Source organism: Lactonifactor longoviformis DSM 17459 (assembly GCF_900129135.1).
In the GTDB taxonomy this organism is placed as follows: domain Bacteria; phylum Bacillota; class Clostridia; order Lachnospirales; family Lachnospiraceae; genus Lactonifactor; species Lactonifactor longoviformis.
Window position 1 is genome coordinate 1 of the sequence record NZ_FQVI01000023.1, and the last position, 56,462, is coordinate 56,462.

The 56,462-nt window shown below is 45.9% G+C and carries 57 protein-coding genes, 3 tRNA genes, 1 riboswitch and 1 other annotated feature (1 of these 62 running past the window's edge); of the genes, 47 read left to right on the forward strand and 13 right to left on the reverse strand.

The genetic code is table 11. From position 1 onward, the window contains the following. Window positions 1-318 precede the first annotated feature (318 nt). Complete coding sequence (locus BUA56_RS16985) at window positions 319-762, forward strand: GNAT family N-acetyltransferase (RefSeq protein WP_242946786.1); 444 nt, start codon at window positions 319-321, stop codon at window positions 760-762. Window positions 763-818: 56 nt separating this feature from the next. Here BUA56_RS16985 and BUA56_RS16990 read toward each other — a convergent pair whose 3' ends face one another. Together BUA56_RS16990 and BUA56_RS16995 are read right to left on the reverse strand one after the other, a co-directional pair. Then, window positions 819-1,346, reverse strand: coding sequence for an ECF transporter S component (locus BUA56_RS16990; RefSeq protein WP_072853880.1), 528 nt, complete (start codon window positions 1,344-1,346; stop codon window positions 819-821). A 288-nt stretch (window positions 1,347-1,634) separates the two neighbouring features. Next, window positions 1,635-2,204, reverse strand: coding sequence for a xanthine phosphoribosyltransferase (locus BUA56_RS16995; RefSeq protein WP_072853882.1), 570 nt, complete (start codon window positions 2,202-2,204; stop codon window positions 1,635-1,637). Between the two features lie 181 nt (window positions 2,205-2,385). Between BUA56_RS16995 and BUA56_RS17000 the strand changes: the two genes are divergently transcribed. The 6 genes from BUA56_RS17000 (at window position 2,386) to BUA56_RS17025 (ending at window position 7,282) form a co-directional block, all read left to right on the forward strand. Further along, window positions 2,386-2,616, forward strand: coding sequence for a hypothetical protein (locus BUA56_RS17000; RefSeq protein ID WP_072853884.1), 231 nt, complete (start codon window positions 2,386-2,388; stop codon window positions 2,614-2,616). 9 nt (window positions 2,617-2,625) lie between these two features. Then, window positions 2,626-2,991, forward strand: coding sequence for a metal-sensing transcriptional repressor (locus tag BUA56_RS17005; protein WP_072853886.1), 366 nt, complete (start codon window positions 2,626-2,628; stop codon window positions 2,989-2,991). Between the two features lie 44 nt (window positions 2,992-3,035). Beyond that, complete coding sequence (locus tag BUA56_RS17010; protein WP_072853888.1) at window positions 3,036-3,881, forward strand: Mrp/NBP35 family ATP-binding protein; 846 nt, start codon at window positions 3,036-3,038, stop codon at window positions 3,879-3,881. Window positions 3,882-4,146: 265 nt separating this feature from the next. Next, the gene (locus BUA56_RS17015) at window positions 4,147-4,374 is read left to right on the forward strand and encodes an HPr family phosphocarrier protein (protein WP_072853890.1); all 228 of its coding nucleotides are present in this window, start codon (window positions 4,147-4,149) and stop codon (window positions 4,372-4,374) included. 64 nt (window positions 4,375-4,438) lie between these two features. Beyond that, a complete protein-coding gene (locus BUA56_RS17020) occupies window positions 4,439-6,802 on the forward strand; it encodes an ATP-dependent DNA helicase (protein ID WP_072853986.1) in 2,364 nt (787 codons plus the stop codon). A 108-nt stretch (window positions 6,803-6,910) separates the two neighbouring features. Further along, window positions 6,911-7,282 (forward strand): RidA family protein, encoded by a 372-nt coding sequence (locus BUA56_RS17025; RefSeq protein ID WP_072853892.1) that lies wholly within the window; start codon window positions 6,911-6,913, stop codon window positions 7,280-7,282. Between the two features lie 61 nt (window positions 7,283-7,343). Here BUA56_RS17025 and BUA56_RS17030 read toward each other — a convergent pair whose 3' ends face one another. Then, on the reverse strand, window positions 7,344-8,228 hold the full coding sequence (locus tag BUA56_RS17030) for a LysR family transcriptional regulator (protein ID WP_072853894.1): 885 nt from the start codon (window positions 8,226-8,228) through the stop codon (window positions 7,344-7,346). Between the two features lie 149 nt (window positions 8,229-8,377). Here BUA56_RS17030 and BUA56_RS17035 point away from each other — a divergent pair, with 149 nt between their 5' ends. The 4 genes from BUA56_RS17035 to BUA56_RS17050 all read left to right on the forward strand — a co-directional run bounded on the left by BUA56_RS17035 (window position 8,378) and on the right by BUA56_RS17050 (window position 13,467). Next, entirely contained in the window at window positions 8,378-12,130 is a 3,753-nt protein-coding gene (locus tag BUA56_RS17035) for a phosphoribosylformylglycinamidine synthase (protein ID WP_072853896.1), read from the forward strand. A gap of 571 nt (window positions 12,131-12,701) precedes the next feature. After that, window positions 12,702-12,774: transfer RNA gene (locus BUA56_RS17040), tRNA-Val, on the forward strand. Window positions 12,775-12,806: 32 nt separating this feature from the next. Then, window positions 12,807-12,880 (forward strand) — tRNA-Met (locus BUA56_RS17045). Window positions 12,881-12,972: 92 nt separating this feature from the next. Continuing rightward, entirely contained in the window at window positions 12,973-13,467 is a 495-nt protein-coding gene (locus BUA56_RS17050) for a GNAT family N-acetyltransferase (protein ID WP_072853898.1), read from the forward strand. Here the strand turns inward: BUA56_RS17050 and BUA56_RS17055 are convergent. After that, window positions 13,459-14,481 carry a YeiH family protein gene (locus BUA56_RS17055; RefSeq protein WP_072853989.1) on the reverse strand — a complete coding sequence of 341 codons (1,023 nt, stop codon included), beginning with the start codon at window positions 14,479-14,481 and terminating at the stop codon, window positions 13,459-13,461. The two genes, BUA56_RS17050 and BUA56_RS17055, sit on opposite strands and share 9 nt — an antisense overlap. A 126-nt stretch (window positions 14,482-14,607) precedes the next feature. Between BUA56_RS17055 and BUA56_RS17060 the strand changes: the two genes are divergently transcribed. Beyond that, complete coding sequence (locus BUA56_RS17060; protein ID WP_072853900.1) at window positions 14,608-15,501, forward strand: LysR family transcriptional regulator; 894 nt, start codon at window positions 14,608-14,610, stop codon at window positions 15,499-15,501. A 42-nt stretch (window positions 15,502-15,543) separates the two neighbouring features. Here the strand turns inward: BUA56_RS17060 and BUA56_RS17065 are convergent, their stop codons facing one another. Next, window positions 15,544-15,774, reverse strand: coding sequence for a permease of phosphate ABC transporter (locus tag BUA56_RS17065; protein ID WP_072853902.1), 231 nt, complete (start codon window positions 15,772-15,774; stop codon window positions 15,544-15,546). 172 nt (window positions 15,775-15,946) lie between these two features. On the opposite strand from BUA56_RS17065, the gene BUA56_RS17070 reads away from it, so the two are divergent. Continuing rightward, the gene (locus BUA56_RS17070; RefSeq protein ID WP_072853903.1) at window positions 15,947-18,154 is read left to right on the forward strand and encodes a DNA topoisomerase III; all 2,208 of its coding nucleotides are present in this window, start codon (window positions 15,947-15,949) and stop codon (window positions 18,152-18,154) included. Window positions 18,155-18,184: 30 nt separating this feature from the next. Here the strand turns inward: BUA56_RS17070 and BUA56_RS17075 are convergent, their stop codons facing one another. Continuing rightward, window positions 18,185-19,000 (reverse strand): amidohydrolase family protein, encoded by an 816-nt coding sequence (locus BUA56_RS17075; protein WP_072853905.1) that lies wholly within the window; start codon window positions 18,998-19,000, stop codon window positions 18,185-18,187. On the opposite strand from BUA56_RS17075, the gene BUA56_RS23910 reads away from it, so the two are divergent. From BUA56_RS23910 to BUA56_RS17175, 21 genes are all read left to right on the forward strand, one after another. Continuing rightward, window positions 18,999-19,121, forward strand: a complete 123-nt coding sequence (locus BUA56_RS23910) for a hypothetical protein (protein ID WP_278320872.1) — start codon at window positions 18,999-19,001, stop codon at window positions 19,119-19,121. The two genes, BUA56_RS17075 and BUA56_RS23910, sit on opposite strands and share 2 nt — an antisense overlap. Window positions 19,122-19,136: 15 nt before the next feature. Continuing rightward, window positions 19,137-19,368 (forward strand) — a binding site (T-box leader). Window positions 19,369-19,429: 61 nt separating this feature from the next. Beyond that, a complete protein-coding gene (epsC, locus tag BUA56_RS17080; RefSeq protein WP_072853991.1) occupies window positions 19,430-20,149 on the forward strand; it encodes a serine O-acetyltransferase EpsC in 720 nt (239 codons plus the stop codon). Then, entirely contained in the window at window positions 20,136-21,542 is a 1,407-nt protein-coding gene (gene cysS, locus BUA56_RS17085; RefSeq protein ID WP_072853907.1) for a cysteine--tRNA ligase, read from the forward strand. The genes epsC and cysS overlap by 14 nt, the downstream gene beginning before the upstream one ends. Next, a complete protein-coding gene (locus tag BUA56_RS17090; RefSeq protein WP_072853909.1) occupies window positions 21,527-21,979 on the forward strand; it encodes a Mini-ribonuclease 3 in 453 nt (150 codons plus the stop codon). Before cysS ends, BUA56_RS17090 begins: the two co-directional genes overlap by 16 nt. Beyond that, entirely contained in the window at window positions 21,951-22,703 is a 753-nt protein-coding gene (gene rlmB / locus BUA56_RS17095) for a 23S rRNA (guanosine(2251)-2'-O)-methyltransferase RlmB (protein ID WP_072853910.1), read from the forward strand. The genes BUA56_RS17090 and rlmB overlap by 29 nt, the downstream gene beginning before the upstream one ends. A gap of 37 nt (window positions 22,704-22,740) precedes the next feature. Beyond that, entirely contained in the window at window positions 22,741-23,334 is a 594-nt protein-coding gene (locus tag BUA56_RS17100) for a sigma-70 family RNA polymerase sigma factor (protein ID WP_072853993.1), read from the forward strand. 155 nt (window positions 23,335-23,489) lie between these two features. Next, window positions 23,490-24,116: a TetR/AcrR family transcriptional regulator gene (locus tag BUA56_RS17105; protein WP_158641017.1), complete on the forward strand. Its 627-nt coding sequence runs from the start codon at window positions 23,490-23,492 to the stop codon at window positions 24,114-24,116. A gap of 98 nt (window positions 24,117-24,214) precedes the next feature. Then, window positions 24,215-25,633 carry an MFS transporter gene (locus BUA56_RS17110; protein WP_072853912.1) on the forward strand — a complete coding sequence of 473 codons (1,419 nt, stop codon included), beginning with the start codon at window positions 24,215-24,217 and terminating at the stop codon, window positions 25,631-25,633. Between the two features lie 16 nt (window positions 25,634-25,649). Then, the gene (locus BUA56_RS17115; protein ID WP_072853913.1) at window positions 25,650-26,594 is read left to right on the forward strand and encodes a ketopantoate reductase family protein; all 945 of its coding nucleotides are present in this window, start codon (window positions 25,650-25,652) and stop codon (window positions 26,592-26,594) included. Window positions 26,595-26,613: 19 nt separating this feature from the next. Continuing rightward, window positions 26,614-26,820 (forward strand): 4Fe-4S dicluster domain-containing protein, encoded by a 207-nt coding sequence (locus BUA56_RS17120; RefSeq protein ID WP_242946788.1) that lies wholly within the window; start codon window positions 26,614-26,616, stop codon window positions 26,818-26,820. Between the two features lie 15 nt (window positions 26,821-26,835). Beyond that, on the forward strand, window positions 26,836-27,894 hold the full coding sequence (locus BUA56_RS17125) for a 3-methyl-2-oxobutanoate dehydrogenase subunit VorB (RefSeq protein WP_072853914.1): 1,059 nt from the start codon (window positions 26,836-26,838) through the stop codon (window positions 27,892-27,894). Next, a complete protein-coding gene (locus BUA56_RS17130) occupies window positions 27,895-28,635 on the forward strand; it encodes a thiamine pyrophosphate-dependent enzyme (protein ID WP_072853915.1) in 741 nt (246 codons plus the stop codon). A gap of 4 nt (window positions 28,636-28,639) precedes the next feature. After that, window positions 28,640-29,185 carry a 2-oxoacid:acceptor oxidoreductase family protein gene (locus tag BUA56_RS17135; protein ID WP_072853916.1) on the forward strand — a complete coding sequence of 182 codons (546 nt, stop codon included), beginning with the start codon at window positions 28,640-28,642 and terminating at the stop codon, window positions 29,183-29,185. A 13-nt stretch (window positions 29,186-29,198) separates the two neighbouring features. Continuing rightward, window positions 29,199-31,316 (forward strand): acetate--CoA ligase family protein, encoded by a 2,118-nt coding sequence (locus BUA56_RS17140; protein ID WP_072853917.1) that lies wholly within the window; start codon window positions 29,199-29,201, stop codon window positions 31,314-31,316. A 29-nt stretch (window positions 31,317-31,345) separates the two neighbouring features. After that, window positions 31,346-32,473 carry a YkvI family membrane protein gene (locus BUA56_RS17145; RefSeq protein WP_072853918.1) on the forward strand — a complete coding sequence of 376 codons (1,128 nt, stop codon included), beginning with the start codon at window positions 31,346-31,348 and terminating at the stop codon, window positions 32,471-32,473. Window positions 32,474-32,628: 155 nt separating this feature from the next. After that, window positions 32,629-32,919, forward strand: coding sequence for a tetratricopeptide repeat protein (locus BUA56_RS23915; protein WP_072853919.1), 291 nt, complete (start codon window positions 32,629-32,631; stop codon window positions 32,917-32,919). Between the two features lie 14 nt (window positions 32,920-32,933). Continuing rightward, complete coding sequence (locus BUA56_RS17155; protein ID WP_072853920.1) at window positions 32,934-33,644, forward strand: 2'-5' RNA ligase family protein; 711 nt, start codon at window positions 32,934-32,936, stop codon at window positions 33,642-33,644. 16 nt (window positions 33,645-33,660) lie between these two features. Then, a complete protein-coding gene (locus tag BUA56_RS17160; protein ID WP_072853921.1) occupies window positions 33,661-36,579 on the forward strand; it encodes a WG repeat-containing protein in 2,919 nt (972 codons plus the stop codon). 19 nt (window positions 36,580-36,598) lie between these two features. Continuing rightward, window positions 36,599-37,054, forward strand: a complete 456-nt coding sequence (locus BUA56_RS17165) for a MerR family transcriptional regulator (protein WP_072853923.1) — start codon at window positions 36,599-36,601, stop codon at window positions 37,052-37,054. A 12-nt stretch (window positions 37,055-37,066) separates the two neighbouring features. Beyond that, window positions 37,067-38,413 carry a hypothetical protein gene (locus BUA56_RS23040; RefSeq protein WP_072853925.1) on the forward strand — a complete coding sequence of 449 codons (1,347 nt, stop codon included), beginning with the start codon at window positions 37,067-37,069 and terminating at the stop codon, window positions 38,411-38,413. A 14-nt stretch (window positions 38,414-38,427) separates the two neighbouring features. After that, on the forward strand, window positions 38,428-40,311 hold the full coding sequence (locus tag BUA56_RS17175; protein WP_072853927.1) for an AAA family ATPase: 1,884 nt from the start codon (window positions 38,428-38,430) through the stop codon (window positions 40,309-40,311). Here BUA56_RS17175 and BUA56_RS17180 read toward each other — a convergent pair. Both BUA56_RS17180 and BUA56_RS17185 read right to left on the reverse strand, forming a co-directional pair. Then, the gene (locus BUA56_RS17180) at window positions 40,306-40,524 is read right to left on the reverse strand and encodes a hypothetical protein (RefSeq protein WP_072853928.1); all 219 of its coding nucleotides are present in this window, start codon (window positions 40,522-40,524) and stop codon (window positions 40,306-40,308) included. The two genes, BUA56_RS17175 and BUA56_RS17180, sit on opposite strands and share 6 nt — an antisense overlap. 85 nt (window positions 40,525-40,609) lie before the next feature. Continuing rightward, window positions 40,610-41,272 carry a DUF3298 and DUF4163 domain-containing protein gene (locus BUA56_RS17185; RefSeq protein WP_072853930.1) on the reverse strand — a complete coding sequence of 221 codons (663 nt, stop codon included), beginning with the start codon at window positions 41,270-41,272 and terminating at the stop codon, window positions 40,610-40,612. Here BUA56_RS17185 and BUA56_RS23450 point away from each other — a divergent pair. The 3 genes from BUA56_RS23450 to BUA56_RS17195 all read left to right on the forward strand — a co-directional run bounded on the left by BUA56_RS23450 (window position 41,195) and on the right by BUA56_RS17195 (window position 42,697). Next, window positions 41,195-41,374 carry a hypothetical protein gene (locus tag BUA56_RS23450; protein WP_207650949.1) on the forward strand — a complete coding sequence of 60 codons (180 nt, stop codon included), beginning with the start codon at window positions 41,195-41,197 and terminating at the stop codon, window positions 41,372-41,374. The genes BUA56_RS17185 and BUA56_RS23450 overlap by 78 nt on opposite strands. 255 nt (window positions 41,375-41,629) lie before the next feature. After that, the gene (locus BUA56_RS17190) at window positions 41,630-42,283 is read left to right on the forward strand and encodes a GPP34 family phosphoprotein (RefSeq protein ID WP_072853931.1); all 654 of its coding nucleotides are present in this window, start codon (window positions 41,630-41,632) and stop codon (window positions 42,281-42,283) included. Between the two features lie 36 nt (window positions 42,284-42,319). After that, window positions 42,320-42,697, forward strand: a complete 378-nt coding sequence (locus tag BUA56_RS17195; RefSeq protein WP_341443515.1) for a DUF3795 domain-containing protein — start codon at window positions 42,320-42,322, stop codon at window positions 42,695-42,697. Window positions 42,698-42,890: 193 nt separating this feature from the next. Here BUA56_RS17195 and BUA56_RS17200 read toward each other — a convergent pair. Together BUA56_RS17200 and BUA56_RS17205 are read right to left on the reverse strand one after the other, a co-directional pair. Continuing rightward, window positions 42,891-42,963 (reverse strand) — tRNA-Thr (locus BUA56_RS17200). A gap of 111 nt (window positions 42,964-43,074) precedes the next feature. Further along, window positions 43,075-44,034 carry a D-2-hydroxyacid dehydrogenase gene (locus tag BUA56_RS17205; RefSeq protein ID WP_072853935.1) on the reverse strand — a complete coding sequence of 320 codons (960 nt, stop codon included), beginning with the start codon at window positions 44,032-44,034 and terminating at the stop codon, window positions 43,075-43,077. Between the two features lie 194 nt (window positions 44,035-44,228). On the opposite strand from BUA56_RS17205, the gene BUA56_RS17210 reads away from it, so the two are divergent. From BUA56_RS17210 to BUA56_RS17235, 6 genes are all read left to right on the forward strand, one after another. Next, window positions 44,229-45,893, forward strand: coding sequence for a glutamine--tRNA ligase/YqeY domain fusion protein (locus BUA56_RS17210; RefSeq protein ID WP_072853937.1), 1,665 nt, complete (start codon window positions 44,229-44,231; stop codon window positions 45,891-45,893). Window positions 45,894-45,908: 15 nt separating this feature from the next. After that, window positions 45,909-47,306 (forward strand): MocR-like pyridoxine biosynthesis transcription factor PdxR, encoded by a 1,398-nt coding sequence (gene pdxR, locus BUA56_RS17215; protein WP_072853938.1) that lies wholly within the window; start codon window positions 45,909-45,911, stop codon window positions 47,304-47,306. 28 nt (window positions 47,307-47,334) lie between these two features. Continuing rightward, window positions 47,335-47,444: riboswitch (TPP riboswitch) on the forward strand. Between the two features lie 90 nt (window positions 47,445-47,534). Beyond that, window positions 47,535-47,831: a thiamine-binding protein gene (locus tag BUA56_RS17220; RefSeq protein ID WP_072853940.1), complete on the forward strand. Its 297-nt coding sequence runs from the start codon at window positions 47,535-47,537 to the stop codon at window positions 47,829-47,831. Next, window positions 47,800-48,564 (forward strand): ABC transporter permease, encoded by a 765-nt coding sequence (locus BUA56_RS17225; protein ID WP_072853942.1) that lies wholly within the window; start codon window positions 47,800-47,802, stop codon window positions 48,562-48,564. The genes BUA56_RS17220 and BUA56_RS17225 overlap by 32 nt, the downstream gene beginning before the upstream one ends. A 3-nt stretch (window positions 48,565-48,567) precedes the next feature. Further along, a complete protein-coding gene (locus BUA56_RS17230) occupies window positions 48,568-49,584 on the forward strand; it encodes an ABC transporter substrate-binding protein (RefSeq protein ID WP_072853944.1) in 1,017 nt (338 codons plus the stop codon). Window positions 49,585-49,598: 14 nt separating this feature from the next. Continuing rightward, window positions 49,599-50,345: an ABC transporter ATP-binding protein gene (locus BUA56_RS17235; protein ID WP_072853946.1), complete on the forward strand. Its 747-nt coding sequence runs from the start codon at window positions 49,599-49,601 to the stop codon at window positions 50,343-50,345. 50 nt (window positions 50,346-50,395) lie between these two features. Here BUA56_RS17235 and BUA56_RS17240 read toward each other — a convergent pair whose 3' ends face one another. From BUA56_RS17240 to BUA56_RS17250, 3 genes are all read right to left on the reverse strand, one after another. Then, a complete protein-coding gene (locus BUA56_RS17240) occupies window positions 50,396-50,821 on the reverse strand; it encodes a YtxH domain-containing protein (protein ID WP_072853948.1) in 426 nt (141 codons plus the stop codon). A gap of 56 nt (window positions 50,822-50,877) precedes the next feature. After that, entirely contained in the window at window positions 50,878-51,711 is an 834-nt protein-coding gene (locus BUA56_RS17245; protein ID WP_072853950.1) for a Cof-type HAD-IIB family hydrolase, read from the reverse strand. Window positions 51,712-51,831: 120 nt separating this feature from the next. Beyond that, window positions 51,832-52,515 carry a helix-turn-helix transcriptional regulator gene (locus tag BUA56_RS17250; protein ID WP_072853952.1) on the reverse strand — a complete coding sequence of 228 codons (684 nt, stop codon included), beginning with the start codon at window positions 52,513-52,515 and terminating at the stop codon, window positions 51,832-51,834. Window positions 52,516-53,100: 585 nt separating this feature from the next. On the opposite strand from BUA56_RS17250, the gene BUA56_RS17255 reads away from it, so the two are divergent. The 4 genes from BUA56_RS17255 to BUA56_RS17270 all read left to right on the forward strand — a co-directional run. After that, window positions 53,101-53,565, forward strand: a complete 465-nt coding sequence (locus BUA56_RS17255) for a RidA family protein (RefSeq protein ID WP_072853954.1) — start codon at window positions 53,101-53,103, stop codon at window positions 53,563-53,565. A gap of 74 nt (window positions 53,566-53,639) precedes the next feature. Continuing rightward, window positions 53,640-54,650 carry a Gfo/Idh/MocA family protein gene (locus BUA56_RS17260; protein WP_072853956.1) on the forward strand — a complete coding sequence of 337 codons (1,011 nt, stop codon included), beginning with the start codon at window positions 53,640-53,642 and terminating at the stop codon, window positions 54,648-54,650. Between the two features lie 25 nt (window positions 54,651-54,675). After that, window positions 54,676-55,650: an ABC transporter permease gene (locus BUA56_RS17265; RefSeq protein ID WP_242946789.1), complete on the forward strand. Its 975-nt coding sequence runs from the start codon at window positions 54,676-54,678 to the stop codon at window positions 55,648-55,650. 63 nt (window positions 55,651-55,713) lie between these two features. After that, window positions 55,714-56,462, forward strand: partial view of a sugar ABC transporter substrate-binding protein gene (locus BUA56_RS17270; protein ID WP_072853960.1) — the 5' portion only. Its footprint extends 391 nt past the window's final position; the window shows 749 of its 1,140 coding nt (coding positions 1-749); its start codon is at window positions 55,714-55,716; its stop codon lies off the right edge, out of view.

Genomic DNA, 56,462 nt, shown 5'->3' on the forward strand with positions numbered 1-56,462 from the left:
CGGAGTGCGTCCGAAGATCCACTGCCGGCGGTCACTTAGGAGCGAAGGCTTTCCTGAGCTTCTTAGTGAACGGCCAGGCAGTTAGCTAAGGAGAAACGCAGTAGCAAGCAGATCCACCCAGTACCCCTGGCCCCAAGACCTCCTCCCTTGACCGTCCGTCTGCAACACTGCGCTGGCCGACTATTTCACTTCGAACTTCACATACACAAAACTATCATTTGATCAATAAACCTTAAAATGATATAATGACCCACATACGAGTTCCGGGCATATCTGCCCGAAGGATAACAGAATTTGAAAAGTTTGGAGGAACAGATAATGAAGATCAGAGATATAAAACCCCAGGACAGAGAAGTTGTCTGGGATATGGTGAATAATTTCTATACAGGAACAGGGGCTTGCCTGCATCCGCTGGAGAGGGAGAATTTTGAGAAAACCTTTGAGGAGTGTCTGAAGGAAGAAAAGACCTATGCCAGGATGCTGGTGATAGAAGGCGAGGATGGTCTCTGCGGATATTGTATTCTGGCGTTTACCTGGAGCAATGAAGCCGGGGGGATGGTGGTCTGGGTAGAGGAATTATATTTTACGGCTCAGGCCAGAGGAAAAGGATATGGAAAAAAGGTGTTTCAATGGCTGGAAAAGGAGTATTCCGGAGCAAAGAGGTTCCGTCTGGAGGCCACGGCTGAGAATCAGGGTGCTATTAAGCTTTATCAAAGACTTGGATATGAAGAACTGGATTACTATCAGATGATAAAAGAATAAGAGAATACAAATGCCAGGCAGTGTGAAACGCCTGGCATTTGCTGTGTGTGAGAAATCTAATGAGAAAGAGCAATCAGCCGTTTCACATCAGGGACTGCTGAAAGAATCGGGAAGAGGATAGCCGCTATGATAAGACCCCCGCATCCCTGAATCAGGTTGGCCGGAAGGCTGGCAAGGGCACCGGCGGGGCTGTAGAGGAAGGCCTCACAGAGTCCATATCCTCCTGCAACCAGAATTATATCAATGATGCCTCCGGCGATCACTCCGGCAAACTGGTGCTTTCCTTTGTGTGAAATCTTTTTGAAGGCATATCCGCTAAGCATGGCAACTAAGGCTTTGATCATGAACGTAATAGGAACATAGATAAAATATCCGCCCAAAAGATCAGACATTGCAGAACCCAGACCGGCGGCCAGTGCTCCATATACCGGGCCAAGGATAATTCCGGAGAGGATTACAATGGCATCTCCGGGATGTATATACCCGTTGGTTCCAGGGGTGGGGATGCGAATAGACATGGTGGCAACACAGGCAAGTGCTGCAAAAAGTGCAGTCATCACAATTCTCTTTGTATTTATCTTCATTAAAATACTCCCTTTCTGTTTCTTACTTATAAAATACTATACCGGATAAATGGACTGATTAAAATAGCCAGTTTTGTCAAAAATAGCCATACCAGATTGGGCGAGACTGTGAAAAAAATCTTTCTTGTTGCCGCAGACAGCATCTTCCTTTCCGCCGCAGTGTGATCCCCCGGAGGGTTTTTTATTACATAGGGAATAAAGTTTCCTATGTAATAAAAAAGCGGTATACAAAAAAACAGAAGTTTTTTCCTATACCGCCGGGGGTATCATAGCAATGTGAAATACGCGCTAACGGAACGTCAGAGAGGTGTCTGACATGGATTCTATAATAGCCAGGGATTCCAGACGGATTCCCATGTCACGGATCTGCTGGCCGCCGTCCTGAAAGCCTTTTTCGATCACAATACCGGCCCCTTCCAGGGCAGCACCGGCGCTCCGGACGATCTCGATCAGCCCGAGAAGGGCACAGCCATTTGCCAGAAAATCATCGATAATCAAAACATGATCCTCGGCGCTTAGAAACTTTTTGGAGAGAATTACATCGTACACTTTTTTATGAGTATAGGATTCTACTTTAGTGGTATACATATCTCCGTCCAGATTCAGGCTCTGCGCCTTTTTGGCGAAGACTACCGGAACATTAAAATATTGGGCTGCGATACAGGCAATCCCAATGCCGGAAGCCTCTATCGTGAGAATTTTGGTGATGGGAACATCAGAAAAACGTCTTTTGAATTCCTTGCCCAGTTCATTGATAAAGGGGATATCCATTTGATGGTTCAGAAAGCTGTCTACCTTAAGTATGTTTCCCGGTTTTACCGTTCCATCTTTCAGAATACGTTCTTTTAAAAGCTGCATATCTTTATTTCCTCCCAGAATAGATTACATCTATGATACGACATAATTTGACAGCTGGCAATTCCTTTCCTAAAAAAATACTAAAATATAATAAAAGTAGATCGAGAAAAAGGAAAAGTGTGATATAATATATAAGCTATAGGCAGCAGTGCCACAGGAGAAAGTAAAGGAGAACGGAACCTTGAAGGAATATGAAGCTGTATGGGAGATTTTTAATCTGTGTTCCGGCAATCAGATGCGGGACGTTTTTTTTGAAGAAATCGCGGTTGAGAATCTGGATCAATATATAGAAGAAAAATTTCAGGGAGAAGAACACTTCACTTATGAAAAAAGTGTACTGGAGGATGGAAGCATAGTATATGACATTATGACATCCAAAATCAAACAGAGATATACTTTTACAGAAATCTAAGGAGGACGTATGGAAGAGCAGAAGCATACACATACTCACATTATGGAAGATGGGACAGTGGTAGAGCATACCCATGGGGGAACACACTCACACGGTCCGGGCGGCCACACGCACAGCCATGAGCATACCAAGGCAGTGCTGAACCGTCTTTCCAGGGCAATCGGACATCTGGAATCCATACGGCGTATGGTGGAGGACGGCAGAGACTGCAGCGAGGTGCTGATACAGCTTTCCGCAGTCAAAGCAGCTATTAATAATACAGGAAAAGTGATTCTTCAGGATCACATTGAGCACTGCATCGTAGATGCGGTGGAAAGCGGGGATCATGAGGCCCTGGAAGAACTGAACAAAGCGATCGACCGGTTTATGAAATAAGGCCGTATAATAAAGTAAAGGAAAGAAAAGGAGAGTAAAAAGTCATGAGCAGAGACTGCAGCAGCACAACATGCACAAAAGAGAGTTGTGAAGGATGTAAAAGCAAAGAAAAAGGAGCAGGGATTTCCAAGGAGATGGCCAATGGATACTCTGAGATTAAAAAGGTAATCGGAGTGGTCAGCGGAAAAGGAGGGGTAGGAAAGTCTTTTGTGACTGCTTCCCTGGCCAATCAGATGGCAGCAAAGGGCTATAGGGTAGGTATTATGGACGCGGATATTACAGGTCCGTCTATTCCTAAGATGTATGGACTGAAAGGCGCAGCACAGGCAGACGATCAGGGAATTTACCCTATGATTACAGAAAACGATATCAAAATCATGTCAGTGAACCTTCTCCTTCCCAAGGAAGATGCGCCTGTGATCTGGAGAGGACCGGTAATTTCCAATATGGTCAAACAGTTCTGGACAGATGTGATCTGGGGCGAACTGGACTATCTGTTTATTGATATGCCGCCGGGAACCGGGGATGTTCCCCTCACAGTTTTCCAGTCACTTCCTATTGAGGGAGTATTCATTGTAACGTCTCCCCAGGAACTGGTGCATATGATCGTAAAGAAAGCTTATAATATGGCTGATATGATGCATGTGCCCGTATTCGGTGTTGTGGAGAACTACAGCTATGTGAAATGTCCGGACTGCGGAAAAGAATTTAAGATCTTTGGGGACAGCCATATTGAAGAGGTGGCAGCAGAGCTGAATGTGCCTCTGGTGGGAAAGATGCCCATCGATACTTCCTTTGCGGAGGCGGCTGATGCAGGAACCTTCGGACAGATCGATAATACTTATCTGAAGGATGCCTATACGTATCTTCCAAAAGCTTTAGAGGAATAAATACTGCGTAAAATATGACAAAATATTACTGGATAAATTAGGTAAAAGGTGTTAATAAATTAACAAACCATAGCTCCCCGGAGGGGCGTCTGTAAAAATTGGTGAAAAAACGCTGCGAAGATCCAGTATTTAAAGAAAATCTTCATAAAAGTCCAAAATACAGGAGATGTCGGTTGTCCTACCTTTGAGTTGACAAATTCTGGAACAAGTGCAATAATACAGTAGAAAAAATTTATATGTGTTTTTGTATGAAAGGGTGATAACTATGATAGAACGTCAGATTAAGTTACCAGCCACTGAGGATGTAAAAGAATTTGTGACAGAAGCCAGCAGGTGCGATTTTGATATTGATGTTTTTTACAACCGCGTGGTAATTGATGCAAAATCAATTTTGGGTGTATTCAGCATGGATTTGACTCGCGTATTGACCGTAAAGTGCTTTGGACGTGACGAAAAGTTTTTGAATTTCTTGAATAAATATGCAGTAGCATAAAAGACAGGAGAAGAACAGGCGCAGGACAATGGATTGTCTTGCGCTTGTTTGCGCTATAGATGATATGGAAGAAAAGACAATTATAAAATTATCCGTCCGAAATCTGGTTGAGTTTATACTTCGCAGCGGCAGTCTGGACAACAGAGTGGGAAGCGGAACAGACCGCGAGGCCATGCAGAAGGGTAGCCGTCTGCATCGAAAGATACAAAAGCAGATGAAGGCATCCTACCGCCCGGAGGTTCCGCTGACATTTGAAAAGGAATATGAAGAATTTATCATAAAACTGGAGGGAAGGGCCGACGGAATCTGCGAAGAAGAAAATGAGGTGATGATTGACGAGATTAAGGGGGTATATCTGGATCTCTCTCTTCTGACTGCACCTGTGGAGGTTCACCGCGCCCAGGCCATGTGTTATGGGTATATATACGGAAGCCAGAGGGGGCTGGAGGCTGTTACCATTCAGATGACGTACTGCCATCTGGAATCTGAAAATATCAAACGCTTTCAGGAGAAGATCTCTCTGAGAGAACTGACAGAGTGGTTTGAAGCGCTTTTGGAGCAATATTATAAATGGGCGGACTTTCAGTACAGGCGAAAAAAAATACGCAGAGAGTCTATGGAGCACCTGGAATTTCCCTTTCCCTACAGAGAGGGACAGAGGGAACTGGTGGCAGGTGTGTACCGTACCATACACCATAAACGGCAGCTGTTTATTCAGGCGCCCACAGGAGTGGGGAAAACCATGTCAGCTATTTTTCCGGCGGTGCGGGCTGTGGGTGAGGGACATGGGGACAAAATTTTTTATCTCACAGCTAAAACCATAACAAGGACAGTGGCAGAAGAGGCTTTTGCCATTTTAAAGGAGCATGGATTATCCTATAAGACAATAACCATTACTGCAAAAGAAAAGCTCTGCCTCTGCGAAGAGATGAACTGCAATCCGGAGCACTGCCCTTATGCGGACGGTCATTTTGACAGAGTAAATGATGCGGTGTTTGCACTTCTCGGAGAGGATAAGCCCTACAGCCGGGAAGTGCTGGAGGAACACGCGGAAAGATGGAAGGTATGCCCTTACGAAATGTGTCTGGATACTGCCTCCTGGGTGGATGGGATAATATGCGATTATAATTACGTATTCGATCCCAATGTACACCTCCGGCGTTTTTTTGGTGAGGGGATGAAGGGAGACTATCTCTTTCTGATCGATGAGGCCCACAATCTGGTAGAGCGGGGACGTAAGATGTACAGCGCCTGCCTGTACAAAGAAGATTTCCTGGAAGCAAAGAGAATCGTGAAAGGACAGGGCAAAAAGCTGGAGCGGCTTCTGGGGAAATGCAGCAAAGAGCTCCTGGAATATAAAAAGGAATGCGAAACCTGCGAAGTGCTGCCCAATCTTGGAACCTTTCCCATCAGTCTTATGAATCTGCTGGGAGAGATGGAAAATTTTCTGGAGGAAGCTCATAAAGAGGAAATCAGCCGTGCTGTTCTGGAATTGTCATTTCAGGTGAGACACTTTCTGAATATGTATGATCTGCTGGACGAGAACTATGTGATCTACTGCGAACGGAAGCAGGAAAGATTCTCTGTGAACCTTTTCTGTGTTAATCCTGCAGCGAATCTTCAGAACTGTCTGAATAAAGGAAACAGCGCTGTTTTCTTTTCTGCTACTCTTCTTCCCCTGGCATATTACAGGAGCCTGTTCAGCACCCGGGAGGATGACTATGCCATGTATGCCAAATCTCCCTTTGAGAGGGAGCACCTTTGTCTTTTGCTGGGACGGGATGTAAGCAGCAGGTATGTCCGGCGCGGGTATGAGGAATACCGGAAGATAGCGGCTTATATATCCTGTCTGGTCAGGGGCAGAGAGGGAAACTATATGGTGTTCTTCCCCTCATACCGGATGATGGAGGATGTATATGACATTTTCCGGGAAGAGTTTGCCCTTGAGTCCTGCAGGTGTATTCTTCAGGATACTGCCATGAATGAAAAAGAAAGGGAGGAATTTTTGGAGGAATTTTCCCCAGGCAAAACAGGTACATTGGTCGGCTTTTGTGTTTTGGGAGGTGTATTTGCCGAAGGAATTGACCTATATGGGGAGCGTCTCATAGGAGCTGTGATTGTGGGGACAGGGCTTCCCCAGGTAAGCAATGAAAGGGAAATTTTAAAGCAGTTTTATGACAAACGGGGAATCAACGGCTTTGACTACGCCTACCGCTATCCCGGTATGAATAAAGTTTTGCAGTCGGCAGGACGGGTAATTCGTACCAGTGAAGACAGGGGGATTGTGCTGCTTCTGGATGAACGGTTTCTCCAGTCAGAATACCGCCAGCTATTTCCGCCGGAGTGGGAGGGGTATCAGGTATGTGCACTGTCAGGGGTAAAACAGGAAATACAAAAATTTTGGTCAATATACAAAAACTTTTCTTGACCATCACCCGGGTTCCAGTCTATAATGAATATATTGACGGAACGTCAAAGTATTCCCGGTGCTGGGCAAGCAGCAGAAGCCGGGAGCAATCGGAGAGGAGATAACAAAATGAAGGTTATTAGCACAGACAAGGCACCCGCAGCAATCGGACCATATTCTCAGGCAATGGTTTTAAACGACATCTTATTTACATCTGGCCAGATCCCCATTGATCCGGCAACGGGAGAGATTAAAGGGACTGCTATTGAAGAGCAGGCAGAACAGGTGATGAAGAATCTGGGAGCTGTTTTAGAGGCAGCAGGCACCAGCTTTGAAAAGGTAGTAAAGACTACCTGTTTTATTGCTGATATGGGTGATTTTGCGGCATTTAATGAAGTATATGCGAAATATTTTGTGGGCAAGCCTGCCCGCTCCTGTGTTGCGGTGAAAACGCTTCCCAAGAATGTTCTTTGTGAAGTAGAAGTAATCGCTAACGTATAAGGAATTTGAGTTGAGTGGGAAGCCCTCTGCAGGGATATAGTCTGCAGAGGGCTTCTTTTTTCTAGCTTTCTGCCGGATCAAAATACTGAATAAATTTTTGAACAGCAGCGGAGGGGGGGATCTGTTCATTGGAGGCAAGAGCAAGAAAGCGGCGGGGAAGAGTCTCTTCCAGCTTCAAACGATATAAATTGTCATAGGAATCCAGCGCATAATCAGGGACAAATGCGATACCAAGGCCAATGCGGGCTAAGTCAATGAGCAAATCATTGCTGCTGAGCTCTACCTCAGGGACGAGATTCAGATTATGCCGGGAAAAAAGATCGTGGAGAAACTCGCTGGTTGTGCTTTTGCGGTCCAGCATAAGCAGGGGCAGCCGCTGAAGCTGAGAGAAGGAGAGGGATTCTCCCCGAAAGTTAAAATAGGTTTCATTTGCCACAAATACGTCCTGAAACTCTTTGATCATTCGCAGTGTACCGTAGCCTTTCAGACGGACATTGGGGAAATTGCTGACAATAATATCTACCTGCCCGCTTTCCAGGAGATCTGCGCATCCAATAGAGGTCTGATTCATAACCTTAATATGGATCTCCGGATACTCTTTGTGAAACCGGCTCAGATATGGAACCAGAAAATAGCGGCATATGGTATCGCTTGCTCCTATGCGCAGCTGTCCTCCGAGCTGATTGGGATCCATCAGCTGTTCTTCTCCCTTGTGGATTAGATTGACCGCAGGCTCTATATGGCGGAAGAGTACCTCTCCTTCCGGGGTCAGGAGCACTTTTTTTGTGCTGCGTATAAACAGGGGCTGGCCCAGCTTTTTTTCCAGTGTCTTAATGGACTGGCTGACGGCGGACTGAGAGATATAAAGCCTTTTTGAGGCCTCGGAGAAGCTGAGGGTAGCGGCAACATAGTAAAACACTTTGTACAGTTCATAGCTGATATCCATGGAAAAACTCCTTCCTGTGTACACTACACAACTTATAAATCATATAAGATATATTAATTTTACTAATGATATTTCTTATGATAATATAAAAACTATAAGAATGCAATCATGGATTTGCCATCCTTAAAAAGGCAGGAAAGGAGTCGTTGATGAGTAACGTAAGACGAGTTTTTGTGGAGAAGAAACCAGATTTCGCCGTGCAGGCAAAGGAACTGAAGCATGAGATCAGCAGCTACCTGGGAATCAGAACAGTTACAGGGGTGAGAGTGCTGATCCGGTATGATGTGGAGAATCTTTCCGATGAGATTTTTCAGGCAGCCTGCAGGACTGTTTTCTCTGAACCACCGGTAGACGTACTGTTTCATGAAACCTTCGGGATGGGGGAAAAGGCCAGAGTATTCTCCGTGGAATATCTTCCGGGACAGTTTGATCAGAGAGCTGACTCAGCGGTTCAGTGCGTGAAGTTTTTAAAGGAAGACGAAGAACCTATTATTCACTCAGCTACTACCTATGTGATAGAGGGAGATATTACAGAGGAAGAATTCCAGGCAATTAAGAATCACTGTATAAACCCGGTAGATTCACGGGAAACAGATCTCACAAAACCCGAGACCCTTGTGACCAAGTTTGAAGAGCCTGCAGATGTGATGATCTTTGACGGATTCGCGGATATGGAAGAGGAGAAACTGAAAGGACTGTACGCCTCCCTGAATCTGGCTATGACGTTCAAAGACTTTCTGCATATCCAGAACTATTTCAGGGAAGTGGAAAAGAGAGATCCTTCTATGACAGAGATTCGGGTGCTGGATACTTACTGGTCCGACCACTGCCGCCATACTACGTTTTCCACAGAGCTTAAGAAGGTTACTTTCGGGGAAGGGGAGTATAAAGCCCCTATGGTATCTACCTATGAGAAATATCTGACAGATCGGGAAGAGATTTTTAAGGGCAGAGAGGACAAGTTTGTCTGTCTGATGGATCTGGCTCTGATGGCAATGCGCAAATTAAAAGCAGAGGGAAAACTTCAGGATCAGGAGGAATCTGATGAGATCAACGCCTGCAGCATTGTAGTACCTGTGGATGTGGACGGAAAAGATGAAGAGTGGCTGATTAACTTTAAAAATGAAACCCACAATCATCCAACAGAGATAGAGCCTTTCGGCGGGGCTGCTACCTGTCTGGGCGGAGCCATCCGTGATCCGCTGTCAGGACGTACCTATGTTTATCAGGCCATGCGCGTGACGGGGGCTGCAGATCCCACGGTTTCCGTGAAGGATACGCTGAAAGGAAAGCTTCCCCAGAAAAAACTGGTACAGGGGGCAGCTAAGGGCTACAGCTCCTATGGAAACCAGATCGGTCTGGCAACCGGATATGTAAAGGAAATTTATCACCCGGATTATGTAGCCAAGAGAATGGAGATTGGTGCTGTTTTGGGGGCTGCTCCGAGACGGGCGGTAATCCGTGAGAATTCCGATCCGGGAGATATCATTATACTATTGGGCGGGAGAACCGGGCGTGACGGCTGCGGAGGAGCCACAGGATCCTCCAAGGTGCACACTGAGGAATCCATTGAGACCTGCGGAGCAGAGGTACAGAAAGGTAATGCACCTACGGAGCGTAAAATCCAGCGTTTATTCCGCAGAGAGGAAGTCAGCCGCATCATTAAAAAGTGCAATGACTTTGGGGCCGGCGGTGTCTCAGTTGCCATCGGTGAGCTGGCAGACGGACTTCAGATTTACCTGGATAAAGTGCCTAAAAAGTATGCCGGTCTGGACGGTACAGAAATCTCCATATCCGAATCCCAGGAGCGGATGGCAGTGGTAGTGGATCCGAAGGATGTGGAGCAGTTCCTGGAATATGCCAGGGAAGAGAATCTGGAGGCTGTTGAAGTTGCAGTGGTAACGGAATCTCCCAGATTAGTTATGGTATGGAGAGACAAAGAGATTGTAAACATCTCCAGAGCTTTCCTGGATACTAACGGAGCCCACCAGGAGACAGAGGTTTACGTAGACATTCCCGGTAAAGAGGGAACGATATTCTGCAGGGAAGAAATCGGTGATGTAAAAGAAAAGTGGCTGAATACACTGGCAGATTTAAATACCTGCTCCCAGAAAGGTCTGGTGGAAATGTTTGATGGCTCCATTGGGGCAGGATCTGTATTTATGCCTTACGGCGGAAAGTATCAGCTCACAGAGACCCAGGCTATGGTGGCCAAGGTCCCGGTACAGAACGGCAAGACGAATACGGTAACCATGATGAGCTATGGCTTTGACCCATATCTGTCCAGCTGGAGCCCTTATCACGGAGCTGTATATGCGGTGGTAGAGTCCGTTGCCAGGATCGTGGCAGCCGGCGGTGATTACAGAAAGATACGATTCACTTTCCAGGAATACTTCCGAAGAATGACAGAGGATCCAAGCCGCTGGAGCCAGCCTTTTGCAGCACTTTTGGGGGCATATGCGGCACAGATGGGCTTTGGTCTTCCTTCCATCGGAGGCAAGGACAGTATGTCCGGAACTTTTAATGAGATTGATGTTCCTCCTACACTTGTATCCTTTGCCGTGAATGTGGCAAAGCAGCAGGATGTTATCACGCCGGAGCTTAAGACACCGGGAAGCCGTCTGATTTGGGTCCGGATGCCAAAGGGGGAATACGATCTGCCGGATTATCCCGGGCTGATGGAACAGTACCAGAAGCTTTATGAGGATATACAGGCGGGCAGAGTGCTGTCTGCCTATGCGCTGGATCGTCAGGGGATTGCTGCGGCGGTCAGCAAGATGGCCTTCGGCAACAAGCTTGGAGTTAAAATTGAGCACAGTGTAGATCAAAGAGATCTGTTTACGCCGGGATTCGGAGACTTAATCTGTGAAGTAAAAGAGGGAAAAGTCGGTGAACTTGGAGTGGCCTATACCCTGATCGGTGAGGTAAAGGATGACGGAGTATTCCGCTATGCCAACGTTGAGATTCCGGTGGAGGAGGCTCTGAGGGCATGGACAGGTACGCTGGAAAAGGTGTTCCCATCCAAAGCCGCAGAGGATACTGCAGAAATAGAAAGCCGGTTATATGATGCGAAGGAAATCTACGTGTGCAGACATAAAACAGCCAAACCCACGGTGTTTATTCCCGTATTCCCGGGTACAAACTGTGAATATGACAGCAAAAAAGCATTTGAGCGGGCAGGAGCACAGGTTGTAACAAAGGTATTCAGGAACCTGAACGCAGAGGACATCCGGGACTCTGTGAGGAGCTTTGAGAAAGCCATCAATCAGGCCCAAATTATTATGTTCCCCGGAGGCTTCTCCGCAGGAGACGAGCCAGACGGTTCTGCCAAGTTTTTTGCCACTGCATTTCAGAATGAAAAGATCAGGGAGGCAGTTATGCGCCTTCTGAACGAAAGAGACGGCCTTGCCCTGGGAATCTGCAATGGATTCCAGGCGCTGATTAAGCTGGGTCTTGTGCCCTACGGAGAGATTACAGGGCAGACGGAGGATTCTCCCACCTTGACGTATAATACCATCGGCCGCCATATATCTAAGATGGTATATACCAAAGTGGTGACAAACAAATCCCCATGGCTGCAGAAGGCTGAGCTGGGGAAAGTGTATACCAATCCCGCATCACATGGTGAGGGCAGATTCGTCGCAGGGCAGGACTGGATAGACAAGCTGTTTGCAAACGGCCAGGTTGCCACGCAGTACTGTGATCTGAACGGCAATATCTCCATGGATGAAGAGTGGAATGTGAACGGCTCTTATGCTGCCATCGAAGGAATTACAAGTCCCGACGGAAGGGTTCTGGGCAAAATGGCCCACTCAGAGCGGAGAGACGACGGCGTTGCCATTAATATTTACGGAGAGCAGGATATACAGATTTTTGAATCAGGTGTAGCCTACTTTAAATAAAGAATAAAAGACAGGTTTTTCTGCCGGATGTCGGCGGAAAAACCTGCTTTTTGTCATAAAAAGTATAAAATGTACATAAAAACGGACAAAAAGTGGTAAAAAGAGGAGACAGTGTATCATACATAAAAAATGCATTCCTAATTGAAAGCTGGGGGATAAAAAAGTATTAAATTAAGGTTACAAATATATTATCAAAAATTTAAAATTCGAGTTATAGTTCCCAAAATGTAATCTATATTGTACAGTTTCAATTTGTTGCTTTTCAAGAGCTTTCTTTACAGCTATAGTAAATATATACAAATTGCAATTCTTGTATCGGTCAACAAGGTCCGTTCAAATCCTGCCGTTCTGGCATCTGTTTTCTTCTTCCGGCAGACCTGGGTTGTCCATTAAGTAAGATTAGAGATGCATCTCTCACTTGCTGTTTCCGCATAGGGAAGGCCCTTTGGCAAGCAGTTGAAAAACATCGAAATTATATAAAAAAAGTAAAAAAAACAGGTTGACAAATGTGTCTATAAATTATATAATAGCAGAGCAGGTTACGCAAAAGACCTGCAAAGCACAAAGATATGGGATCTTAGCTCAGCTGGGAGAGCATCTGCCTTACAAGCAGAGGGTCATAGGTTCGAGCCCTATAGGTCCCATTCATCTGTTTAAATACAGATAACAATTATTTGGCGAGATAGCTCAGTTGGCTAGAGCATGCGGTTCATACCCGCAGTGTCGGGGGTTCAAATCCCTTTCTCGCTACGAAAGCCTTGTAGACAGGATGTTTACAAGGCCTTTTTATTACTTTGGAAAAGTTTTTGAACTTTCTATCTAACGCATAAGGAGAGAAAAGAATGGAGAATACCGATAATATGAAAGTGCGGTTCGCACGAGAAGAGGATATCCCTCAGATCCTTGGATTTATTCAAGCCCTTGCTGTCTACGAGGATATGCTGGATCAGGTAGTGGCTACAGAGGAACTTCTGAAGGAGTGGATTTTTGAGAAGAAGAAAGCAGAAGTGCTGCTGGCAGAATGTGAGGAAAAGCCGGTAGGGTTTGCGTTATTTTTCCACAATTTTTCCACTTTTTTGGGAAGAGCCGGGATTTATCTTGAAGACTTGTTTGTTTTGCCTGAATACCGGGGAAGAAAGGTAGGCAAAACCCTGCTTCGAGCATTGGCAGAGATAGCCGTGGAGAGGGAATGCGGAAGACTGGAGTGGTCCTGTCTGGACTGGAATCAGCCAAGTATTGATTTTTATCTGTCACTGGGAGCAAGACAGATGAGCGATTGGACAGGGTACCGTCTGGAAGGCAGCACCCTGAAATCGCTGGCCGGGCTGTCAGAATAAAACGCCGATAAGGGTTACCGCCAGTACTGTCTGCATAAGTCCTACGCAGCCACCGTAAAGCATTGCTTTTGGTCCTTCCCGCAGCAGATCCCGGAATTTGACCCGCATGCCGATGGCTGCCAGGGCTATGATCTCAAACTGGCTGCTTACAAATTTGGCGGTACGGGAGATGGGCAGAGGAACTACTCCGGTACTGTTGATAATAGTAAATAAAAAGAAACCGATGATAAACCAGGGAACTTTGCAGGAGACCCTGGTTTTTTTTCCCTCATTTTCACTGCCGCATGCAGTTTTGGCAAACAGGGGATCTTCTTCGCTGGTGTTCATCCTGGAAAAAGTAAGGGCTACCAGTACAAGGAAAATAATGCGGATAATTTTAAAGATGGTAGACATCTGTACGACATCGTCGTTCACAAATTTGGCTGAGGCAATTACCTGGCCGATGGACTGCAGAACCCCTCCGATGAGTCCGGAGGTATGAATGGTCTCATGGTGATATAAGATTCCTGCTATGAGGGGAAGCAATACCATTAAAAAGGTTCCGGTAACATTAACAATTGTGATGGAAATCCCTTTATCCTTGGAATCTGCCTTCAGAATCGGAGAGACGGTGCCGATGGCAGAAGAGCCGCAGACTGCGTTTCCGGCGGACATAAGCAGGCAGAATTTCTTGCCGAAGCCCAGACGCTTGCCGATGAGGTAGGTCCCGAATATGGTGACGGAGAGCTGAATTGCGATGAAAAGGATTCCCCGAAGACGGACTCCCGCGATATCCGACAGGTGAAGAGTCAGTCCGGTCAGTATAATGGAATATTCGAGAAGCCTGGATTCCGAGAATTTGGTTCCTTTATTCAGCGTATCCTTGTTCAGAAAGGTATTGCCGCAGATGATTCCGATGGCTATGGCAATCAGCGCTGCACCCAGTGCGGGGACGAATGAACTTAGATATTCTGCTGCCAGGGCGATTAGCAGGCAGGGAATAAAGCCCGGAATGATTTCTAAAATGCTGCTCATTTTCTTTTTCAATTAAAACACTCCTTTATTTTAAATTCTTGAATTAACTTGATTCTACCACTTTTTTACTATAAGATAAAATTATAAATTATTATTGGCAGATAAAATATATTTATGGAGAAGGCCATGTTAGATTTTAGAATTCATACATTTCTGGAAGTATGCAGGCGGAAAAGCTATACGAAGGCTGCCAAGGCGCTGCATATTACACAGCCGGCAGTTACGCAGCACATCCACTATCTGGAAAAGGAATATCAGGCAGAGTTTTTTGACAGGAATGCCCGCACCCTCACCCTTACCGGGGAGGGCAGGATTTTTTACTGGTATGCACTCACCATGGAGTCAAACAGCAGAAAAATCTATAAGCTTCTGGAGCAGGCTGAGAAGCCCTGCCGTCAACTTAGATTCGGGGCAACCTTAAGCATAGGAGAGTATGTGATGCCCAGGATCCTGGGGGATTATCTGGAGGAATTTCCCGGGGACAAAGTGTCTATGCTGGTAGAAAATACCGAAAGCCTGTTGAAAAAGCTGGACAGAGGGGAAATTGATTTTGCAGTAATTGAGGGAAAATTCAGAAAGGATGCCTATGCCTATTCTCTGTTTTCAAATGAGAGGTATATTGCAGTGTGTGCAGAGGACCACCCTCTTTCCGGCGAGAAAGTATCCATTGACGAACTTCTTGGCTATCCTTTTATTATCCGGGAGAAGGGTTCCGGAACCAGGGATATCTTTGAAGCTATCTTAAGTGAATACAGCCTGAAATTGGATCAGATCCGGAAAGTCAGTGAGATTGGGGATTTTCAGGCTATAAAATATCTTGTGGAAAGAGGATTGGGAATCACCTTCCTCTATGAGATGGTGGTGAGAAATGAGATCCGGGAGGGAAAGCTGAAAGAAATTGCCATTGAAAATTACGGTGCAACCAGAGAGTTTAATTTTGTATATCTGAAAGGCAGTATCCTGGAAGAAGATTATATGACTTTTTACCATTTCTGCCAGAGCCGGATGACGCCTGCATGATGGGCAGGCGCCCCTTATGGCCCCGGTGTGTGAATGAATAGGTTATGCCTGTTCCCGCCGCTGGATGATGATCTTAATGAGTTTCATCATCAGAGGAATGTAGGTAACTACAAAAACTGCTGCGGCCAGAAGCAGAGGCAATTTCTTGCGTTCCTTTGGTATGGCCAGGCCAATCATGACACCAATGGAACAAAGGCAGAACTTAATCAAAGCCAGATCCTTCCAGTCGGATTCCTGTACATACTGATCGGCACATGCAAAGAGTTCTTTCACGATACACCGCCCCCTGTTCGTAGTTGATACTGAAATTATACCATGAAAAGGTGCAGGAGGCTATGAGAAACAGGAGAAATACAAAAACGGTTGGAACAAAAAGAATTTAATGGTATACTTGGAAATGATGTATCTTAGGTAAACCAAAACAGAAGTTATTTTGGAGGAATAAATGAAAGCATTAGTGATAGCAGAGAAGCCTTCAGTAGCCAGGGATATTGCCAGGGTTTTAAAATGCCAGAAAAATATCCAGGGGGCTATGGAGGGAAGCCAATATATCGTAACCTGGGCACTGGGACACCTGGTCACACTGGCAGACCCGGAAGGATATGACAAGAAATATAAGGAGTGGAAGATGGAGTATCTTCCTATGATGCCCAAAAAGATGGAGCTGGTTGTGATTAAGCAGACATCCAAGCAGTATCAGGCAGTAAAGACCCAGCTCTACAGAAAAGATGTGAATGAGATTATCATCGCCACAGATGCAGGCAGAGAGGGAGAACTGGTTGCCAGATGGATTCTGGAGAAGGCGGGCTGCCATAAGCCCATCAAGAGGCTCTGGATCTCTTCAGTGACCGATAAGGCCATCCGGGAGGGATTTGCACATTTGAAAGACGGAAGAGAATACAATAACCTCTACGCAGCTGCTGTATCCAGGGCAGAAGCGGACTGGCTGGTGGGCATCAATGCCACAAGGGCGCTCACTTGTAAGTACAATGCCCAGCTGTCCTGCGGTCGTGTGCAAACCCCTACCCTTGCCATGATAGCAAAAAGAGAAGAAGAGATACGAAACTTTAAACCGGAAGAATACTACGGCATTAGTCTTCAGGCCGGTAAGGTAAAGTGGACATGGCAGGATCAGAAGTCCGGGAGCTATCGTTCCTTTCAGAAAGAACGAATGGAACAATTGGCAGAAAAGCTGAAGAGAGGAACTCTATCCGTGCATTCCATAGAGCGGGCCGCCAAGAAGACGCTTTCTCCCGGTCTCTATGATCTGACGGAGCTTCAGAGAGACGCCAACAAAAAGTTTGGATTTTCCGCTAAGGAAACACTGAATATCATGCAGCGCCTGTATGAAAACCATAAAGTTCTCACATACCCGAGGACAGATTCCCGCTATATCGGAACGGATGTGGTAGGGACCATAAAAGAACGTCTGAAAGCCTGCAGTGTGGGTCCCTATAAAAAGCTTGCCGGAAGTCTGATTATGAAACCCATACAGACAAATAAGTCTTTTGTGGATGATAAAAAAGTCAGTGATCACCATGCTATTATCCCCACTGAACAGTTTGTACAGATGGATCATATGACTAACGAAGAGAGGAAAATATACGATCTGGTAGTCCGGAGATTTCTGGCGGTTCTCTATCCTCCTTTTGTCTATGAACAGACAACAATGAAGGCGACCGTAGAGGGCGAGAATTTTCTCGCCAGGGGAAAGATTGTAAAAGAAGAGGGCTGGAAGGCTGTGTATGAAACTGTACCCATGGACGATGAGGAAGAGGAGGAAAATGACAGCAGAGGTACTTCTCTGAAAGAACAGATGCTCCCTGAGGTGAAAAAGGGAGAAAAATACTCCGTGCAGAATCTGGAACTGACAAAGGGAAAGACAAAGCCCCCGGCTCCTTTTAATGAAGCCACGCTATTGTCAGCCATGGAAAATCCGGTAAAATATATGGATTCCCGGGATGCAGCCGCTGTAAAAACTCTTGGGGAGACCGGAGGGCTGGGAACGGTTGCTACCAGAGCGGATATTATAGAAAAACTCTTCAACAGCTTTCTGATGGAAAAAAGGGGAAAAGACATTTTTATTACATCCAAGGCAAAGCAGCTTCTGGAACTGGTCCCGGAGGATTTAAAAAAGCCGGAGCTGACAGCTGACTGGGAGATGAAGCTTTCCAGAATCGCAAAAGGAACTATGAAAAAAGAAGTATTTCTGGCCAATATCAGAGACTATACGCAGGATATCATAGGAGAGATCCGACAGGGAGACGGGACATTCCGTCATGATAACCTTACTAACACGAAATGCCCTGTGTGCGGAAAGAGGATGCTGGCTGTCAATGGGAAGAACAGCAGGATGCTTGTCTGCCAGGACAGAGAGTGCGGACACAGAGAAACCGTATCCAAGATAAGTAATGCCAGGTGTCCGAACTGCCACAAAAAGATGGAATTATATATGAAAGGCAAGGAAGAGACTTTCATCTGTTCCTGCGGCTACAAGGAAAAGCTTTCTTCCTTCAAGGCCAGAAGGGAGAAGGAGGGAGCAGGAGTCAGCAAGAAGGACGTGCAGAGATATCTCCAGGAGCAGAAAAAAGAGGCCAAGGAGCCCATTAACAATGCATTTGCCGATGCATTGGCAAAACTTAATCTGAAGTAAAAAAAGGAATCCGGCGGGCCGGATTCCTTTTTAACTGATATTTGCGGGGCGGTATACCCTCAGTGCATTCTTATAGAATACATCCTCGTAGTATGCCTCAGGGATAATGCTTTTTATAAAATCTATATAATTGGGAATATTCACCAGGGGCCAGTCTGTGCCGTACAGGAGTTTATCATATTGATCCAGGTATCCCAGCCAGGTCCGCAGGTGCTCCAGGTATCCTTTGCTTTTTTCCTGTGTTTTTTTAGGATCTACCATGCCTTCAAAAAGTCCGGAGAGATCTGCAGCAACATTCTCGTTTTTATCTACCACTGCAATGCCGTCAACGATCCAGGGATTGCCCAGATGACACATGACAAAGGTTACCTGGGGAAAAGCCACAGCTACCTCATCGATAGTGAGGGGGTGGCTGTATTTTAGGAGACCTCCGGTTCCTGCGGTATCTCCAGTGTGGATGGCCACCGGTTTGTCATACGTTTTGGCAAGCTCATAGTATGGGAAGTAGGCAGTGTCAAAAACATATTGAGAATTATACCCGGGATACAGTTTAATACCCACACAATTCTTACGCTGCAGGTGCTGTTCTACTTTATCTATGGAGGCTGCCAGGCTCCTGGCGTTCAGGCAGCTGCTGTCCAGGCCGATACAGTAGCTGAGAAACTCAGGATACTGATGGTACGAAAGATCCAGAGTCTGGTTGCCCATAACGATGCCGTGGACAATCTCCTCCTCCTGAAAAACTGTGCGCAAATGCTCCGTGGTGTTTACATGGGCTGCCTCTTCGGCAATTTGGTCAAAATAGGGAGAGGAACAGCAGTGAATGTGGGCATCAATTATTTTCATGGCAAAATCTCCTTTGATAGGTAATAATAAAGCATATGAGAGTATTATAACAAAACCCGGAGCAGGCTACAAGGAACATCCAAAAAAGAAAACAATTGACAAAAACTGCATTTCTGAATAAACTAGAAGAAGACAGGAAAAGGCAACGAAAGGGAAGAGTAGCTGATATTTGAACTGACAGAGAGAGAAGGCCACCGGCTGAAAGCCATCTCAAGGGAGAATCCAGCGAAGTGCCCCCTGGAGCTGACCGGGTGAACAGGCATCTGCCGCCAGTAGTCCGGTACGTTACTCATGCGTTAAATGAAAGAAGGGGAGGATCCGGTGTATCCTCTAGTAGAGTGGAACCGCGGACCAGCTTCGTCTCTTGTGTAAGAGACGGAGCTTTTTCTTTTTTCAGAGATATTGATTTTAGAAAGAAAGGGTGATACCATGGGGTTTATCCAGCATTTTAGAGAAGAGTTTAAAGTAATCACAGAACGGGACCCGGCGATAAAGACACCCTGGGAGGTGCTGCTGTACCCAAGTTTTAAAGTTATGTTAAAATACAGAAGAGCACATAAACTATACTTGAAAGGCCATTATTTTCTGGCCAGATGGATTTCCCAGAAGGCTGCCCATAAAACAGGGATAGAAATCCACCCCGGGGCAACCATAGGAAAAGGACTTTTTATAGACCATGGAAGCGGGGTTATTATTGGTGAGACCTCGATTATCGGAGATAATGTTACGCTCTATCAGGGGGTTACCCTGGGAGGTACCGGAAAAGAGACCGGGAAGCGTCATCCCACGCTGGAAGACAATGTAATGGTCAGCGCAGGGGCTAAGCTCATTGGTTCCTTTACCGTTGGGGAAAACTCTAAGATTGGGGCGGGATCTGTGGTACTCAGCGAGGTGCCGCCAAACTGTACCGTGGTTGGTGTGCCGGGGCACATAGTAAAAAGGGATAATGTCAGAATTCCCAGGAATGATATGGATCATGTTCATCTTCCGGATCCTGTCTGGGAGGATATCAAGATTCTGCAGGATGAGAATAACCGGCTGAGAAGCCGGATTCTGGAAATGGAGAGAGAGCTGCGGCACTGTGAGAAAAACTGCAGGCAGACGGAAAAAGAAATAGAAGATAAAGGAGAATCATATGAAAGTCTATAATACGTTAACAAAAAGAAAAGAAGAATTTATTCCTCTTGAGGAGGGCAAGGTAAAGATGTATGTATGCGGACCTACCGTATATAATTTTATCCATATAGGCAACGCCAGACCCATGATTGTTTTCGATACTGCCAGACGGTATATGGAGTACAAAGGGTATGAGGTAAATTATGTCTCTAACTTCACAGATGTGGATGACAAGATAATCGCAAAGGCCCAGGAAGAAGGGGTAAGCCCGGAGGAGATCTCCACACGCTATATTAAGGAGTGCAAAAAGGATATGGCAGACATGAACGTAAAGCCTGCTACCACTCATCCTCTGGCCACCCAGGAAATCGGGGGTATGATTGCTATGATCGCCTCCTTGATAGAAAAAGGATTTGCCTATGAAGTAAAAGGAACCGTGTATTTCCGGGTAAAACAATTTAAGGAGTACGGCAAGCTCTCCCACAAAAACATAGAAGATCTTCAGTCCGGATTCCGGGCCATCCAGGTATCAGGGGAGGATCAAAAGGAAGATCCCCTGGACTTTGTTCTCTGGAAGCCGAAAAAGGAAGGAGAACCGGCATGGCAGTCCCCCTGGGGCGAAGGACGCCCGGGCTGGCATATTGAGTGCTCTGAGATGTCTAAAAAATATCTGGGAGAAGAGATCGACATTCACGCCGGAGGAGAGGATCTAATCTTCCCGCACCATGAAAATGAGATTGCCCAGAGTGAGTGCTGCAACGGCAAACCATTCGCAAAATACTGGCTGCACAATGCCTTTCTCAATATTGACAACAGGAAAATGTCAAAATCTTTGGGGAATTTCTTTACTGTCAGAGAGATTGGAGAGAAATATGATCTCCAGGTGCTTCGCTTCTTTATGCTAAGCGCCCATTACAGAAGTCCGCTGAATTTCAGCCAGGAATTGATGGAGGCTTCGAAAAACGGTCTGGACAGAATCATCACAGCTGTGGACAGCCTCAATTATCTTATGAAGTCTGCCCAGGGGGATGAGATGTCTCAGACTGAGCAGGAGAAAGTAAATGAGCTTACTTCCTACACGGCAAAGTTTGAAGAGGCCATGGACGACGATTTTAACACGGCAGATGCTGTCTCCGCAGTTTTTGAACTTGTAAAATTTGCCAATACCAGCTGCACAGGGGAAAGCACACTGGCATTCCTCAGAAAAGTAAAAGAAACCATTCTGAAGCTTTGCGGTGTGCTGGGACTCATTGTGGAGAAAGAAGAAGAGATGCTGGATTCTGACATTGAAACTTTAATAGAAGAACGTCAGGCCGCAAGAAAGGCAAAGAACTTTGCCCGTGCCGATGAAATCAGAGATCAGCTTCTGGGGATGGGAATTATCCTGGAGGATACAAGAGAAGGGGTAAAATGGAAGAGAGCTTAAAGTATTTAAAGGAACAGTTCCACCTGGGGAATACGGATATCCGCACCTATTCCCCGCTGACACTGGCATACATCGGGGATGCTATCTATGACCTGATTATCCGAACCATTCTGGTGGAACGGGGGAATTCCCAGGTGAATAAGCTGCATAAGAGGGCCAGCACGATGGTAAAGGCTTCGGCACAGTCTTCCATGATGGAACATCTTATGGAACTGCTCACGGAAGAAGAAGAGGCTGTTTACAAAAGAGGCAGAAATGCCAAATCTATGACTATGGCTAAGAACGCGACTATGTCAGACTACCGCAGGGCCACTGGATTTGAGGCGTTAATGGGATACCTGTACCTCACTGAACAGTGGAAGCGCATGCTGGATTTGATAAAAATAGGATTAGAAAAGGGAGAGTATTATGGAGGAAAGCAGATTCCAGGAAAATAAAGTAGAAGGGCGCAATGCCGTGCTGGAGGCTTTCCGTTCCGGCCGTGCGGTGGACAAGCTTTTTGTCCTGGACGGCTGCCAGGACGGCCCGGTGCGCTCAATTTTGAGAGAAGCCAAAAAGAAGGACACCATTATCAGTTTTGTTAAAAAGGAACGGCTGGATCAGATGTCAGAGACAGGGAAGCACCAGGGTGTGATTGCGGTGACGGCTGCCTATCAGTATGCGGAAATAGAGGATATCCTTGCACTGGCACAGAAAAAGGAGGAGCCTCCGTTTCTCTTTTTTCTGGATAACATCGAGGATCCCCATAATCTGGGAGCCATTATCCGTACGGCCAATCTCGTGGGAGCCCACGGGGTGGTGATACCAAAGCGGCGGGCAGTGGGGCTGACTGCAACCGTTGCCAGAACTTCGGCCGGTGCTCTGAACTATACGCCTGTGGCAAAGGTTACGAATCTGGTGCATACTATAGAGGAGCTTAAAAAAGAGGGGCTGTGGTTTGTATGCGCGGACATGGGTGGGAGCACTATGTATGAGGTGAATCTGAAAGGCCCCATCGGACTTGTTATTGGGAATGAGGGAGAGGGAGTAAGCCGTCTGGTAAAGGAAACGTGTGATTTTACGGCCTCCATCCCCATGAGAGGAGATATTGACTCTCTGAATGCTTCGGTGGCCGCCGGGGTACTGGCCTATGAGATTCTTCGGCAGAGGCTCCAGGGATAAAGCAGTATACCAGGGATATGGATACGGGGGGGATAGAATGAAGGATTATGAGGAATGTACAGACGAAGAGCTGATTACCCTGCTCCGGGAGGGCAATCAGGAGATAGAAGATTATCTGATAGATAAATATAAGAGCCTGGTGCGGAAAAAAGCCCATGCTATGTTTCTCATGGGCGGTGAGACGGATGACCTGATACAGGAGGGGATGATTGGTCTTTTTAAAGCCGTCAGGGATTATCTTCCGGACAAAAAGGCGTCCTTTGCCACTTTTGCCAGTCTGTGCATTGACAGGCAGATTTATAATGCCATACAGCTGTCCAACCGGCAGAAGCACAGACCCTTGAACACCTATATTTCCCTGAGCAACGAGGAGGGGGATCCTGCCCTGGAATCAGAAAATCTGTGGCAGCAGGATCCGGAGTCGATTGTGATTGCTCAGGAAAGCGCGGCTGGCATGCGGGAAAGAATACGGAAAAGGCTAAGTCCCTTTGAAAATAAAGTGCTGGACCTGTACCTGGAGGGATACGGCTACCTGAAGATTGCGGAGATATTAGAAAAACCGGGAAAATCCATAGATAATGCCATACAGAGAATCCGCGGGAAAGTGAAAGAGGTAATGGAATTATTGTGAGTAAAACATTAAAAATTCAGTATAATTTTCTTTATGAAAATAGTACTGAATTTTTATGCAGATTATTGTTTGAAATGTCAATTGTATTTTACAGAATCATTGGTATAATATAAGTATATTGAACGTGTTCAAGAAAGGAGAAAGTAGTGCCAAACTTGGAGAAAGAGACATGCGAAAGGATAGAAGCAGTAGCCCGTAATCTATTTTATGAATTGGGCTACAAGAACACTACAATCCGTAAAATTGCAAAGGAGGCTGAAATAAGTGTAGGACTTGCCAATTATTATTTTGGGTCCAAAGACGGGCTGTGTGCCAAGATTTATTCCAGTTTCAGAAGAGAGCTTTTTGAGATTATAAAAAGACGTTTTCCGGCCGGAGAGGATTATGATTTTGAGGCTTCTCATGTAATTATTTTTGATGCCATGCTGCTGATGGAAAGCCAGCCCCTTCTGGATTTATACAATGGGATATGTTATACGGAGGAGATGGAGCAGTATATGTATGAAATGTCAGCCCATATTCTAAGAAATACAAATATTGATGCGGGATACCGATATCTGTTCAGTATAACGATACCGGCTCAGAAACCCAAATTGGTCAATGTGGACAGAGAAGAGCATAATGTATCTAAGAGAGATATTGTGAGATTTTTTCTCAACAGTTACAGCCTTCAGTTTTTTAAGGATAAAAGCAGGCTGGATGAGCTGGTGGATATTACCTTGCAGCATTATAAAGAATGCGGCATACACCTGGAACAAGGATATAAAATTGTATATCATTAAATGTTCTGTGCAGACACAGAACATTTTTAAGACGCGTATTTGAACGCGTTTAATAATGATGAAAATTGAACATGTTCAAAAAATGGGAGGTATATGGGATGAATCAGGAAAAAAGAAGAAAGCGGGCGCTGATTACGTTTGGGATTGGGGAAGGCGCCTATCAGTTTATGTATGATTTCTTTAAAGATTTCCAAAACTTTTTTTTGACGAACATAGCAAATATGAATCCGGTGATGACAGGGACTATCATTTCAGCTATGAATATTTTTAAAGTCTTCTTTTCACCGGTTACAGGAGTAATTATTGATAGTAATCCTTTTAAAAGCAAGGATAAATTTCTGCCTTGGATCCGCTACATGCCTTTTGTTCTTACCGCTTTTTTTATGGCCATGGCAGGGTCAGCATGGGCAAAGCTGCCTACGCCAGTTACCATAGTTTTTTTTGTATCAGCATATATCTTTAATACGCTGCTGTTCAACGGGTATAAAGGCGCAATACCTACTCTGGCCAAAAATGAAAATGAGGTATCCGTGGTTTCAACCTCCAGTAACCTGTTCAAAGAGGTTTGTCGGTTTCTGGTAGGGGTGGCCGGTCCGCTGCTGATTGTAAAGCTGTCTGCAACAGGGAAAGCAGAGGATGCGCAGGGCTTTTTCTTTACACTGTTGATTTTTTGCAGTATTACTATAATTCTGTACCTAACCGTAGCCTTTGAATATAAAAATGCAACGGTAGGGGAACTAAAAGAAACGGTGAAAGAGATAAAACGTCAGGGAAAAAGAGGGAAAGCTAATGTATCAGCCATGCTCCGGCAGATTGTTTCCAATAAACCGCTGCTGATTGTATTTCTGACCTGCTCTTTCGCTATTGTGAGATATTTTGTCGCTGCACCCATGGCACCCTACTTTTTTAAGTATGTGATTGGAGATGTAACTTTAATGGCCTGGTATAAAGCAGCAACCCAGATTGTGGCAATTGCAGCAACCTTTTTGGCACCGTTCATTTTAAAATATGTGATTAAGGATATTAAAAAACTTTATATTATTATCCTTATAGCAATTACAGGTGCGCATCTGGGACTGGCTGTCACCGGCAGCAGTCTTTGGGGATTTAACATTCTTATGACCATTGCCCAGTTTTTCTATTCATTGAAAGGGGTATACGATATCGTACTGTTTGCGGCTGCTATTGACTATGCAGTGTGGAAAAACATAAAAAAGGGAGGAAAAGAGACGGTTGCCCAAGGCACTGCAATGTCATTTTATTTTATGGCAATCACCATTTCTCAGGTGATTGGTGTAAGCATATTAAATTGGGGACTGGTGCAGGCCGGATATCAGGGAGCAGAGACCGTAGCAAATCCTGCGCTAGCTGCAAATCTGATGAATGTAGTTACATATCTGCCGGCAGCTGCCTGTGTGATAGCGTTGATTATTTTTCTGTTTTTTAAACTGGACCAGAATAAATTGAGTGAGATGCGCAAAGAGATCGCTGAGTACAAAGAGCTACAAAAAGAATAATAAAGGAGGTCATTTCATGAAGATTGCAATTATTGGAGCTGGTGCAATGGGGAGCACCGTAGGAGGGCACCTGTCCAGGACTGGTGCGGAGGTTTACTTTGTAGACCCATTTCAGGAGCATGTGGATGCCATCAATGAAAAAGGGCTGATTTATGAAGTAAACGGTACAGAGTATACGGCCAAAATCAAGGCATATACATCAGCCGATCAGTTGGGGGAAAAGATGGATGCCATGATTTTTCTGGTAAAAGGCCTGTACACGAAAGGGGCTGCTCTGGGAGCAGAATGTCTGGCTAAAGAACGTACCGTAATCCTTACGGTGCAGAATGGGATGGGGAACGCAGAAATTTTGTCAGAAGTGTTTGGGGGAGACAAAATTATGAGTGGCCTGATTGAATTCGGTGGGAAGATGGTGGAGCCCGGGCATGTGAGTGCTCTTATCAGCCCGACTTCCCGGGTGATGATTGGGGCTGCCAATAGGAAGATTACTCCGGAAATGAAAGAATTTGCTGAATATTTTGTGAAAGCCGGTTTTAATTTTTCCCTGGAAGCAGATATTGCTCCTTTACTGTGGTATAAAATGACAAAGAATTGTTCCGGTAATCCGGTCTGTGGAATTGTGAGACTTCCCCTCGGCCCCTATCAGGCAGCCGGAGAAGGAAGGGATATTGCGGAAAAGGTGGCTGACGAAGTGCGCAGGGTTGCTGCGGCTATGGGGATTCAAGTTCCGCCTGAACCGGCGAAAAAAGGAGGACAGAAAGGAATTTCTCCGGAAAGTCCCATGTATAGCCATCTTCCATCAACGGCCCAGGATATGTACCATAAGAAAAAAACAGAAATAGATTTTCTCAATGGTGCCGTTGTCCGGTACGGCGAGAAGTATCAGGTGCCTACGCCATATAACAGGCTGATTACCGATTTGGTAAAAATCATAGAGAATAATTATGATAACCAGTTTTAATGAGAGAGGAGGGATATCATTGAGTAAAAAAGCAATCATGAATGGGGAATGGTGCAAATCCTGCCAATATTGTGTGAAGGCATGCCCACAGAGTGCAATTTCCAGGGGAAGTGCGCTGAACAAGGCGGGGTATGAAGTCGTTGTTCTGGATTCAGAGGCATGCGTGGGCTGCGGAATATGTTATACTGTTTGTCCGGATTATGTATACACCATTGCAGAAGAATAGGAGGAAGAATCAATTATGGCAAAAGAATTAATGAAAGGAAATGTTGCTGCCGCAGAGGCAGCAATACGGGCAGGAATGGATTTCTTTGCGGGGTATCCGATTACCCCTTCTACAGAGGTTCTGGAACATCTTGCGCTGCGGATGCCTCAGGAAAACCGGGAGATGATTCAGGGAGAAAATGAGATTGCTTCTATGAATATGGTCATTGGGGCTGCTGCCTGCGGCGCCAGAGCTATGACTGCATCTTCCGGACCAGGGATCAGTCTGAAAGCGGAAGCTTTCTCCTATGCGGCAAGAAGCGAACTCCCCTATGTCTGTCTGAATGTTCAGAGATGGGGCGTGGGACTTGGAAGGCTGGACAGCGGCCAGTCAGATTACATGCGTGAGACGAAAGGTGGAGGACATGGGGATTATCACCATATTGTTTATTCCCCCAGCACGATTCAGGAGCTGGTAGACGATATCTATGAGGCCTGGGACGTATCAGAAAAATACAGGTGTGGCGTGGTAGTTCTTTCAGAGGGATTTCTGGGTCAGATGATGGAGTCTGTTGAGATTCCTCCTTATAAGAAAAGAGAGAAACCTTTGGGGTGGGGGATTGACGGCAGTGGGAAAATAGGTACGAGGCAGTCCCCGGATACAGATACACTGGTCGCCAGACTGCGGGAGCGAACCGCATTAATCCAGAGTCAGATGCAGAGATATGAAAACTATCAGGTTGAGGATGCGGAGTATGTGTTTGTGGCTTTCGGACTGCCTGCCAGAGTCTGCAGGGATGCTGTGGACACACTAAGAGCTAAAGGGGAGAAAGCTGGTTTGATCCGTCCCCGACTGGTATGGCCCTATCCGGTGCAGGCATTTAAAGAGGTAAATCCCCAGGTAAAAGGGTTTATCAGCATTGAATCCAACGATCTGGGTCAGATGGTGGAAGACGTTGCGCTTGCCTCCAGGGTAACCTCCGATAAGAGAGTACCTGTATACTGCTATGCGCACAGTATGGGGACTCCTGGAGTAAAGATGGTAATGGGAAAATATATGGAAGTTAAAAATGGTTCCATGAAGGAGGTGTTCTAGATGAATGTGATAAAGCAGGCGCCGGAGATAATGTATAAAAACAACCAGTTTTGTGCAGGGTGTGGCCATGGTATTACATACAGGCTTATTCAGGAAGCAGTAGAGGAGCTGGGGTATAAGGATAATCATATTACGGTTTTGGGTGTAGGATGCTCTTGCAATCTGAACACTCTTACTAAAGGTGATAAATTCCAATGTGCTCACGGCAGAGCAGCAGCTGTGGCTACTGGTATGAAGCATACGAAAAAGGATACCTTAATTTTTACGTACCAGGGTGACGGAGATGCCGGGGTAATCGGAATTGCCGAGACACTGAACGCTGCATACAGAAATGAAAAGATTACGGTAATCACAGTAAACAATTCTAATTTCGGCATGACGGGAGGACAGATGAGTTGGACGACTCTGCCGGAGCAGATAACTACCACGACGCCTCTGGGGCGCGACTGTGCACAGAAAGGTTACCCCTTTCATCTGCCGGAAATGATAGCCAGTCAGTTTACTCATGTGGCTTATGTGGCGAGAGGTGCGGTAAATGACTCAAAGAATATCAGGCAGCTGAAAAAAATGATAAAGAATGGATTAGAAGCCCAGGTAAAAGAAGAAGGCTATTCACTGATAGAGGTGCTGGCACCATGTCCCACCAACTGGAATCTGTCACCGCTGCAATCACTGGAGTGGCTGGAAGAAAACATGCTGAAAGAATATCCCATTGGTGAATTTAAGAAGAGAGGGGTGTAATGGAATGAAAGAAATTATTTTTGCCGGATTTGGAGGACAGGGGGTACTTACCGGCGGCCTGATCATTGCTTATATGGCTGCCCAGAAGGATCTGAATGCTGTATGGATGCCTGCATATGGGCCGACCATGAGAGGCGGAAAAGCAAACTGTGTAGTAAAGTTTGGAGAAACGGTACAGGAAAAGGTTGGAAGTCCCATCATGGAGGATGCGGACATTCTCATTGCAATGAATGAACCCTCTCTGGATTATCTGCAATTCTGCAAACCGGATGCCACGGTATTTGTAAACTCCAATGCTGTGCGTCAGGATTATGACTATCCAGAAGGAATGACCGTTATTTCTGTTGACTGTGTCCATCTGGCGCAGGAGGCAGAAAACATGAAGGGGCAAAATCTGGTTATGGCGGGAGCAGTGATTAAAAAGTGCAGTCTGTTTGAGTTGGAGTATGCCACGGCTGCCATGTGCAGGTTTTTTGAAAGCAAAGGAAAAGGCAAATATAACGACAAAAATATAAAAGCAATAGAATGCGGGTACAGGGCAGTTTCATAAGAAGGAGGGCACAATGACAGATATTGAACGCTTAATGAATCCCCGGTCCATGGCAGTGATCGGCGTAACGGACAAGGAAGGAGCTTTTGGTCAGAGGAGCGGCGCCAATGCCCTGAAAAGCCATATTCGGGACCGGGTATATTTTGTTCATCCCAGGCGGGAGAGCTGTATGGGAAAGAAATGTTATAAAGACCTGAAAGAACTGCCTGAGATTGTTGACTGCATACTCATCTGTACCCCGGCAGCTACAGTCAATCCTATCCTCAGAGAGGCAGGAGAGCTTGGGGTAAAAGGGGCGGTGGTATACGCCAGCGGATTCTCCGAGGATCACACTTCGGAAGGGATTGCCATGGAGAAGGAAATGGAAGATATTGCCCGGACCTATGATATGAAAGTAGTTGGGCCCAACTGCCTGGGGATTATCAACAATGTAAATAAAATAATGATGTGGGGCCTGGGGGCCTGGATCGATCTGGATACCAGGCCGACGGGGATAGGTATCATTGCCCAGAGCGGATTCATTGCCGCTAATATTGTACAGTTAGAGCAGTTTAATATTTCATATGCGGTTTCAACAGGCAACGGCAATTGCTTCACCCTGGATGAGTGTCTGGAATATCTGGTAGACAGCGACGATGTTAAAGTGTGTGCTCTTTACCTGGAAGGAATAAAGGATGCGTCTACATTTTGCAGAGCGCTGGAAAAGGCTGCGAAAAAAAGGAAACCGGTGATTATACTGAAGTCAGGTGTATCTGAGAAAGGGGCAAAAAGTGCTGCATCACACACCGGCAATCTGGCTGGAAGTGCGGGGACTTACCAGGCTGTTTTTAAAAAGTATGGGGCGGTAATGGTGGACAGTCTGGAAGAACTTTTGTGTACTGCCCAGATGTATAGTGTGCTGAATGGACGGCTGCCGAAGGTGAATGGGTTTGCCGGCATTAATTTCTCAGGGGGAGAGAATACTATCTGTGCGGATTTGTGTGAAAAATACCATGTAAAACTTCCGGATTTGGAAGAGAAAACGCTGAAGGAAATGAGAAACTATATTCCACCCTTTGCGGCCGCCAAAAATCCTCTGGACGGAACAACATCCCTTTTCACAGATCGGGAAAAAGTATATAATGTGATAAAGGCTATGGGAGAAGATCCGGAGATTGGAGGCGTGCTGGTAGGGATGAACGTAGCGGGGCCCCGGGGGGTGCCTCAAAAAGAGATAACCAGTATGGAGGCTATGATTCAGATCTCGGATGAGGAGAACGCTCCGGCTTTGTTTGCGGTACCTTCTTATGAGGGAGACAGGGATAAGGTATGGAGAGAAAAATTAGAGTCCCACGGGATCCCGGTGCTGAGCAGTGCAGAGATTGCCTACAAGGTTCTGGGCAAACTTGGAGAGTTTGTAGAATTTCAGTGGGAAAAATCTACTTTAGCCATATCGGCACCGGATAAAGCACCGACCGGGACAAAATGTGCCATGTCAGAATGGGACAGCAAACTGGAGATCCAAAAATTGGGGATTCCCATTCCGGCTCAGGGTATAGCGGCAATTCGGGAAGATGTACCTGAGGTAGTCGGGAAAATGAAGTTTCCGGTGGTAATGAAGGTAAATTCTCCGGATATTCTGCATAAGACAGACGCAGGGGGCGTAAGGCTGAATGTCAGAAACAGTGAGGAGGCACTGGAAGCCTTTGATTCGATTTTGGCAAACTGCCGCAGGTATATGCCGGATGCAAGACTGGACGGGATCCTCATCCAGGAAATGGCACCCTCCGGTCTTGAAATGATTATTGGAGTCACAAATGATCCCCAGTTCGGACCTGTATTGCTGGCAGGACTTGGCGGGATCTTTGTGGAAATATTTAAAGATGTGGCACTTTGTCCCTGTCCGGTAAATACCTATGAAGCGCTGGGAATGCTCAGGCAGCTAAAGGCTTACAAGATGCTGGAAGGATATAGGGGAAGCCGTCCCTGCGATCTGAAGGCACTGACAGATATTATGGTAAAGGTTTCACAGTACGCTCTGGAACATAAAAATACCATTGCTGAGATGGATCTGAATCCGGTATTTGTATACGGGGAAGGTAAGGGAGCTATAGCCATTGATGCGTTGATCGTTGCCTATGGTGATAGGTGACGGATTCAGAATAGGGGGCCATATAGCCAATGGGCGAAAAAAAGAGTTTACCTATATGGATTGGCTGTGTTACCGGTTGGTTTGCAACACACTGCGGGTCAGGATTTGCCACCGGGGTACAGGCAGCCGAGTATTTTACAAAGTTTGGGGCAATTGGCTTGGTTACACCATTTCTTTCCATGGCCGTATTGGGAGTTATGGCGTATATTGCAGTGGAATTCTGCAGACGCAGTAACACACATAATTATAAAGAATTTGCGCATAAATTTTATGCACCTTTTGGCAGTATATTTGGAATTATCTGGGATATGATTTCTGTTATCGGAACAGCCCTGATTACAGGGGCGGTTCTTGCAGGAGGAGGAGAGCTTCTGTCAGAAGTATTTGGGGTGCCGTATCTGATTTCGCTGGCTATTATTGCTGTAATTATCCTAATTTGTACTTCCCTGGGAGCAGAGTTTTTTAGAAATATCTCTACCTTGCTTACCATACCTATTGTAATATGCCTGACGTGCATCTCTGTATATGGAATTGCAGATGGCTGGGAGAATCTCTGTCAGGTTGCGGGAAACTGGGAGATACAAGGAAGCATCGGCGGGGCAATTTTGGATTCGCTAAAATATGCAGGTGTCCAGTGCACCTTCATCGGGGTACTGGCAGCATCCAGCCTGGGCATTGCCTCACAGAGAGACTCCATTAGGATTTCTGTGGGAGGAGCCCTGCTGAATGCCCTGATGCTGGGGCTGATAAGTATTTTTCTGCTGGCATATTTTCCGGGAAGCAGTCATGAGAATCTCCCCATACTGTTTATTCTGAGAGACGCGGATGTTCCGCTCTTGTCCATAATGTATCAGATTACACTATTCTGTGCAATGATTAGTACAGGAGTAGGTTTGATTTTCAGCATAGTAACCAGACTGGAAGGTGTCAGAGTGGGAAACAGCATGAAGAGATTCAGTCAGCGCAAAAGGCGTATCCTTTGGTCTTTTGTGTTTCTTCTGATTGCATATGGAATTTCTGTTTTGGGACTGAGAAATATCGTAGGAGGGGGATACCGGTTCCTGGCAGGATTGAAAATACCTGTTGTTATGATACCAGTACTGATTCTGGGGCCATGGAGGCTGAAGCAGGCCAGGACAGGAACAGAGAAAAGCTAAAACATAGATAAAAGCAGTCTTTTACAGACAATCGCAGCATACTGTTGCTGCCGCTGTAAAAGGCTGTTTTTGTTGACATTTCTATCCAAAGGTTGTAGTATATAAATACAAAATAAATACTACACTACACAAAAGAAGAAGCGCAGGTGAATATTATGGATAGAAAAACATCAGGCAGACTGCTGCTGAGACTGGCAGCCAAAGAATTTCAGGCGGATCGTCCGGATTATGAAAAGGCATTTGAGTTCAATCAGGCAGCGGCAAAACTGGGGGAACCCTGTGCCAGGTATAATATGGGGTACTTATATGAAAATGGTCTTGGCATTGAAAAGGACCTGAAGAAGGCAATGTACTGGTATGAGATGGCCGGACTGGACGGGATGAAAGGGGCAGAACTGAAGCTTGAGGAGCTGAAAAGCCGTCTGGAGGACGAATCCCCGGAGTGACAGGAGGGTGAAGGATGGAATCAAAAGATGCTTTTTATATCAGGATCAGAGAGTTAGAGAGATACAATCTCACGGAACGGACACAGGGGTTGCAAACGAATGATAAGCTTAAGGACAAGGTCAGTGACAATGGAGCGTTTTGTTCTTTTTATGGAGATACGGTAAGCTTTCTTCTGGAGGACAGAATCAGGTGCAGACTGAAAGAGGTACAGCAGATACTGTACGCTTCAGCTCCCGGCGTTTTAGCGGAGCCTCTCAGGGAAGAGACATTTCATATGACACTTCATGATTTGACCAGCGGCACAGACCTTGGCCGGATAAAGGAGAGGATGGAGAACAACGAAAAGGAGGTCCGAAGAATTTTCCGCTCTCTGCAAGGGGAACATCCCAAAAACATTCAGATGATTTCATCGTATCTGTTTAATATGGTAAACAGCAGTCTGGTGTGGATTCTGCTGCCCTGGGGGAAGGAAGATTATCAGGAATTAATGGAGCTCTACCAGAGGTTTCAGGAGATAGCTGCGCTGGATTATCCGTTCACCCCTCATATCACCCTGGCATATTACCGTCCGGGCAGTTATTCAGGGCGGCAGCTGGACAGCCTGGCGCTTATGATGCAGGAGCTGAATAAGGAAAGACTTTATATTAATTTGAACTTGAACAGCCTGGTTTATTGCACATTCAGTGACATGAATCATTACCGGATATGCCAGAGGCTTTTATAAAAAGAGGAGGAGCTGTATGGGAAAACTTTTTTTCAGGGATGCAGGGGGAAGAGAGTATCAGGTACGTACCATGGAAATGCTGGTTCAGTTTCTGGACCGGGAAGGAGCAGAGACGGGAGAATATCTGACAACAGAATTTGCTCCATGGTATTCAAAACTGACGCAGGCACAGCGGACCTGCAGGCTGAATCCGGACGGACAGGCAGGGGTGGAGGAGATTGTGGAGCGGCTCAGGTCTGAATATCCGGACAGAGACGGGAACAGGACGATTCTGGAGCAGATTCTAACTGGGGAGAAAGCCAGGGAAGTGCTCCAAGAAGAGCCAGAGCGGCGAAAGGATCTGGAGCAGTGTGTAGAACAGCTTACGGCTTCCTTTGAGATCAGGGATGGCAGGGAAATCACTCTGGCGTGTACAAGAGAACAGTGGCTGGAGGCAATAAAAAGGGATACAAAGAGGGAACCGTGCTATATCATACTGCTGAATTGCGGCTATTCCTCTTATCCTTGGAGAGACTGGGAGACGTTATGTCACAAGGTAATTGTATTTGGGGGCAGTCCGGTACTCAGGCTGGAAGAGAGGATACAGGGCAGGAACTGGAGAGAGCGTGAGGTGGTATTGCTCGGGGATGCAGTGACAGATACCTCTCTGGTGTATGAAGAGATATACGACAGAAGGCTTGGGGTGCCTCTGCACAGGGTAAAAAAAGAAGGAAAATATGGCTATGTGGATCCATGGGGAATGGAAGTATGTGCCTGCCGGTATGACGGTGCAGACGCATTTACGGATGAATTGTCCTGTGTAAGGAAAGACAGTCTTTATGGACTGATCGACAGAAAAGGGGTAGAGATTGTCCCCTGCCAATACAATTGGATGGGGAATTTTCATGAAGGGTTCATTCATGTGAGGCGCAATGGGAAAAGCGGATATATCAACACGTCCGGGGAGGAGACGGTTTCCTGCAGATATGAAGAAGGGGGTGACTTTCACGAAGGTCTGGCCTGGATTGTTAAAAATGAACGTTGGGGGTATATTGACAAAAAGGGACAGGAAGTCATCCCGCCGCGCTTTGTGTATGCAGGCAATTTCTGCGGAGAAAGAGCATGGGTAAGGGAAGAAGCCAGTGAAAGAATTTATAACCAGATTGATCCTGCGGGAAATACGTATCTGAGAGCAAAACAGATCGAGATTTATAGGGAAAAGGATGGATATGCCAGCTATGATGACGAGGGCATGTCTCTTGGCGTTACCTTTGGGGAACAGTGGCAGTATATGCATCATCCGGAAGAAGCGGGGAGCTTTGCTGTGTATGACAGCGGGTATCAGTGGAAAAACCAGGATGGAACGGCAGCCCAGGGAGCAGAACTTTGGGGGCCGGGGATATCGTGGGAGTATTCCGGCTTTTCTCTGGAAACAATGCCTGAGGGACCGGCAAAGGTTTATCCCGTGAAAGCAGGAGAGAAATGGGGGATTGCGGACCGGGGAGGGTGCATGAGAATCTGCCCGGTGTTTGATGAAGTATGGACAGACTGCCAAAATCAATGGATGGGGGAAAATCCCATCTTTGTACGCAGGGGAGATAAGATCGGATGGGTGGATCTCCACGGATATCTCACCGTTCCCTGTGAATATGAGTGCGCGTGCGATGAGAGTGAGGTATTTCCTGTATGGTGGTTTGGCGGTATTCATAAGTTCTGCAGAGAAAGAACCGCTGGGTACCTGAATCGGTATGGGGAGGTGATACTCCCGTTTACGGACGGCAGCTATCACTGGGATTCCGATCTCCAGGCAGTAAAAAAAGTGACAGCAGACAGAAGCGGGAGCAAACATACGGAATACTGGGGTATTCACGGAACACGGCTGCAGGTATCGTGCTGCAGGGATGACGCAGATACTCCCGCCAGATTTTCGGAAGGCTATGCGGTTGTGCATCTGTATGAGAATGGCAGAAATCGTTCTATCCTTGTGGACAGAGAGAAGGGCGCAGGACGCTGTCTTTCTGCGTACTATCCTCATGTGGAAGACTTTTCTGAGGGAATGTGTGCGGTTCAAAATGAAAATGGCCTGTATGGGTATATTGACAGCTGCGGAAGAGAAAGAATCCCCTGCAGGTATGAAAAAGCAGAAGATTTTTCCGACGGGACGGCTCTGGTATGCAGAGACGGAGAACTCCTGTACCTGGACAAAACCGGAAAGGAGCTGCCGGGACTCGGAAACAGATGGCGGACAGCGAAAAGCTTCCGTGAGGGATTGGCGGCCGTGCAAAAAGAAGACGGCACGAAAGGCTATATTGATCACTGGGGAAATATGACCATCATTCTGCCTGAGAACACGGAAGAGTGGCAGAGCTTTCATGAGGGATTGGCAGCTGTAAAGGTGGAGGGCCGCTACGGCTATATCGATTCCAGGGGAAGGACAGCGATACCTTTTCATTACGGTGACAATGCTCTGGGGTTTTCCTATGGACTTGCGGCTGTGAAGGATACTGCTGGCAGGTGGGGGTATATTGATACACAGGGGAATGTAAAAATCCCCTTTCAGTATGATGAGGCATGGACCTTTTTTGCAGGTTTGGGAAGGGTGCGGCGGGATTCCTCGTATTTTCCGGCCGTGAACAACCTTTTGAAGTCCCAGAGAGCAGAGGGAGGATATGGTGTTGTCAATACGGAAGGGACAGAGATACTTCCCTGCAGATATAAAAGGGTCCGGATATGCAAAGATGGTCTTGTGGGTGTAGCTGAGGAGACTGCCCGGGGACTGGAAAAAGTGCTGGAGTATAAGTATTATAACAGAACCGGGACGCAGATAGAGCTTAGGTTTGCAGAGGAAGATCCCAACCGAAATGTTTTTTGGGAATTCTCAGAAGGACTTGCCCCGGCAAGGGGGGGATGGAGAGATAGCAAGAACCGGCAGTGGGGATTTTACATGGAAGACTAAAGGAAAAGAAGGAAGCAAAATGAAGAATTTATCAGTAAAAGATATTGCAGAACTTCTCGCACAGAATGAGGAGACGATCAGACGGAAGATCAGAGACGGAAAGATTCAGGCCATGAAATCTTACAACAGGCAGGGATATGAGATCCCTCCTCAGCAGTTTATACAGGATGGGCTGATTACAGAAGAAAGGCTGGAGGATTATCTGGGTCAAAAAGAGCAGGAGGGGCAGGAAGAAGATTCGGTTTCCTGGCTGGATATTGTCAAAGAGTATGAAGCCAGGGGGGAGACAGGCCAGCTGGAAACCGTGCTGAAGCTTACGCAGGCCATGGACCAGATCTACGATAAACGGATGGAAAGAAGTCTGTACAGTGCGTCTCTGATGCAGAAATACAAAAAAGCGGAGGAGGAGATACGTTTTCTGGATTCCCAGATAGAACAGATTAAATTGTATATTGAATTGATTAAAAAGAAATAGAGGAGGAAGGGTATGAGAGGATATAAACTGACGGAGCAAATGGTAATCTCTGTAAAAGATGAGCTGCTGGAACTGGCTGAGCTTTATAAAAACAGCAGGGAAGAATCCGCAGAGGAATTCTGTGCCCGGATGCTGACAGAGGAATTCCATGACAGCAAAGCGGATGCCCTGGAATATATCAGCCAGCTGAAAGACGGAATACAGGAGCAGCACGACCTGTCACAGCGCTTTTCCGGAAATCCGGATCTGGAAGCAGAGGCGAGGAAGTATATGGGGGAATTTTTCCGGGCCAATGAGATGGATAATCTGCAGCAATACCGTACTTTGTCGGTACTGCGGGCTCTGGGAATGCAGTATAAGCTCCAGGAGTCAGAGGAGGCCTTTTCCGGACAAAAAGACAGCGCGAAAGCCGTAGAACTGGCCCTGGAATGGGAGCTTGCCTCTGAGATGCAGATGGAGGATCCTAAGCGTACAGAGATCGAAGAATTGCTGGAGGAAGCATTAGATGCTGTGAAATACAGCGGGACTATATTTTTTGACAATGTACTGCTGGAAGACTGGAAATCCCTGCTGAGTCGGGCCACAGGGAAGGAACTGGTATCTGTACTGGCGGATATGGAGGAGGAGCAGGAACTTCTGGAGGGGGTTGTCCTGTACAGAAAACTGAGAAGAGGAGAGATTTCTCCGGAGGAGACTTCTTTGGAACCGAAGAACCTGTCATATTATGCGAATCTGACCGGCAGGCAGACCGCGGCCGGAAGAGAACAGGCGGACGCTATGGAAGAGGCGCTCCGCACAGGCAACTTTGAAAAGGCAGTGAGCAAAATCGTTGATATCGGGTTTGCCCTTATTGTGGGCGCTGTTACGGCAGCCGCAGTTTTGGGGATACTGTTTGCTCTCTATGCAGCCGGTACTCTGCTGATAGGGGGAGCTGTTATGGCGGGCAATGTATTGACCGGCCTTGGGCTTCCCGCACTTTTGGGAACCATTGTCCAGTTTACATTAATGGGGGTGATCAACTTTTTGGCGGTAATGGGATTTGTGGAGGTTTACAGTGAGGGAATACTGGAAGACACCGCAGATTCCTGGAAAGAGATATGGGAAGAGGTAGAGCGCCGGCTGCTGCCTCCTGTAAAACAAAAGATTACATATTACGGAAGTCAGATATATATGCTTGTGACAGAAAGAATCCTCCCGGGAGTGTCAGAAAAATGGAAGATCTACAGGACAGGAGCTGCTTCTATCGTAGAGGACATAAGAGAAGGGCTGCTTATGCTTGTCAAATCCGGCAAAAGGTTTGCGGAGGACAAGATTCTGGAACCGGTGAAGGAAAAAGTGACGGTGAAGACTGGCCATTAACGGGAGGGAGCAGCATGAAGAGCCTTGCAGATTTGGCCATGCGCGTAATGGATCTTTATGAAAGCGGAGTGGCAGCTTTTTTATTTCCAACAAATTATGGGGAGGATTTGAACCGTCTCACAGACTGCATTAGCTGTGAGATGGGATACCTGCCAAAGAACAATATCTGGGAGATTGGCAGGATAAGAAACCGGGAAGGAGGATATGCAGATGATATATACCGCTATATGGGAGGGGCAGCTCCCCTGGAGTATCCGGCGGGAAGAGTTTGCGCCTATACCTCTGTGGACCTTCTCAGAAAAACCTGTGCTTCCTCTCCGGATTATATTGCCCAGGCCCTGGAAGCCTTTTTTGCGGTGGAGGATGAAGAACATTCGATCCTAATAGTGCGCAATGCGGAAGAATATATAAAAAGAGGAAGCAGCTTTGCAAGGGCCCTGGAGAAGATACTGTGCAGCTCTGCGGGGAAACAGAAAAATAAAAAGATGTTGTTTCTGGCCTCCGGCAGTGCAATACAACTTCCCCCTATGCTGGAACCATATATCTATGTAGAGGAGATCCCAGGTTTAACGGAAGCTGAGATAGGGAATATTATATGGGAAATTCTGGGTGATAAAACGGCAGGGGATGATAAACTTTATAAAAAAATGATTCAGTACTTTAAAGGATTTCGAACCAGTGAAATCAAGAGAATATTGCAGTATGCACTGCTGCAGCCAGATGCCTTCGGCGCCTCAGGAAAAGCGCTCTTTAGAATCATCAATGAGGAGAAAAAACAACTGCTGATTAAAAGCAATTCTCTTCTTGAGTGGGCGGAGGAGAGAGAAGAGCAGGTTGGAGGCCTGGAGGCCATTAAAAAGTGGCTGTCCAGGAAAGCCGCCATCTATCAGAATTTTGACATTATGATAGAGGATCAGGCAGAACTGCCAAAAGGTGTTTTGATAGCGGGAATACCCGGAACGGGAAAATCTCTTCTTGCCAGGGTGACACAGCAAATTTTTGGAATCCCGCTTCTCAAAATGAGTATGGGACGCCTTTTGGGCTCTTATCTGGGAGAGAGTGAGGCGAACCTGGAACGGGCGCTGAGGCTTCTGAAAGAGATGGCTCCCTGCGTACTGTGGATTGATGAGCTGGAAAAGGCTTTTGCAGGCACTGGCAGCCAGGAAGGACATGAGGTAACACTAAGACTCTTTGGCATTTTTTTGTCCTGGATGCAGGAAAAAGACTTTCCATGTTTTATAGTTGCCACGGCAAATCAGCTTACAGGTCTGCGTCCGGAATTTTTCCGAAAAGGACGTTTTGATGAAAAGTTTTATACGTTTATGCCGTCTCAGAGGGAGTGTCTGGATATTTTTCGTGTATGTCTGAAACGGAGAACCAAGAATCTTGAGGAGGATTTCAGCGCTGTGTCAGAGGATGAACTGAAGAAACTGCTGCTGCCGGTTTTGTTATACGCCGCGGAGAGAAAGAAGTTTATGACAGGCGCGGAGATACAGGCGCTGGTTACTGCTGCTTTTGAGAGTCTGATTCTTGAATATCTGGAGGAGGAGGCTTCGCTGATACGGCAGAATGGGAGGAAAAAGGTGTCTGTCAGGTTCCCTCTGACAAGAGTGGCGGAAAGCCTGAGAGAATCGCTGGATGAGACGCGAATGAATGCAGAGAGCAAATTGTACGAGATTTCAGGGATCTGGCTGGAAATGAGAAAATACGATTTTCTCCCGGCTGCCGGGGAAAAAGCAGAAATCTTGCCCTTTGACAGCCTGGGAGAGGATGGAAGGTTTCGCCCGCTTACCCCTCTGGAAGAGATCTATGATCAAAGGCTTAGAGAGGAGGTTATCAAGGGCGTAGAGTATCTTATTGCACAGGAAAAGAAAAACAACAGCAATCTGCCTCTATAGTTCTGTGAATTGATACCGTTTGCGGATGCCTGCATGCATAATATCATATACAATATCACCCTCAGGAGTGGTAGTACAGGTGCATGCGGCATTTTGCGGAATAAACTGACGCATATATTCATCCAAATTGTCAGTTTCAATCTCCTTCAGACTGGTGGTGGGTTTGAGGGAACAGGTGTCATAATATTCGCATAATAACTCGTACTCTTTCATAAAAACTCCTTTCTCTGCCGGTTAAAAGGCTGTGTGGTATAGGCTGATTATAGCATTTTTTACTATGGGATTGCCAGAGAAAGTTTTAGCCCATTTTTTGCTCTGTACCTGCAAAAGGGATCAGAAACTCAGGGATTCCTGCTGCGTAAGGAGCGATATCATACTGCTGATAATAGACTACAGCTCCTGCCGGTCTGAGATAAAAGTTTTCCGGCCGGAAGTTTTTCCGGATCAGTTCCCCATAGTCGTCAAAATAGGTGGAAGGGCTGAGGGCCAGGCGTTCTGCTGTCTGCTGTGTTACAGAATCCAGAAGATCCTCAGGTATGGAAAAAGAGTCCGGATAAAAATCTTTTAACTGCAGCTGCCCTCCGGTGAAAAAGTTCCACGTGTGGGAGATACGCAGGGTGGTTCCGTGAGCACCGCCCAGATAGGTGTACTGTTCCAGATAAAGGCTGGTGATGCAGCAGGAATTAAATGTGACATGGTAATCTGAGAAAAACTGATAGCTGTTAAAAGGCGGCTGATTGTCCGGCAGGTACCGTGCATAATCCACGGCCTGAGAATAAAGAACTGTTCTGCAGTACGCCTCCTGTTCCTTGGCAGCAGAAGCATAATAATTGTTTATACTCTGCGCGGAGGAGAAACTGCATGTGGATGTAAAAGAGGGATATTGAATTCGGTAAACAAGGACAGGGATATTTTTATAATACATAGTATCTTCAAGGATATTTCGGGAAATGGTTTGCATAAAGGCCTCGGAAGAAGAAGTTACTTAATGATATTCCCCGGAGTTAGGGATTATGAACCGGAGAGAAAAATATTGCCGGAACAAAAAGAACAGAAAACATAAGATAAAAATTGCATTGACACAGCCCGCAAGATGAAGTATACTTGACAAAGATAGTAGAGATACTCCACTCGCTATTTTCCAAGTTTGAGCACCCTGTTTCCCCAGGGTGCTTTTTTTCCGCTGTGAAAAGAAGCTTGTACCTCCATAAACCAACCATGTGCCCTTGGAGAAAATCAGAAAAGTAATGTCTTGGAGGTATATCCATGCTATAATTATTAGAAATAAAATTAAATTGAAAACTTGGAGGGACGATACATGGACAGAAAATCGATTGCACAGGAATATTATACTTTAACGGTTGATGAGAATGGGAATATGCCGTCAATGCACAAAGAGGAATCATATGCGGGTCTTGTGGCGGCAGGTTTTATGGATTTTTTAGTAAATAATGTAATAACAGCGGATAAGAATAAGATTTCCGTAATCAAAGAGAACCCCGGAGAACTTGCACACCTTGCATTACTGTACGCGTATCTCAATGAAAAGCCCCGTTCCATAGATAAGTTGATGAGTGATTATTACACAGGCAGCAGAATCAAACAGCTCACAGCCCAGATAGGGGAATCACTGAAAGAGGAGGGCAAAGCGGCAAAAGGGACGGGCGGTTTGTTCGGCCCTAAAACGACATATATTCCTGAAAAAAACTATAAGGATGAACTCATAGGGATGATAAAGTCAGCAATTACAACGGGCGGAGAAATTACTTCTCATGATATAGCACTAATCTATATTTTGAAGGAGACGAAAAACTTAAATCAATATTTTTCTAAACATGAAAGCAGCGAGTTGAAAGCCAAACTAAAAGAATTGAAAAATAATCCACAAAACAAACAGCTGGCAGACATGATTAATTATGTCAGTGACACGATAACTGTTATAATGGCCTGTGTTTTGTTGTATTCTATGTAAACTATGAAAATGCCAAAAGAAAATATAGATACGATAATGTTTGCTCCATGCGGAATGAATTGCAAGGTATGTTATAAGCATTGTTACCATAAAACCCCCTGTGCCGGCTGTCTGAACAGCAATACGGGAAAGCCGGAACACTGCCGTAAATGTAAGATAAAAGATTGTATTAACTCCAAAGGCTTGATCTACTGCTTTGAATGCACCGAGTATCCTTGTACACCCATAAGAAATCTGGAAAAAAGCTATAACAAAAGGTATCAGGCAAGCCTTATGGAAAATAGTGAATTTGTTCGGAACTGTGGTTTGGAAATGTTTATGGAAAGGCAGAAAGAGAAATATACCTGCTTAAAGTGCGGCGGTATAATTTCCATTCATGATAGGGAATGCAGTGAATGTCAAGAAAAGATGTGAGCTCATATGGTGAATATAAGCGTTTGCCAAATGGAGAATTTATTGAAACTATTGATAAAGTAAACGAAGAGTTAAGCCAGGATATAAATAGATGATTATTTGTAAACAACAACCGGGTACAGCAAAAGTTAAACCTGATAACTAAAAAAGCCCAAAACCCTACCAAAACAAGGGCTTCAGACCTTCCAGAAAAAGCTGCCTAGCGGACTTGAACCGCCGACCTCCGCCTTACCAAGGCGACGCTCTACCGACTGAGCCAAGGCAGCATATTGACTGTTTTTGTCGCTGTCAACGTTTGTAATTCTATCAAAAACCCAGAGGCTTGTCAATAGGTTTTTGAAGAATTACAAACAAAGTTTTTTGATTCATAAAAGTTATTACTTACAGTAACCGGTAGTGAGGTCGATGAGGTTTTTCAGGGGTTTTCCTTCTAAATGGCTGGACAGGTTGCTGCAGGCAATCTCTACTATGCGGTCCAGGGTTTCCGGCAAGTGATATTTTCCTGCCACATGGGGAGTGATATACACGTTAGGAAGAGACCAGAGTCTGTGTCCCGGGGGAAGCGGCTCCGGATCTGTGACATCCAGCCCCGCGGCATACAGAGCGCCTGAGGACAGGGCATCATACAGCGCGTCCGGATCCACAGAATTTCCCCGCCCCCCGTTCAGAAGGATGGCGGAAGGCTTCATGAGAGACAAACGCCTTCTGTCAAAGAGATGCTTCGTCTCAGGAGTATTGGGCAGAAAACTGACAACTGCATCCACGGTGGGAAGGACCTGCTCCAGCTCTTCGGCGGGAAGAAGCTCATGGACACAGGCGGGAGCAGCGCCGGGGCGGCGTTTCATGCCAATGACGTAAGCGCCAAGAGTCTTAGTAAGGGCAGCAAAGCTGCGTCCGATATCTCCCAGCCCCAGAATCAAAATGCGGGAATCAGTGATTGAGACAACCTCTCCCTCATCTGCCCATTCCTCCCGGTTCTGAGCATCCCGGTACAGATGGAGTTTCTTCTGGAGGCTCAACAGCATGGCCAGCATATGTTCAGAAACCGCCTTTCCGTATGCTCCGGTGGCGCTGGCAAGCATTGTCCCCGGTGCGAGGATCCCTTCTTTTATATAGGCGTCTGCGCCGGAAGAGTTTAACTGGAGGAGCTCCAGCTTTTCGCTGGTGCGGAGGAGTTTGGGCGGGATATTGCCGATGATGATGTGAGACTCTGCGGCCATCTCTTCTGTGACTGTCTGGGGTGAGGCGTATGTGAAAGTTCCGTTGGGTGCAGTCTCTTCCAGCCGCAGTTTGTGCCTGTCTTTCACAGGAATCAATACAAGAATTTTTTTGGTCATATGAATTGTACTCCTTTTCATGATATCCCAGGGATACCTGATATGGTATGCACTTGGGTATGGTTTCTTATGGACATGGAGAAACTGTATGTAAAAAAACAGTATCAGCAGTTCCATTTTATCAAAAAACCTTTGAAATTAAAAGATTCTATGATATTATGGAATATAACCTGTAACACGAGGAGGAACTTTTAATGGAAAAAGAAACAGTTTCCAAGAATTTTATTGAACAGATTATTGATAAAGATCTGGAAGAAGGCGTATACGACAGTGTCTGTACCCGTTTTCCGCCGGAACCTAACGGATACCTGCATATTGGACATGCAAAATCCATTCTTCTGAATTACGGACTTGCCAGGAAGTACAACGGTAAGTTTAATATGCGCTTCGATGATACAAACCCCACAAAGGAAAAAGTAGAATTTGTAGAGTCTATCAAGGAAGATATACAGTGGCTGGGAGCCGATTGGGAGGACCGGCTCTACTTTGCATCTGATTATTTTGAACAAATGTATGAGGCTGCGGTAAAGTTGATTAAAAAGGGAAAAGCATACGTATGCGACCTGTCTCCGGGGGAGATCCGGGACTACAGGGGAACACTGACAGAGGCTGGAAAAGATAGCCCCTGCCGGGTAAGGAGTGTGGAGGAGAATCTCGAGCTTTTTGAGAAGATGAAGAACGGCGAGTTTAAGGATGGGGAAAAGGTGCTCCGTGCGAAGATCGATATGTCTTCACCGAATATAAATATGAGAGATCCGGTTATCTACCGTGTAGCTCATATGCACCATCACCGCACGGGAGATACCTGGTGTATTTATCCCATGTATGATTTTGCCCATCCTATTGAGGATGCCATTGAGGGAGTTACCCACTCTATCTGTACCCTGGAATTTGAAGATCACAGGCCTCTGTATGACTGGGTAGTGAGGGAGCTGGGATATGAGAAACCGCCGAAGCAGATTGAGTTTGCAAAATTATATCTTACGAATGTGGTCACGGGAAAGCGTTATATTAAGAAGCTGGTAGAGGACGGCATTGTAGACGGATGGGATGATCCCCGTCTGGTATCCATTGCGGCACTCAGAAGAAGAGGGTTTACGCCGGAATCAATTAGAATGTTTGTGGAACTCTGCGGAGTTTCCAAGGCAAACAGTTCCGTTGACTATGCTATGCTGGAATACTGCATCAGAGAGGACCTTAAAATGAAGCGCCCCAGAATGATGGCAGTCCTGGATCCTATAAAGCTTATTATCGATAATTATCCGGAAGGTGAAGTGGAATATCTGGATGTAGCTAATAACCTGGAGAATGAAGAATTGGGATATCGGAAGGTTCCCTTTGGCAGAGAACTGTATATTGAGAGGGAAGACTTTATGGAAGAACCGCCCAGAAAGTATTTTCGCCTTTTCCCGGGAAATGAAGTGCGCCTGATGCATGCGTATTTTGTCACCTGCCAGAGCTTTGTCAAGGATGAGAACGGCAAAGTGATCGAGGTACACTGTACCTATGATCCTGAGACCAAATGCGGCTCCGGATTTACAGGAAGGAAAGTAAAAGGAACCATCCACTGGGTGCCGGCACCACAGGCAGTAAAGGCAGAGTGCCGCCTCTATGAGAATATTATTGATGAGGAAAAAGGGGTTTACAATGAAGATGGTTCCCTGAATCTGAATCCTAATTCGTTAACCGTCATTAAGGACTGCTATGTTGAACCGAGTTTCCAGGATGCAAAGCCGTACGACAGTTTTCAGTTTGTGCGCAACGGCTATTTCTGTGTGGATGCCAAGGATTCCAGGCCGGATGCACTGGTATTTAACCGGATTGTCTCCCTGAAAAGTTCCTTTAAACTGCCGAAGTAGGCTGAAGAACAGGATATGAACGAATTAATTATTGCACTTGACAGCAAATCCAATATTCCTCTGTATGAACAGATTTATCTTCATATAAAAAAAGAAATACAGGGAAGGAGAATGAAGGCAGGCGAACGTCTGCCTTCTTCCCGTGCGCTCTGCAGCCACCTTATGGTAAGCAGAAGTACCGTGGACCTGGCGTATGAGCAGCTTGTATCAGAGGGATATATTGAGGCTGTGCCGTGCAAAGGGTATTACGTGTGTGACATTGAGGAGCTTTACCATATCCGTCCGGCTCTGGTTCCCCTGGAAAAAAAGAAGACAGACGGCCGTCCGGTATACGATTATGATTTTACACTCAGCGGAATTACACCAGGCGGTTTTCCTTATAACGCATGGAAAAAGCTGTCCAAAAGTGTCCTTCAGGAAGAAGCCCCGGAATTGTTTCTTCTGGGAGATGCCAACGGGGAGCGAAGTCTCAGGGAGGCGATTACAAGTTATCTGTATTACGCCAGAGGCGTGAACTGTCAGCCGGATCAGATTATTGTGGGGGCAGGCAATGATTATCTTTTGATGCTTTTAAGCACGATCTTAGGAACAGGCTACACCGTAGCCATGGAGAATCCTACTTATACCTCGGCTTACCAGGCATTTCTCAGACTGAATTATCCGCTGGCATCTGTTGAGATGGATGAGATGGGGATTCGAATCCCGGAACTGGAAGAATCCGGTGCCGAGATTGCCTATGTTATGCCTTCCCACCAGTTTCCTATGGGTACAGTTATGCCCATGAAGCGGAGAATGCAGCTGTTGAGCTGGGCGGCGAAAGAAAAAAGGTATATCATCGAGGATGATTACGACAGTGAATTCCGCTATAAGGGAAAGCCGATTCCGGCGCTTCAGGGGTTTGACCAAAACGACCGGGTGATTTATCTTGGAACGTTCTCCCGTTCCATTGCCCCTGCCATACGAATCAGTTATATGGTGCTGCCAAAGGAACTGATGGAACAGTACGAAAAACAGGGGAAGCCATTTTCTGTTACAGTGTCAAAGGTTGATCAAAAAATCATAGAACGTTTCCTGAACGAAGGCTATTACGAGCGCCATCTCAATCGAATGCGCGCACTCTATAAAAGCAAGCACGATCTTCTTCTGAGAGAGCTTCATGATCTGGACTCCGTATGTACGTGGTCCGGGGAAAATGCGGGTGTGCATCTCCTTCTGCATTTTAAAAACGGCATGACAGAGGAAGAGGCCATCCGGCGGGCGAAGGAGGAGAGTGTGAGAGTATACGGACTTTCCAGGTATTATCTGAAGGAGCCTGCGAAGAAGCCGCGGGCTACGGTGCTAATGGGTTATGGAGTAATGACGGAAAATGAGATCGTCAGCGCCATGAAACGGCTGAAACGTGCCTGGTCTTGACAGAAGCTGTAAAATGAAGTAGACTAATGAATAACAACAGGGGAGCCGGAGGAGTCCGGCTGAGATTAAAACCGTATCTGTTTTTAACCCTTTGACCTGATCTGGGTAGTGCCAGCGTAGGGATGAATAAGCAGGAAGATGCTCACAGCAGCTTGCCTTTTTTGATATTCGCCCCTGCCGGTGTATCCGGCAGGGTTATTTTATGTTATGAATAAGGAGGAGAGAAGTATGAATGCAAGTGTAGCAATCCAGACATTGCCGGAGGCAAAAAACGATGAAGAATTAATCCGTATTGTAGATGAGGTTATTGCTTATATTAAAAGCACAGGACTGAACTGCTATGTAGGGCCTTTTGAGACGGCTATTGAGGGAGATTACGACGAACTGATGGATATTGTAAAAGAATGCCAGCATATTGCCATCCGTGCAGGCGCACCATCTGTGGCAGCCTATATTAAGGTTACTTTCAAACCTGAAGGAGATGTACTTACCATTGAAAAGAAAGTCACGAAGCATCACGAGTAAGCTGCCGTCCCTGGCTGCTATAGGCATACTTCTGATTATCTGGCAGGCAGCATCTGTGGCTGAGCTTGTCCCGTCTTATATGCTGCCTTCCCCCGGGGATGTGGTAAAAGCTTTTATAGATGATTTTCCTCTCTTGCTGGAGAACTGCAGGATTACTCTGCTGGAGGCTTTTGCGGGGCTTTTTCTGGGAGTGGCCATTGGTTTTCTGATGGCTGTGGCCATGGACTGCTTTGAACGGCTGTATCAGGCACTTTATCCTATTGTGGTGGTTACCCAGACAGTGCCTACGGTTGCCCTGGCACCTCTTCTGGTGCTTTGGTTCGGCTACGAGATGACACCGAAGGTCATATTGATTGTCATTGTAACCTTTTTTCCTGTAACCGTGGGGCTTCTGGACGGCTTCCGCTCAGCTGATAAGGATATGATGAACCTAATGCGCTCTATGGGGGCTACCAGGGGCCAGATTTTCCGGTATGTGAAAGTGCCGGGGGCGGCCGGCCAGTTTTTTGCGAGCCTGAGGATTTCAGCCACGTATTCTGTAGTAGGAGCGGTAATTGCCGAATGGCTGGGAGGCTTTGGAGGCCTGGGAGTATACATGACAAAAGTACGGAAGGCATTTGCTTTTGACAAAATGTTTGCTGTCATTTTTCTGATATCGGCGTTAAGCCTGCTGCTGATGTGGGGGATTAACGTACTGCAGAAAAAATGCATGCCTTGGGAGGAGAAAAAGTAAAAAATGAGAAAGAGAATTATTGCAGCTGTGATCTGCACAGCTATGGTTTTTTCTGCAGCTGCCTGCGGAACAAAGAAAAGTACCGAAGGAACCGGCGGGGAGAAAAGCAAAGAACTGAAAGAAGTGAGTTTTGTTCTGGACTGGACGCCGAATACCAACCATACCGGAGTGTATATAGCCCAGGAAAAGGGATACTTTGAGGAGGAAGGCCTTAAGGTGGAGATTGCACAGCCGCCGGAGGATGGTGCAGAGGCATTGGTGGCCTCAGGAAAGGCCCAGTTCGGCGTATCCTTTCAGGACAGTATGGCCCCTGCGGTGGCTGGGGAGAATGCCCTTCCCATCACAGCTGTGGCTGCTTTGATTCAGCATAATACCTCTGGGATCGTCTCCCGGGCGGGAGAAGGAATGGATACGCCCAAAGGGATGGAAGGGAAGAAATACGCAACCTGGGATATGCCGGTGGAAAAGGCAATGCTGAAAAATGTAATAGAAGGGGACGGAGGAGACTTCAGCAAGGTTGAGCTGATTCCAAGTACGGTGACGGATGAGGTCTCAGCACTGCAGTCAAAGTCTGTGGATGCCATCTGGATCTTTTACGCCTGGGCAGGGGTTGCCACAGAAGTGGCAGGGCTGGAAACAGATTACTTTGCGTTTGCCGACCTGAACCCGGTATTTGACTACTATACCCCGGTTTTAATAGCCAACAATGAATTTCTCAAACAGGATCCGGATACTGCCAAAGCATTCCTGCGCGCGGTGAAAAAGGGATATGAGGACGCGGTGGAAGATCCCAAGGGAGCCGCTGAGATTCTTTGCAAGGCATCCCCTGAACTGGACACCGAGCTGGTTCAGGCAAGTCAGGAATATCTTGCGGATAAATACAAAGGGGAAGTGGAACAGTGGGGATATATCGATCCGGCCAGATGGAATGCGTTCTACCAGTGGCTGAATGAGAATCAGCTGGTGGAGTCAGAACTTCCGGAAAATGCTGGCTTCACCAATGAATATCTTCCGGAATAGGCGCGGAGGCTCTCATGGCAAAACTAGAAGTATCTCATGTGACAAAATATTTTGACGGAATAAAGATAATAGAGGATGTATCTATCTGCCTCGGGGATAATGAACTGGTGTGTCTCCTGGGTGTGAGCGGTGTAGGCAAGACCACTCTGTTTAATGTTATATCGGGACTGACCCTTCCGGAAGAGGGGAAGGTGACGCTGAACGGCGCTGATATCACCGGAAGCCCGGGAAGCATTGCTTACATGCTGCAAAAGGATCTGCTTCTGCCCTTCCGCACCATTGAGGATAATGTATCTCTTCCCTTGGTGATCAAAGGTGATAAAAAGAGGGATGCCAGAGAAACGGTGCAGCCGTATTTTCACGAATTCGGGCTCGATGGGACGCAGAAAAAGTATCCCCATCAGCTTTCCGGGGGGATGCGCCAGAGAGCTGCCCTTCTTAGAACCTATCTATATTCAAAGGGAGCTGCCCTTCTGGATGAGCCATTTAGCGCCCTGGACACGCTGACGAAAGGTTCAATTCACAAATGGTATCTGAATGTTATGGAGCAGATTCGTCTGTCTACTATTTTTATCACTCATGATATAGACGAAGCGATTCTCTTGTCCGATCGTATTTATCTGTTAACAGGGAGCCCGGGACGGATTACAGAGGAAATTGTTATCCGGGAAAAGAAGCCCAGACGGGAAGATTTTAATCTGACCCCGGAATTCTTAGAATACAAAAGATACATTTTAAGTAAATTAGAAATGGATGAATAAGAAGAAGCACCTGCATTTTTTTGCGGGTGCTTCGTGTTTGGCGGCCTGTATTATATCTGAGTGTTGTCTGTCTTCGCAGTTTCTGCGGTGACTGCATCCCCGTCGTCTGCGTTCTCGCTCATTGGCGTCTCTTCGTCCTCGAACATTTCTTCAGCAGCCTCTTTGGCTTCATCCACCATATCGGAGAACCCATCTGCCAGATCCTCGGCGGTATCCTCTGCAAATTCGGCTACATCCTTAGCTGTATCCTTTGCTTTTTTAACCTTTTCTTCTACATCCTTTGTTACAATATCTTTGAAATTAACAACCACATCTTTGGCTGAGTGTGCAGTTTCTTTAACGTTGTCCTGAAAATCCTCAAAATCTTTTTCCAAATCCTCGTTCTGTTCTTTTTGCTTTTTGAAATAAGCGATTGTTCCAGCTACAGCAGCCCCAACTACTGCAAGACCCAACAGTTTTTTTCCTGTTCCTGCCATATTAGACTTCCTTTCTCACAAAAATTTTATAATAATCCTATTGTAATCCCTTTTTCTTAAAAAGAAAAGGGGCATCCCATGAATTTTGTAATTATTTCTGCCACACCGCTGTGGTTATTGTCGGCGGTAGTGATATAACCTGCATGTTTTTTTACTTCTTCTGTACCGTTGCACATTGCTGCACCCAGACCGGCGGCAGCAAGCATAGGAATATCATTTTCTGCGTCTCCCACAGCAATGGTCTGTGCAAGGGGAATCTGCAGATACCGGCACAAAAAGCGGACAGCAGAACCTTTGGAAATTCCTTCCGCCACATGCTCCAGATAATAGGGACTGGAAAAAAAGACGGATATTTTTCCTTTGGCCCACCCAGAGATTTCCCGGCGGTATGTAAGCAGTTTTTCTGTATTTGTAAGTTCAATTACCAGAATTTTTACAGGATCTTCGTCCAGATTTTGGAGCAGATCAGGGTCTATTTTTGGAGGAACCAGCGTGTGTGATACATAATCTTCCAGCTCGGGCGTAAAGGCTTTTGACAGCACATGGCCGGAGGAATATGTCTGACAATGTAGTCCTCTTTTCCCGGCTTCCTGAAAAATATATTCCACATAAGAGCGGGAGAGCGTTTTCTTATACAGGGTTTCTTTTTGGTAACAGTCATAGATTAAGCCCCCGTTATAGGTGATGGCATAACATCCCTTCTGCTCCAGGCCAAGAGACTGTATGACCGGAAGGGCACCTGCCAGGGGGCGGCCTGTAGAGACCACGATTTTATGCCCTTTACTGAGAGCACCTGCAATGGCGGCAGAATTCTCCGGCGTGATTTTCTTATTGTCGTCTAAAAGTGTACCGTCCAGGTCAGTGAACAGTATTTTTTGAAGGTGATTCATATGGGTGTTTTCTCCTTCTGTGAGAAATTTTTGCTTCGGTAGTAGTTTATCACAGAAGAGATGAGGAGTCAATTTTGCGGTATTTAGTCCTGCAAAACTGACTCCTCTGTCTTTCATTTTTTATGCTTTTTCACTCTTTTTCTCTTCTTTATCACCCCGTATTGTATCCAGATAATTGTACAAAGTAAACTTCGAAATATTTAAAAACTGGCATACCTTATCCCCTGATTTGGTGATTAAAAAGGTACCTTTTTCATCCAGGTATTTAATGATAGTTAATTTGTCGTCTTTGGTCATCTGGCTGACCGGCTTGTTTACTAATTCTAAGCCTTGAGCTATGAGATAATCAGTGAGCTGGCTGACATCCTGGGCATGAAATTCAATGTTGTCAAAGGGAACTTCTGCCTGATTCATAACCTCAGTTCCTACAAGTGCTTCAAAGGACTTTCGGAAATTCATAAAATTTGTAATATCGATGTTGATGCATAGTGCACCTAAAGGTTCTCCCTCATCATTACACAGATACGTAGTTGAGGATTTTAGTGTCTTGCCTAAGCTAGTTTTGGTTACATAGTTAAAGCGGTCCCCATCCTTGATGGTACCCCGCATGACTTCCAGACCCAGATTGCTGCCGCAGTCACCGACTTCACGATTCGTAACATGTCCGTTTTCAATAGCTATGATAGACTGTTCATAGCCTTTGGACCAGTCGTGCAGTACCACTTCACATTCCTCACCCAGAGTCAAACTAATCAACTTCATAATCCGCTTTAATAATGGGAGCGCTTCTTCAATTGTTTTCATAAAACACAGTACCCTCCTATTGTTTCATTTTGGCCGGAGCCAAAAGCAGAATATATATAAATATACAATCTGAGTATATATGTTTTTATAACATTTTGCAATATTTTCCTTTTGATATATGAAAAAAATTTAGATTAACATAAAAAAATACTATATCTCGGAGCAAAGACCGATGTTATTAAGGTGTTATTGATTGAAATATTAAAATTAATTATATTATTAAATTTATTATAAATAAAATTATGCACAAAAAATACGGTGTAATATAATAAAAAATATACAAAACGCAATTAAAAATCAAAAAATGAACGTGAAAATATGTAAAAAATTACTTTAATCCTTAAAAAGTTATTGACAAACATATTAATCATAATTATAATGAGCTTAATCTAAAAAATATTAAGATTTACATACGGACCACAAAAGCGAGTCCAGGTGACTCGCTTTCTTAACCTGAACAATAGTCAGATAATTTGACAGTGGAAATTTTATAGGATAATAGAAGTGAAGGACATTGTTAAAAGATTGACTATTCTAACAATTAGTAAGAGCAGGGGTCCGGATAAATCGTTAGGAGAGTGTTATATGAGCAAGGTAGAAGAAAAGGTAAAAGAGATGGGATATGAGATTCCGGAGTGTCCCGCTCCCGCAGGAGCGTATGCTCCCGCTGTAGAGACAAAAGATGGATTGTTGTTTGTGTCAGGGCAGACGGCTATCGTAGACGGAAAGCAAAAGTATGTGGGAAGAGTTGGAGCGGAGGTTTCTGTAGAGGAAGCTTACGATGCTGCTAAAATCTGCGCGTTGCGGCTTTTGGCTCAGGTTAAATATGTCATTGGTGACCTGGACAGAGTGGAGAGGATTGTTAAAGTTAATGGCTACGTGAATGCTGTTCCTGGTTTTGGACAGCAGCCGAAAGTGATTAACGGAACTTCTGAGTTTCTGGAAGCTGTATTTGGAGAAAAAGGAAAGCATGCACGGGCTGCTATCGGTGTAGGGTCGCTTCCGGACAATGCGCCGGTGGAAGTGGAAATGATACTCGCTTATAAATAGGGATAGGTTCCCGTTTATAATATCAGTAAGGAATGAATGTTAAAAACTGTAGGACAAAATGGAGGTAAAGAAGTATGAAGAAATGCAAGATGGCTGTAATTGGTTTAGGGTTTATCGGCGGTTTGCACGCCAGGATTATCGCCGAGGCGGATAATGCAGAATTAGTTGCAATTGCGGATCTGAATAAAGCTCTGGCTGATGAGTATGCGGAAAAATATAATTGTGCTGTTTATACCGATTACAAAGAGATGCTGGAGAAAGAAGATATTGATGCCGTTGATATCTGTGTGCCGGAAGATTTCCATGTACAGACTGCTGTGGACGTGGCAAATGCAAAAAAAGATTTTCTTATTGAAAAGCCTCTGGCCAAGACACTGGAAGGCTGTCTGGCAATTAAAAAAGCGGCGGATGACAACAAGGTACGCATGATGGTTGCTCAGGTCTGCAAGTTCGATCCCCGGTATGTGGAATTAAAAGAATCCATCCGCAGAGGCGATTTGGGTGAGATCAGTGCCATGTCATTTAAGCGCGGCAATCCTGTCTCCACAGCCAACCGTCTGCAGGGCAAAGTATCCTTCTTCTACTATCTTGGAATTCATGATATAGAGATGATGGTGGATTACAATATGCCGGCAAAACCTGTGAAGGTATATGCGCAGGCTTCTAATAAGAAAAACGGGCATATGAACGGTGATCTGGACGCTGCATTTGTGATTGTTAATTTTGACAATGGAGCTGTGGGAAATGTACATATCTGCTGGGCTTACCCGGACAACTCTGCAATGGGAATCTGGTCAATCGCAGAGGTTACAGGAACCAAGGGATTTGGCATGGTTGATGTCCGCAACCAGGGCCTGGAGATTATGACAGACGAAGCAGAGTCTTATCCGGATACCCTGTTATGGCCGGAATATTACGGAAAGATTCAGGGCGGCCTGAAAGAAGAAATCGTTCATTTCGCAGATGCTACCATGAATGGAACACCATATGCTGTTGATACAGAGTGCTGTATCCGCGGGGTAGCCATTGCAGAAGCTGCGTTAAAATCAATTGAGACAGGGGAACCGGTAGAACTTTCTCTGTAGGAAATACGGAAGCGAGGTCATCTTGGTGAAAGAGAAAAAACCAGTTTTTAAAAACAACATACAGAAGTACGCACCTGTATTTCTCATGCTGGTACTTATGGTTATTTTAACCATTGCCAATAAAAATTTCCTGTCTGCGCAGTCAATCTACAATCTTCTGCAGCAGGTATCCGCTCTTGGAATTGTTGCTCTGGGAGCTATGATTGTTCTGCTTACAGCCGGAATAGATTTTACTGCCGGTTTCGGTTTATCTCTGGCAGGGGTAACCGCAGGTTTTGTATATCTGGAAAGCGGAAATCAGGGGATTCTTCTTATTATAACGTCTCTTCTGATTGGAGCGTTGGTAGGCCTGATTAATGGTCTGATTATTGTAAAATTGAATCTGAATCCCTTCATTACAACTCTGGCAATGATGTCAGTGTGCAAGGGTGTCTCTATGATGGTATCTGAGGGACGTCAGGTACAGATTAAAAGTGAATTTTTGCTGACTCTGGGATCAGGAAGGATACTGAAATTTATTCCTGTATCATTTCTGGTGTTCCTGCTGGCGGTAGTTCTGATGTATATCATTATGAACAAAACCAAACTGGGAATCTATACATATGCAATGGGCGGCAATGAAGACGCAGTAGAATATTCAGGGATCAATAAAAGCTTTTATAAGATTCTGGTCTATACCGTAGCAGGATTTTTGTACGGGCTGGCAGCTATCATCACCTGCTGCCAGGTAACAGTTATAACCTCTAATATCTCAGGAGATTTCCTTTTAGACGGGATCGCTGCCGCCGTTGTAGGCGGGACGAGCCTTCTGGGAGGAAAAGGAACTGTATTCGGAGTGGTAATCGGTGCATTTATCATTACATTGATCACAACGATGCTGAATTTCCTTCAGGTACCTTTCTTGCTGAGGGAAGTAATCAAAGGTATCATCATCATCTGCATCCTGATCTTTGACGTCTGCATCGGCAAACTGGCCGACAGGCTGAAGGTTGCAGCTTAATCAGGATAATATATTTGACGAATATATTATAAAAAACTTCATCTTAAAAAAGGAGGAAAAGGAATGAAGAAGAAAGAATTAATGAAAAAAGGTTTGGCTCTGCTGGCAGCATTTACGCTGGTATTCGGAACACTCGCCGGATGCGGAAGCAAAGACGAGGGCTCTAGTGATGACAGCGCCGCCACTTCCACAGACGCAGAAACAGACAAAGAAGACGCTGCGCCTGCAGAAGATGATGCCGCAGGGGATGCCAAAGACACAGAGGCATCCGGAGACAAACCCACCATTGGTATTGCTATGCTGGACATGACTCAGGAATTCTTCGTTAACATGATCGAGGGCGGAGACTATGCTGCTGAGATCTACGGTGTAAACCTGATCTGGAAGAGCGCAGACAGCAGCCTGGACAACCAGATTGCAATTATCGAAAACTTCATTCAGCAGAAAGTAGACTGCATCCTGTTGGATCCCTATGACAATGTAGGATTAATTCCAGTCTGCGAAGAAGCAAAAGCAGCAGGTATCCCTGTATGCTCCATGGGTAACTTTATTGATTCCGACGCAGTTATTTCCAATCTGTACAATGACCGTGAAGACACTAAAGTGATTGGCGAACTGGTAGGAAATCTCATCGACAAATCCGGTGATGTAGCAATGCTTTACGGTGCAACCGGTAACTTCGTATCTGACGAGCGTCAGGGCGGCTGGGAAGAAGCTATGGCAGAATTCCCTGACATCAAGTGTACATACTACGAGGTTGGCTGGGATACAGCGGCAACCCTGAAAACTGTTCAGGATATTCTTGCAGCAAA

What these genes read in the sequence shown, in the direction of transcription:
- rlmB (WP_072853910.1), top strand. Translation starts at nt 21,951, where the DNA reads ATGGAGGAAAGCAGATTCCAGGAAAATAAAGTAGAAGGGCGCAATGCC.
- BUA56_RS17190 (WP_072853931.1), top strand. Translation starts at nt 41,630, where the DNA reads ATGGACAGAAAATCGATTGCACAGGAATATTATACTTTAACGGTTGAT.
- BUA56_RS17240 (WP_072853948.1), bottom strand. Translation starts at nt 50,821, where the DNA reads ATGGCAGGAACAGGAAAAAAACTGTTGGGTCTTGCAGTAGTTGGGGCT.
- BUA56_RS17175 (WP_072853927.1), top strand. Translation starts at nt 38,428, where the DNA reads ATGAAGAGCCTTGCAGATTTGGCCATGCGCGTAATGGATCTTTATGAA.
- pdxR (WP_072853938.1), top strand. Translation starts at nt 45,909, where the DNA reads ATGAACGAATTAATTATTGCACTTGACAGCAAATCCAATATTCCTCTG.
- epsC (WP_072853991.1), top strand. Translation starts at nt 19,430, where the DNA reads ATGGGGTTTATCCAGCATTTTAGAGAAGAGTTTAAAGTAATCACAGAA.
- BUA56_RS17025 (WP_072853892.1), top strand. Translation starts at nt 6,911, where the DNA reads ATGAAGGTTATTAGCACAGACAAGGCACCCGCAGCAATCGGACCATAT.
- BUA56_RS17140 (WP_072853917.1), top strand. Translation starts at nt 29,199, where the DNA reads ATGACAGATATTGAACGCTTAATGAATCCCCGGTCCATGGCAGTGATC.
- BUA56_RS17125 (WP_072853914.1), top strand. Translation starts at nt 26,836, where the DNA reads ATGGCAAAAGAATTAATGAAAGGAAATGTTGCTGCCGCAGAGGCAGCA.
- BUA56_RS17245 (WP_072853950.1), bottom strand. Translation starts at nt 51,711, where the DNA reads ATGAATCACCTTCAAAAAATACTGTTCACTGACCTGGACGGTACACTT.
- BUA56_RS23915 (WP_072853919.1), top strand. Translation starts at nt 32,629, where the DNA reads ATGGATAGAAAAACATCAGGCAGACTGCTGCTGAGACTGGCAGCCAAA.
- BUA56_RS17260 (WP_072853956.1), top strand. Translation starts at nt 53,640, where the DNA reads ATGAAGAAATGCAAGATGGCTGTAATTGGTTTAGGGTTTATCGGCGGT.
- BUA56_RS17180 (WP_072853928.1), bottom strand. Translation starts at nt 40,524, where the DNA reads ATGAAAGAGTACGAGTTATTATGCGAATATTATGACACCTGTTCCCTC.
- BUA56_RS17250 (WP_072853952.1), bottom strand. Translation starts at nt 52,515, where the DNA reads ATGAAAACAATTGAAGAAGCGCTCCCATTATTAAAGCGGATTATGAAG.
- BUA56_RS23040 (WP_072853925.1), top strand. Translation starts at nt 37,067, where the DNA reads ATGAGAGGATATAAACTGACGGAGCAAATGGTAATCTCTGTAAAAGAT.
- BUA56_RS17035 (WP_072853896.1), top strand. Translation starts at nt 8,378, where the DNA reads ATGAGTAACGTAAGACGAGTTTTTGTGGAGAAGAAACCAGATTTCGCC.
- BUA56_RS17165 (WP_072853923.1), top strand. Translation starts at nt 36,599, where the DNA reads ATGAAGAATTTATCAGTAAAAGATATTGCAGAACTTCTCGCACAGAAT.
- BUA56_RS17210 (WP_072853937.1), top strand. Translation starts at nt 44,229, where the DNA reads ATGGAAAAAGAAACAGTTTCCAAGAATTTTATTGAACAGATTATTGAT.
- BUA56_RS17255 (WP_072853954.1), top strand. Translation starts at nt 53,101, where the DNA reads ATGAGCAAGGTAGAAGAAAAGGTAAAAGAGATGGGATATGAGATTCCG.
- BUA56_RS16990 (WP_072853880.1), bottom strand. Translation starts at nt 1,346, where the DNA reads ATGAAGATAAATACAAAGAGAATTGTGATGACTGCACTTTTTGCAGCA.
- BUA56_RS23910 (WP_278320872.1), top strand. Translation starts at nt 18,999, where the DNA reads ATGGCAAAATCTCCTTTGATAGGTAATAATAAAGCATATGAGAGTATT.
- BUA56_RS17195 (WP_341443515.1), top strand. Translation starts at nt 42,320, where the DNA reads ATGTTTGCTCCATGCGGAATGAATTGCAAGGTATGTTATAAGCATTGT.
- BUA56_RS17010 (WP_072853888.1), top strand. Translation starts at nt 3,036, where the DNA reads ATGAGCAGAGACTGCAGCAGCACAACATGCACAAAAGAGAGTTGTGAA.
- BUA56_RS17005 (WP_072853886.1), top strand. Translation starts at nt 2,626, where the DNA reads ATGGAAGAGCAGAAGCATACACATACTCACATTATGGAAGATGGGACA.
- BUA56_RS17060 (WP_072853900.1), top strand. Translation starts at nt 14,608, where the DNA reads ATGTTAGATTTTAGAATTCATACATTTCTGGAAGTATGCAGGCGGAAA.
- BUA56_RS17030 (WP_072853894.1), bottom strand. Translation starts at nt 8,228, where the DNA reads ATGGATATCAGCTATGAACTGTACAAAGTGTTTTACTATGTTGCCGCT.
- BUA56_RS16995 (WP_072853882.1), bottom strand. Translation starts at nt 2,204, where the DNA reads ATGCAGCTTTTAAAAGAACGTATTCTGAAAGATGGAACGGTAAAACCG.
- BUA56_RS17090 (WP_072853909.1), top strand. Translation starts at nt 21,527, where the DNA reads ATGGAAGAGAGCTTAAAGTATTTAAAGGAACAGTTCCACCTGGGGAAT.
- BUA56_RS17115 (WP_072853913.1), top strand. Translation starts at nt 25,650, where the DNA reads ATGAAGATTGCAATTATTGGAGCTGGTGCAATGGGGAGCACCGTAGGA.
- BUA56_RS17075 (WP_072853905.1), bottom strand. Translation starts at nt 19,000, where the DNA reads ATGAAAATAATTGATGCCCACATTCACTGCTGTTCCTCTCCCTATTTT.
- BUA56_RS17020 (WP_072853986.1), top strand. Translation starts at nt 4,439, where the DNA reads ATGGAAGAAAAGACAATTATAAAATTATCCGTCCGAAATCTGGTTGAG.
- BUA56_RS17050 (WP_072853898.1), top strand. Translation starts at nt 12,973, where the DNA reads ATGGAGAATACCGATAATATGAAAGTGCGGTTCGCACGAGAAGAGGAT.
- BUA56_RS17230 (WP_072853944.1), top strand. Translation starts at nt 48,568, where the DNA reads ATGAGAAAGAGAATTATTGCAGCTGTGATCTGCACAGCTATGGTTTTT.
- BUA56_RS17220 (WP_072853940.1), top strand. Translation starts at nt 47,535, where the DNA reads ATGAATGCAAGTGTAGCAATCCAGACATTGCCGGAGGCAAAAAACGAT.
- BUA56_RS17135 (WP_072853916.1), top strand. Translation starts at nt 28,640, where the DNA reads ATGAAAGAAATTATTTTTGCCGGATTTGGAGGACAGGGGGTACTTACC.
- BUA56_RS17055 (WP_072853989.1), bottom strand. Translation starts at nt 14,481, where the DNA reads ATGAGCAGCATTTTAGAAATCATTCCGGGCTTTATTCCCTGCCTGCTA.
- BUA56_RS17130 (WP_072853915.1), top strand. Translation starts at nt 27,895, where the DNA reads ATGAATGTGATAAAGCAGGCGCCGGAGATAATGTATAAAAACAACCAG.
- BUA56_RS17110 (WP_072853912.1), top strand. Translation starts at nt 24,215, where the DNA reads ATGAATCAGGAAAAAAGAAGAAAGCGGGCGCTGATTACGTTTGGGATT.
- BUA56_RS17160 (WP_072853921.1), top strand. Translation starts at nt 33,661, where the DNA reads ATGGGAAAACTTTTTTTCAGGGATGCAGGGGGAAGAGAGTATCAGGTA.
- BUA56_RS17155 (WP_072853920.1), top strand. Translation starts at nt 32,934, where the DNA reads ATGGAATCAAAAGATGCTTTTTATATCAGGATCAGAGAGTTAGAGAGA.
- cysS (WP_072853907.1), top strand. Translation starts at nt 20,136, where the DNA reads ATGAAAGTCTATAATACGTTAACAAAAAGAAAAGAAGAATTTATTCCT.
- BUA56_RS17185 (WP_072853930.1), bottom strand. Translation starts at nt 41,272, where the DNA reads ATGCAAACCATTTCCCGAAATATCCTTGAAGATACTATGTATTATAAA.
- BUA56_RS17205 (WP_072853935.1), bottom strand. Translation starts at nt 44,034, where the DNA reads ATGACCAAAAAAATTCTTGTATTGATTCCTGTGAAAGACAGGCACAAA.
- BUA56_RS17015 (WP_072853890.1), top strand. Translation starts at nt 4,147, where the DNA reads ATGATAGAACGTCAGATTAAGTTACCAGCCACTGAGGATGTAAAAGAA.
- BUA56_RS17070 (WP_072853903.1), top strand. Translation starts at nt 15,947, where the DNA reads ATGAAAGCATTAGTGATAGCAGAGAAGCCTTCAGTAGCCAGGGATATT.
- BUA56_RS17235 (WP_072853946.1), top strand. Translation starts at nt 49,599, where the DNA reads ATGGCAAAACTAGAAGTATCTCATGTGACAAAATATTTTGACGGAATA.
- BUA56_RS16985 (WP_242946786.1), top strand. Translation starts at nt 319, where the DNA reads ATGAAGATCAGAGATATAAAACCCCAGGACAGAGAAGTTGTCTGGGAT.
- BUA56_RS17100 (WP_072853993.1), top strand. Translation starts at nt 22,741, where the DNA reads ATGAAGGATTATGAGGAATGTACAGACGAAGAGCTGATTACCCTGCTC.
- BUA56_RS17145 (WP_072853918.1), top strand. Translation starts at nt 31,346, where the DNA reads ATGGGCGAAAAAAAGAGTTTACCTATATGGATTGGCTGTGTTACCGGT.